The sequence below is a fragment of the Parabacteroides sp. merdae-related_45_40 genome (assembly GCF_001915675.1).
In genome coordinates this window covers 1-46,260 of sequence record NZ_MNQY01000131.1, presented here as the reverse complement: position 1 = coordinate 46,260, position 46,260 = coordinate 1, and the positions used below count along the sequence as shown (strand labels likewise).

At 44.1% G+C, this 46,260-nt stretch carries 29 protein-coding genes, 1 tRNA gene and 9 pseudogenes; 17 read left to right on the top strand and 22 right to left on the bottom strand.

Going from position 1 to position 46,260, the window contains the following annotated elements:
* Nucleotides 1-513 precede the first annotated feature (513 nt).
* From BHV83_RS18715 to BHV83_RS18695, 5 genes and pseudogenes are all read right to left on the bottom strand, one after another.
* Complete coding sequence (locus tag BHV83_RS18715; RefSeq protein WP_195421867.1) at nucleotides 514-1,035, bottom strand: ORF6N domain-containing protein; 522 nt, start codon at nucleotides 1,033-1,035, stop codon at nucleotides 514-516.
* Nucleotides 1,036-1,058: 23 nt separating this feature from the next.
* Nucleotides 1,059-2,260 (bottom strand): annotated as a pseudogene (locus tag BHV83_RS18710) (site-specific integrase).
* Nucleotides 2,261-2,531: 271 nt separating this feature from the next.
* A tRNA-Lys gene (locus tag BHV83_RS18705) sits at nucleotides 2,532-2,604 on the bottom strand.
* 230 nt (nucleotides 2,605-2,834) lie between these two features.
* Nucleotides 2,835-3,111, bottom strand: a pseudogene (locus BHV83_RS18700) (ParB N-terminal domain-containing protein); the annotation flags it as partial.
* Nucleotides 3,089-3,846: pseudogene (locus BHV83_RS18695) on the bottom strand (trehalose-6-phosphate synthase); the annotation flags it as partial. The pseudogenes BHV83_RS18700 and BHV83_RS18695, both read right to left, overlap by 23 nt.
* 832 nt (nucleotides 3,847-4,678) lie before the next feature.
* On the opposite strand from BHV83_RS18695, the gene BHV83_RS18690 reads away from it, so the two are divergent.
* From BHV83_RS18690 to BHV83_RS18650, 10 genes and pseudogenes are all read left to right on the top strand, one after another.
* On the top strand, nucleotides 4,679-5,149 hold the full coding sequence (locus tag BHV83_RS18690; protein ID WP_005649390.1) for a hypothetical protein: 471 nt from the start codon (nucleotides 4,679-4,681) through the stop codon (nucleotides 5,147-5,149).
* 18 nt (nucleotides 5,150-5,167) lie between these two features.
* Nucleotides 5,168-6,483, top strand: a pseudogene (locus tag BHV83_RS18685) (sigma-54-dependent transcriptional regulator); the annotation flags it as partial.
* A gap of 700 nt (nucleotides 6,484-7,183) precedes the next feature.
* Nucleotides 7,184-7,264, top strand: a complete 81-nt coding sequence (locus BHV83_RS21805; RefSeq protein WP_081447009.1) for a potassium-transporting ATPase subunit F — start codon at nucleotides 7,184-7,186, stop codon at nucleotides 7,262-7,264.
* A 26-nt stretch (nucleotides 7,265-7,290) separates the two neighbouring features.
* A complete protein-coding gene (gene kdpA / locus BHV83_RS18680) occupies nucleotides 7,291-9,000 on the top strand; it encodes a potassium-transporting ATPase subunit KdpA (RefSeq protein ID WP_005643461.1) in 1,710 nt (569 codons plus the stop codon).
* A 16-nt stretch (nucleotides 9,001-9,016) separates the two neighbouring features.
* Complete coding sequence (gene kdpB / locus BHV83_RS18675) at nucleotides 9,017-11,056, top strand: potassium-transporting ATPase subunit KdpB (RefSeq protein WP_122203679.1); 2,040 nt, start codon at nucleotides 9,017-9,019, stop codon at nucleotides 11,054-11,056.
* 80 nt (nucleotides 11,057-11,136) lie between these two features.
* Nucleotides 11,137-11,718, top strand: a complete 582-nt coding sequence (locus BHV83_RS18670; RefSeq protein ID WP_005643457.1) for a K(+)-transporting ATPase subunit C — start codon at nucleotides 11,137-11,139, stop codon at nucleotides 11,716-11,718.
* Between the two features lie 33 nt (nucleotides 11,719-11,751).
* Nucleotides 11,752-12,522, top strand: coding sequence for a TorF family putative porin (locus tag BHV83_RS18665; protein WP_122205964.1), 771 nt, complete (start codon nucleotides 11,752-11,754; stop codon nucleotides 12,520-12,522).
* Between the two features lie 12 nt (nucleotides 12,523-12,534).
* The gene (locus tag BHV83_RS18660) at nucleotides 12,535-13,593 is read left to right on the top strand and encodes a sensor protein KdpD (RefSeq protein WP_286757892.1); all 1,059 of its coding nucleotides are present in this window, start codon (nucleotides 12,535-12,537) and stop codon (nucleotides 13,591-13,593) included.
* 11 nt (nucleotides 13,594-13,604) lie between these two features.
* The gene (locus BHV83_RS18655) at nucleotides 13,605-15,323 is read left to right on the top strand and encodes an ATP-binding protein (protein WP_081582773.1); all 1,719 of its coding nucleotides are present in this window, start codon (nucleotides 13,605-13,607) and stop codon (nucleotides 15,321-15,323) included.
* A gap of 28 nt (nucleotides 15,324-15,351) precedes the next feature.
* Nucleotides 15,352-16,680, top strand: a complete 1,329-nt coding sequence (locus BHV83_RS18650; protein ID WP_005641795.1) for an aspartate kinase — start codon at nucleotides 15,352-15,354, stop codon at nucleotides 16,678-16,680.
* Between the two features lie 230 nt (nucleotides 16,681-16,910).
* Here the strand turns inward: BHV83_RS18650 and BHV83_RS18645 are convergent, their stop codons facing one another.
* The 5 genes from BHV83_RS18645 to BHV83_RS18625 all read right to left on the bottom strand — a co-directional run bounded on the left by BHV83_RS18645 (nucleotide 16,911) and on the right by BHV83_RS18625 (nucleotide 22,993).
* Nucleotides 16,911-18,230 (bottom strand): TldD/PmbA family protein, encoded by a 1,320-nt coding sequence (locus BHV83_RS18645; protein WP_022322957.1) that lies wholly within the window; start codon nucleotides 18,228-18,230, stop codon nucleotides 16,911-16,913.
* 89 nt (nucleotides 18,231-18,319) lie between these two features.
* The gene (locus BHV83_RS18640) at nucleotides 18,320-19,852 is read right to left on the bottom strand and encodes a TldD/PmbA family protein (RefSeq protein WP_046452342.1); all 1,533 of its coding nucleotides are present in this window, start codon (nucleotides 19,850-19,852) and stop codon (nucleotides 18,320-18,322) included.
* Nucleotides 19,853-19,860: 8 nt separating this feature from the next.
* Complete coding sequence (locus tag BHV83_RS18635; protein ID WP_022322959.1) at nucleotides 19,861-21,096, bottom strand: anaerobic sulfatase-maturation protein; 1,236 nt, start codon at nucleotides 21,094-21,096, stop codon at nucleotides 19,861-19,863.
* Between the two features lie 73 nt (nucleotides 21,097-21,169).
* Nucleotides 21,170-22,183, bottom strand: coding sequence for an N-acetylmuramoyl-L-alanine amidase family protein (locus BHV83_RS18630; RefSeq protein WP_286757891.1), 1,014 nt, complete (start codon nucleotides 22,181-22,183; stop codon nucleotides 21,170-21,172).
* Between the two features lie 249 nt (nucleotides 22,184-22,432).
* Nucleotides 22,433-22,993: an NUDIX hydrolase gene (locus tag BHV83_RS18625; protein ID WP_119215795.1), complete on the bottom strand. Its 561-nt coding sequence runs from the start codon at nucleotides 22,991-22,993 to the stop codon at nucleotides 22,433-22,435.
* Between the two features lie 109 nt (nucleotides 22,994-23,102).
* On the opposite strand from BHV83_RS18625, the gene BHV83_RS18620 reads away from it, so the two are divergent.
* The 3 genes from BHV83_RS18620 to BHV83_RS18610 are packed head-to-tail and all read left to right on the top strand — an operon-like array spanning nucleotide 23,103 to nucleotide 27,421.
* Nucleotides 23,103-24,551, top strand: coding sequence for an SGNH/GDSL hydrolase family protein (locus BHV83_RS18620; RefSeq protein ID WP_122205965.1), 1,449 nt, complete (start codon nucleotides 23,103-23,105; stop codon nucleotides 24,549-24,551).
* On the top strand, nucleotides 24,523-25,869 hold the full coding sequence (locus BHV83_RS18615; protein ID WP_182387883.1) for a GDSL-type esterase/lipase family protein: 1,347 nt from the start codon (nucleotides 24,523-24,525) through the stop codon (nucleotides 25,867-25,869). The genes BHV83_RS18620 and BHV83_RS18615 overlap by 29 nt, the downstream gene beginning before the upstream one ends.
* Nucleotides 25,862-27,421 (top strand): MBOAT family O-acyltransferase, encoded by a 1,560-nt coding sequence (locus BHV83_RS18610; RefSeq protein ID WP_122205982.1) that lies wholly within the window; start codon nucleotides 25,862-25,864, stop codon nucleotides 27,419-27,421. Before BHV83_RS18615 ends, BHV83_RS18610 begins: the two co-directional genes overlap by 8 nt.
* 99 nt (nucleotides 27,422-27,520) lie before the next feature.
* Here the strand turns inward: BHV83_RS18610 and BHV83_RS18605 are convergent, their stop codons facing one another.
* The 5 genes from BHV83_RS18605 to BHV83_RS18585 form a co-directional block, all read right to left on the bottom strand.
* Nucleotides 27,521-29,212 (bottom strand): RagB/SusD family nutrient uptake outer membrane protein, encoded by a 1,692-nt coding sequence (locus BHV83_RS18605; protein ID WP_005643432.1) that lies wholly within the window; start codon nucleotides 29,210-29,212, stop codon nucleotides 27,521-27,523.
* A gap of 18 nt (nucleotides 29,213-29,230) precedes the next feature.
* Complete coding sequence (locus BHV83_RS18600; RefSeq protein WP_224204509.1) at nucleotides 29,231-32,503, bottom strand: TonB-dependent receptor; 3,273 nt, start codon at nucleotides 32,501-32,503, stop codon at nucleotides 29,231-29,233.
* A gap of 423 nt (nucleotides 32,504-32,926) precedes the next feature.
* Nucleotides 32,927-33,955, bottom strand: coding sequence for a FecR family protein (locus tag BHV83_RS18595; RefSeq protein WP_005641823.1), 1,029 nt, complete (start codon nucleotides 33,953-33,955; stop codon nucleotides 32,927-32,929).
* Nucleotides 33,956-33,995: 40 nt separating this feature from the next.
* Complete coding sequence (locus tag BHV83_RS18590; RefSeq protein ID WP_005641826.1) at nucleotides 33,996-34,586, bottom strand: RNA polymerase sigma-70 factor; 591 nt, start codon at nucleotides 34,584-34,586, stop codon at nucleotides 33,996-33,998.
* A 444-nt stretch (nucleotides 34,587-35,030) separates the two neighbouring features.
* Complete coding sequence (locus BHV83_RS18585) at nucleotides 35,031-35,165, bottom strand: hypothetical protein (RefSeq protein WP_005643426.1); 135 nt, start codon at nucleotides 35,163-35,165, stop codon at nucleotides 35,031-35,033.
* A gap of 195 nt (nucleotides 35,166-35,360) precedes the next feature.
* On the opposite strand from BHV83_RS18585, the gene BHV83_RS18580 reads away from it, so the two are divergent.
* Both BHV83_RS18580 and BHV83_RS18575 read left to right on the top strand, forming a co-directional pair.
* On the top strand, nucleotides 35,361-37,238 hold the full coding sequence (locus BHV83_RS18580; RefSeq protein WP_005643425.1) for a glycoside hydrolase family 127 protein: 1,878 nt from the start codon (nucleotides 35,361-35,363) through the stop codon (nucleotides 37,236-37,238).
* A gap of 134 nt (nucleotides 37,239-37,372) precedes the next feature.
* On the top strand, nucleotides 37,373-39,685 hold the full coding sequence (locus tag BHV83_RS18575; RefSeq protein ID WP_286757890.1) for an ATP-dependent helicase: 2,313 nt from the start codon (nucleotides 37,373-37,375) through the stop codon (nucleotides 39,683-39,685).
* Nucleotides 39,686-40,117: 432 nt separating this feature from the next.
* Here the strand turns inward: BHV83_RS18575 and BHV83_RS18570 are convergent.
* The 6 genes and pseudogenes from BHV83_RS18570 to BHV83_RS18545 form a co-directional block, all read right to left on the bottom strand.
* A pseudogene (locus BHV83_RS18570) lies at nucleotides 40,118-40,341 on the bottom strand (DUF4248 domain-containing protein).
* A gap of 221 nt (nucleotides 40,342-40,562) precedes the next feature.
* Nucleotides 40,563-41,729 (bottom strand): MalY/PatB family protein, encoded by a 1,167-nt coding sequence (locus tag BHV83_RS18565; RefSeq protein ID WP_286757889.1) that lies wholly within the window; start codon nucleotides 41,727-41,729, stop codon nucleotides 40,563-40,565.
* A 126-nt stretch (nucleotides 41,730-41,855) separates the two neighbouring features.
* A pseudogene (locus BHV83_RS18560) lies at nucleotides 41,856-42,032 on the bottom strand (MATE family efflux transporter); the annotation flags it as partial.
* A 7-nt stretch (nucleotides 42,033-42,039) separates the two neighbouring features.
* On the bottom strand, nucleotides 42,040-42,939 hold the full coding sequence (locus BHV83_RS18555; protein WP_286757888.1) for a DUF3737 family protein: 900 nt from the start codon (nucleotides 42,937-42,939) through the stop codon (nucleotides 42,040-42,042).
* Nucleotides 42,940-43,089: 150 nt separating this feature from the next.
* Nucleotides 43,090-43,646, bottom strand: a pseudogene (locus BHV83_RS18550) (cupin domain-containing protein).
* Nucleotides 43,647-43,653: 7 nt separating this feature from the next.
* A pseudogene (locus BHV83_RS18545) lies at nucleotides 43,654-44,049 on the bottom strand (putative quinol monooxygenase); the annotation flags it as partial.
* Nucleotides 44,050-44,302: 253 nt separating this feature from the next.
* Here BHV83_RS18545 and BHV83_RS18540 point away from each other — a divergent pair.
* Both BHV83_RS18540 and BHV83_RS18535 read left to right on the top strand, forming a co-directional pair.
* Nucleotides 44,303-45,199 (top strand): helix-turn-helix domain-containing protein, encoded by an 897-nt coding sequence (locus BHV83_RS18540; RefSeq protein ID WP_005649338.1) that lies wholly within the window; start codon nucleotides 44,303-44,305, stop codon nucleotides 45,197-45,199.
* 17 nt (nucleotides 45,200-45,216) lie between these two features.
* On the top strand, nucleotides 45,217-46,047 hold the full coding sequence (locus BHV83_RS18535) for a helix-turn-helix domain-containing protein (protein ID WP_286757887.1): 831 nt from the start codon (nucleotides 45,217-45,219) through the stop codon (nucleotides 46,045-46,047).
* A gap of 11 nt (nucleotides 46,048-46,058) precedes the next feature.
* Here the strand turns inward: BHV83_RS18535 and BHV83_RS18530 are convergent.
* A pseudogene (locus BHV83_RS18530) lies at nucleotides 46,059-46,260 on the bottom strand (hypothetical protein); the annotation flags it as partial.

Here is a 46,260-nt window from a genome sequence, read left to right as displayed (position 1 = left end):
CGGGTCGGTCGTTTTCGTTTCACATAGGCGTAAAAGGGTAGTGTTTAGAGTTTGCAAGGTTTTGGGCAAAAAATACCTCGCAAGGCAGGGAAGATTTTTCGCTAAACCGGAACGGCTCGACCTTGCAAAATCGTGAAGAACACGTAACTATCTTTTCCTATTGAAATGATAAAAACGACTGTCCCGGCTGGGGGACTGCGTAAGAGGAAGATTTACAGATAGGGAAACCGGGGAAAAGTGCCTGTTCTCTTTCGTCTTTTAGGGAACACTCCATACGGGCGGGAAAGGCAAGGGTATGGCAAGTTTACCTTGCGGTACGCTTGTGCGGGTTTCCAACGGCTCTTTTCACGAAATACAGTCAGCCATGCCACGCACGGTTGGCGTTTCGGGGAATGTGCCAGTTGGAAAAGGATATAAAAAATGCGGGTAGTCGGTGGACTGCCCGCAAGGTGGAAGAATGTACTTTATTGGAATATAGCTTATTAAGTGGGATTTCGTTACCGGAATCGTTACCTATTTGTTACCGGAACGCTCATAGGTAACGAAACCTACCGGACGGCGTTCTTTCTGTTGCTTCGACTGGCTTAAAAGCTGGGTAAGGGCTTGGTACAGTTCGTTGAACTGCGCATCGGTGCTTACCTCCAGTTCCTCGATTCGCTTTAATAGTTCCTCGTAGCCGATTACCATTTGGCGCATGAGGACAAAAGCCCGCATGATTGAAATGTTTACTTCTATGGCTACTTTGGAACGGAGAACCGAAGAAAGCATGGCTACGCCCTGTTCGGTGAAAGCCATAGGCGGGGTGGGCGTGTGGCGGATATTGTCAGGGAACTTATCACAATTTGTGATAAGTCCTAACCACTCGTCTTTGCTCAACTCAAACATGAAATCACTGGGGAAGCGGTCTATGTTACGTTTGACCGCTTGTTTCAAAGCTCGTGTTTCCACTTGATAGAGTTCTGCCAAATGCAAGTCAAGCATCACCCGGTAACCTCTGACTTCAAAAATCTTGTTTTGGATAATCTGCAAGTCCATAATCTTATTTTTTAAGTTAGTATTTATATGACTGATATTTTTCTGTTATTTAGCTTGTTAGCTAAAATGTCCATATCCTCGCTAAGTTTAGTATCTATGATTTTTGCATAGATTTGGGTAGTTCTTATGTTGGTGTGTCCCAACATTTTAGATACGCTTTCAATAGGTACGCCATAACTTATGCTAAGGGTCGCAAAGCTGTGTCGGGCTACATGGAACGTGATTTTCTTATTTATTCCGCAAACAACCGCAATCTCTTTTAAGTAATCATTCATCTTCTGATTACTGATAACTGGCAACAGTTTACCATTGGGCAGTTTCCCGTCATATTTCTGCAAAATGGATTTGGGTATATCCAGTAATCGAATATTGGACGTTATGCTTGTCTTATGTCTTTTCTTGATTATCCACAAATTACCGTCAAAGGACAATCTTATATTTTCAGGGGTTAGTTCGCAGACATCAACATAAGACAGTCCGGTGTAGCAACTGAAAATAAATATATCACGAACTTGCTCCAGTCGTTTGCTGGCGAATGTCTTTTGATATATCCGGTCTAATTCTGCTTGTTCAAGAAAATCCCTTTCCACATATTCAAATTTCAGCTTATATGCCCCGAAAGGATTAAAAGTAATTAGTCCCAAGTTGTGGGCAAACAGAACAACAGTCCTAAATCGCTGTATAAACTTCATGGCTGTATTATGAGTACACGGGTAATTCTCACGGATGAACAGGTAGAAGCCCTCAATGAACACAACATTTATTTCCCGAAAGGTAATATCCTCCACATTATATTTATCGTGGATATATTCGGCAAGGCGATTTTTGGTAAGTTCATAACGGGTATATGTCTTTTGCGTGGCTGTTTTCCCTACTTTCAACGCATATTGTTCATTGTGTTGGGAAAATACTTGTAAGAGAGTTTTTGCTTTTTCCTCTTTACCTAAGAACACGTTGCGTACTTTCTCTGCGGTTACATAGCTGTCCCGTTCTAAAATGGTCTGATAGTGTCTGTGCAAGGTAGCCTTGATGCTATCCAGCATTTCATTCATGCGGGTAAATTCCGCCCCTCTGCCATTTACCTTTCCGGTTTTAGCAGACCAGTTTTTAGGATTGACTTCAAGTTTGGTGTTGAACTGCGCCAGTTTTCCGTCAATGGTAATACGTGCCATGATAGGCATATTTCCCGCTTCAAGAAAAACAATACTTTGAATGTCGATTTCATACCTCATTTTTTAAGTTACAAAACTACTTTTATTAACTCATAATGAGATAAATGCAGGTTCGCCAATTCCCGACAACATTTCGCCATTTTCCGACAAATCGTACCCCTTTTTGAAGAATTTTGTCAGGGGTACGAATAAGGCACTAATTTTTGTCAGTCAATGACCTTTTCGTGGCGGTTAGGGTAGCCAAAAGACAATAAAAAAAGTCCCACAAAATATTGATTTTGTAGGACTTGTCTTTTTCTTGTCGCCTTTTGGCTTTTCTTTTCGTGATCCGCCTGGGGTTCGAACCCAGGACCCCATCCTTAAAAGGGATGTGCTCTACCTGCTGAGCTAGCGAATCATTCTGTGTGTTACTTCTGTAATGCAAAGATAGTGATTAATTTTTTATTGTGCAAGTATTGATTGTGTTTTTATTTGCTTTTCATTCGGAAAAACATATATATTATAGCAGATTATAGTTGATAATCAATACATTCAAAAAATAGCTTTTTAGAAAATCTAAATAATATTGATTATCATTTTTCGGATTTATGTAAATCGTTGTCGTTCCATAGTATTGCAATAGCATTTATCTTTATTGATTACCACAACAGGAAGTAAACCTTTTTCTCGATCATAAATGCGTTGTGACGTTTTCATTACCATATAACGATGATAGCTGTCTACAATTTCATATAGATCTTTTTCTTCAATGTGATAACAAACGCATGGTATAACCATCTTCCCAAATGGAAAGTTCCAATAATTTCATTTCCGGTGGTGCCACAATATTAGGATTATAACTGTTGGCTACCATTCTGTCTATCAGTATAGCTTTAACTGTGTATTGCGTGGTGGACTTTGTCATCAGCTATCACATTGTGATAAAGATCATAGTTTATCCCCATCGGTAATGCATCCACACGGGTTACACGATCATTCATTTGAACTTCATCCAGATTGAAATTCTTATGAAGGACGCGTTCTGTCGCACTGATGAAATGACGTATATAATCGTGAATGTGGAAAGCGACAAAGTCAGCTCTCAAAAGTCCATTCTGGATCTCGACCCTTTCGGGCAGAATCCGGAAAAGTTCATGTGAAGGAAACGGAATATGTTGGAAATACCCGATATGAAGGTTGGGAAACTTCTCACGGAGCATGCCTGGCAACAGCATTAACTGATAGTCCTGTATCCAAACCCAATCATTAGGCTCAACTATTCGAGATATCTCTTCACAAAAAACAGCATTGACTTCCCTATATGATTCCCAAAAGTTTTTTTATATAACGTATATGCAAAAAAGTAATGACAGAGGGGCCATAGGGTACTGTTGCTATATCCTTACGTAGTAATTTTTATACTGTTCGTCGGATAAGAATACCGGATGATAATTATTTTTTTCCAATTGACAGCAAATGTCATCTTTTTCCGTCTTTTGTTCCACGCAGACGCCAGGCCAACCGATCCAATGTTTTCACAATCAACGTCCAATGACTTCAAACCTGTAGCCCCCCCTTCGCTCCGTGAAAAAACGAATTTTCCATCGGAGGAACATGTAATTTTTACAGGCAATCTATTCGAAACGATAAATAATCTCATATTTGATATAATATATATTAAAATAGGGCAAGATTCATGTTGATTTATGTTTATTTGATAGCTAGATATTTACTAAAGAATAAGCCTGAGATACATTTTTCCAAATGAAAATATTTTCCCAAAATGAAAATTTTTGATGAACAAAGAATTGAGCAAGAAAATTTCTTTCTTGTTAATTCACGAGATTTTAATCGGGTGTCTTGTCTTTCCAAAAATAGAGAAAGCATACCAGAATGAAAAAAACTTTTTCGTTTTGGTATGCTTTCTAAAACTTTCAATTTAGAATTAATATTTTAAAATCGGTTGATATATAGTGTTTTATGTTTGTTGTCGTTTAATTGGTCTGATTTTGGCATTACCCTTATTAGTTAGATTTCCGAAGAAAATATCATTAATATTCATATTCGGTTGTCAGCTATAAGAAACAATGTAAAACGACAAAGAAATAAAATGGTATTTTTTATTTATCAGTTAGGCTCGCTTGCCTCTGTATGGGCAATCAGCAATTTAATAAAAAAAGATGTTCCTCAAAGGATCAAAAACAGGATTATCATTCTGTTACTAGTAACAAGCTGGATTGGCGTTTTGGGGTATTTTTTCATTCTGAAAAATAGGATTGAAAAATGGTGGCCTCGCAAGAAATACTTGGTCGCCCATAAATGGACATAAGTTTCATGTTATATATTATTGCAATTAAAATTGTTTTATGTGTACCAAAATCTTTTTCTCCATTCATTCTGTAAAGATTTCCAATGTTTTTTTCTTTTTGAGCCGTGGATATAATTTATTCATGGCTCATTTTAAAGACTTGGTTCTAAAAAACAGGATACAAATGGGAAAGAATATGCGGATGAATTTTTTTAAGCAACGGATAACGATAGTATTACTGTTGGTGGTTGGCGTATATATATATAGTAGTATCAATGAATTCTATTTCTTTGAAAAAGATTATTATGAATATCTGCTGAATACTTTTGCCGGAATCACTCTTTTGACAGGGATCGCCTATTTGTGTTATCCCAAAAAGAAGGCAAACCTAAAAAATGAATTGGTACTGAATGAATACAAGCTGGAATATGAAACGGAGTCAACCGAATCACAATATTTTATTTCTGATGCAGATGCTTGGAATACATTAAGAAAACAATTGGCAACAACAGCTCGGGGATGTGCTGTTTTATATATCAAAGAGAATTGCGAATTACCTATAATCAATAACACGGTTTTAGCTAAAAAGAGAAATTTCGATTGTTGGAAACCTGTCTGCGCTGGACAGATATCCAAGGATTTTGGCGAAATTTAAAATGATCATAAAAATTATATGGGAAAAATCTTAATCATCGATGACGAAAAACAGATGCTGGCATTATTGTCCCGTATTCTTGAGCTAGAAGGTTATGAGGTATATCGAGCGGCAACTTGTAAAGCTGGTTTAAGATAATTACAGGTTAATACCCCGGAGGTTGTTCTTCGCGATGTCTGTTTGCCGGATGGTAATGGCATCGAACTTATAGACCGGATGAAAAACATATCTCCCTCGGCGGAGATTATTCTTTTAACTGCTCATGGAAAGATTGAAGACAGTGTCTCGGCGATAAAAAGCAGTGCCTTTGATTACTTGGTAAAAGGTGATGACAATAACAGGATCTTTTCTCTTATCGCAAAAGAGATGGAGAAAGCATCCGAAGCATTTATTGTAGATATAACTACCGAAAAACAATCACACTTAAAAAAATAATCGGTAAATCTCCGGCAATATTAGAGGCCGTTTCATTAGCCCAAAAAGTGGCAAAAACGGATGCGTCTGTATTGCAGACAGGTGAAACCGGAACAAGAAAATATGTTTTCGCACGTCTGATCCATAATGATAGCCAGCGAAGTGGGTAGACTTTTGTCGCTATAAATTGTTCTTCTTTCAGTAAAGATTTACTCGAAAGTGAAATATTCGGACACACGGCAGGTTTTTTTGCCGGGGCAATTACGGAAACAAAAGGACTTTTTGAGGAAGCAAATGGTGGTACTATATTTTTAGATGAGATAGGAGAAATGGATATTTCTTTGCAGACCCGGTTGCTGCGTGTTCTTGAGACCGGGCAATTTATGAAAATTGGTAGTACTTACTCTAATACATGTCGATGTCCGAGTTATAGTAGCAACAAATCGCGATTTGGAACAAGAAATAGTTAATGGAAATTTTAGAGAAGATTTATTTAACCGTTTATCTTCTTTCCATATCCATCTTCCTCCATTATGGGAATGGCGGGAAGATATTTTTTTGTAAGAGAATTCGTATCTTCTTTTTCAAAAAATAAGGAGGGAAAAGCTTCTGATATCAGAAAAATACATGGCAGCCATAAACGATACCCATGGAAAGGAAATGTCAGGGAGTTAAAGAATACGGTAAAAAGATGTTTAGTTGTTACGGAGGGGGAAATACTGGACTATCAATCTCTGCCGTTGCAGATGCTGGAATTATCTGAAAATACGGGGAATAATATTGGATTGAACCTAGCCAGCGTTGAAAAGCACCACATTCAGAAAGTCCTCCAACATACCAACGGATACAAACTTGAAGCTGCTCGTCTTCTAGGGATAGGGTTAACCACGCTTTATAGGAAGATGGAAACCTATGGACTATTTTTAAAAGCACTTTGTTCTTGTATACCAGACAGGCTGCCTGTTTTAGGTAGCTTGTCTTTTTATGTACCTTTTCAAAATGAAAAAGCAAAACCAATATATCCTCCATACTAACTCTTTCATATCATCTTTCTGGTTTCTCATAGGTATTTTATTTTTCAAAGGTCATGGCTGAGGAGGAAAAACGGATGTTTATCCGATAGGAAACAAGTAGGCATCGGATGGCGAACGGATACTTACCCGTTCAGAAAAATGTCGGCATATTATTCTTGGAGGATAAGTCTTTCTCGTTTTTTCAAGTACCTTTTAATTACAAACTTTATATCAAAAGGAAAAGACTCCAGAAGCCTGAAATGTGAAAATAACTCTCTTAAAGACTGGTAAGGCAAACAATATGCGATTATCCTAAAATGGAAATATTTTTTTCATTTTGAAAAGGATTTAGCATGTTGCATAACAAGAATGATTTTAACTATACATCTAATAAATAGATAATTACGTATGAATTAAGACTTTTGGCACGACTTTAGCATATAAGAAAACGAAAAAATAAATGGTATTAACAATTTAATAAAAAGAAGTATGGAAGATACGTTATCGTTTTTGTTCTTGTGTGCTACCGGTGTAGCATGCTATTGGTTTTTCTTCAAGTGTGTGGACTGGTTTGAGAAAATTTAATGTGAGAAAGGAGAATTAAATTATGTTTTTAGCACTGTTTATACTTTGCGTAGTGATTTTCGGGTATTTGATGTATGTCCTGATTAAGCCCGAAAAGTTTTAATGGTAATTAGTTTTTAAAGTAAAAAGATGAACACAGAAATTTTAGGTGTAGCATTGCAGATATTGCTGCTGATAGTTATCAGCTATCCATTAGGAAAGCATATCGCCAAGGTGTACAAGGAGGGAAACGATTGTATGCGTTTCATGGCTCCGATTGAAAGATTTATTTACAAACTGGCGGGTATCAACCCCAACGAAGAGATGGATTGGAAGGTATTCCTGAAATCTCTGCTTATTATAAACGTATTTTGGTTCTTCTGGGGTATGATCCTGTTGGTATCGCAAGGATATCTTCCTTTGAACCCCGATGGAAACAGCGGACAAAGTCCGGACTTGGCGTTCAATACGTGTATTAGTTTTATGGTTAACTGTAACTTGCAGCACTATAGCGGAGAAAGCGGTTTGACTTATTTTACACAGTTGTTCGTCATTATGTTGTTCCAGTTCATCACTGCTGCGACTGGTATGGCAGCCATGGCTGGTATTATGAAATCGATGGCAGCCAAAACAACTAAAACAATCGGTAACTTCTGGCACTATTTAGTGATCAGCTGTACACGTATCCTTTTCCCGATGTCTCTGATCGTAGGTTTTATTTTGATCCTGGAGGGTACACCAATGGGCTTCGAGTCTAAAATGACAATCCCGACATTGGAAGGATCTGAACAAATTGTTTCACAAGGACCTACAGCAGCAATTGTTCCGATTAAACAGTTAGGTACGAATGGTGGTGGTTACTTCGGAGTAAACTCTTCTCACCCTTTGGAAAACCCGACTTATCTGACCAATATTATAGAATGCTGGTCTATTCTAATCATTCCAATGGCATTGGTATTTGCTTTGGGATTTTATTTGAAACGTAAAAAGTTAGGTTATGTGATCTATGGCGTGATGCTGTTTGCTTATCTTTTAGGAGTATTCTGTAACGTTCACTATGAGATGGCAGGTAATCCGAAAATTGACGAGATGGGTATTGACCAGTCTTGCGGTGCTATGGAAGGTAAGGAAACCCGTCTGGGTCCGGGTGCAACCGCTTTGTGGTCTGTGACTACGACTGTCACTTCTAATGGCTCCGTTAACGGTATGCACGACAGTACAATGCCTCTTTCCGGTATGGTCGAGATGTTGAACATGCAGATCAATACATGGTTCGGTGGTGTCGGTGTAGGTTTCATGAACTACTATGCATTCCTGATCATTGCCGTATTCATCAGCGGTTTGATGGTCGGACGTACACCGGAATTTCTTGGTAAGAAGGTTGAGGCTCGGGAAATGAAGATCGCTACGATCGTATCATTAGCTCACCCGTTCGTTATCTTGATCTTTACCGCAATTTCTAGCTATGTGTGGGTATATTGTCCGGGCTTTGTTGAGAGTGAAGGCGGTTGGTTAAACAACCCCGGTTTCCATGGTTTCAGTGAAATGCTATATGAATATACCTCTTCTTCCGCTAACAACGGTTCCGGTTTCGAAGGATTAGGTGACAATACCTATTTTTGGAACTATACTTGCGGTTTGGCGTTGATCATTTCACGTTATTTACCAATTGTCGGACAGGTTGCTATCGCAGGTCTATTGGCAAACAAGAAATATACTCCAGAAAGTGCGGGTACATTGAAGACCGATACCGTTACATTCGGTGTGATGACATTCTGCGTAATCGTGATCGTAGCCGCATTGTCATTCTTCCCTGCACAAACATTAGGCCCGATCGCTGAATATTTTAGTATTTACTAATTGACAGATTAAGAAGATGAGAAATAACAAAGCTGCTTCTTTATTTCCAAAGGAGCTCGTTATAGAAAGTTTGAAGCAATCATTCGTTAAGTTAAATCCGCGGGTGATGTTCCGTAACCCGATCATGTTTATCGTAGAGGTGGTGACATTCGTTATGTTGTTCGTTACTATATGGGCAGTAGCCACAGGCGATACGACGCAAGGATCTTTCGGTTACAACATGTTAGTATTTATTGTATTGTTCGCAACGCTGCTTTTCGCAAATTTCGCAGAGGCGATTGCAGAAGCACGTGGTAAAGCACAGGCCGACAGTTTGCGTAAGACTCGTGAAGAGACTCCGGCTCGTTTGTGTGTCGGTAATAAGATCGAGACTGTCAGTTCTTCTCAGTTGAAGAAAGGCGACATCTTTATTTGTGAAGCCGGCGATACGATTCCTTCCGATGGTGAGATCATCGAAGGCCTGGCTTCTATCGACGAAAGCGCTATTACGGGTGAATCTGCTCCGGTGATCCGTGAAGCAGGCGGTGACAAGAGTTCGGTTACTGGTGGTACGAAAGTATTGTCAGATCAGATTAGAGTAAAAGTCACAACTGAACCGGGTGAAAGTTTCTTGGACAAGATGATTGCTTTGGTAGAAGGTGCTTCACGCCAAAAGACTCCGAACGAAATTGCCTTGACAATCCTACTGGCTGGTTTTACACTGGTATTCGTTGTTGTTTGCGGTACTTTGAAACCGTTTGCTGATTATTCTAACACGACGATTACGATCGCTGCCTTTATCTCTTTGTTTGTTTGTTTGATTCCGACTACGATTGGTGGTTTGTTGTCAGCTATCGGTATTGCAGGTATGGATCGTGCGTTGTCAGCTAATGTAATCACCAAATCCGGTAAGGCGGTTGAAACGGCTGGTGATATTGATACTTTACTACTCGACAAGACCGGTACAATCACGATTGGTAATCGCAAAGCAACCCAGTTCTATCCGGTATCTGGCGTTGATGAGCACTCTTTTGTACAGGCTTGTTTGCTGTCCTCTCTTTCTGACGATACGCCTGAAGGTAAGTCAATCGTAGAACTGGGACGTGAAAAAGGTGTACGTGTACATGATCTGAATACATCCGGATCAAAAATGATCAAATTTACGGCGGAGACAAAATGTTCAGGTGTAGATTTGGCAAATGGTACTCGTATCCGTAAAGGCGCTTTTGAAGCCATCCGTAAGATGAGTGAGGCTGCAGGTAACAAATACCCGAAAGAGGTTGCCGATTTAGTTCAGAAGATCACGAGCAACGGTGGTACTCCACTGGTTGTTTCACAGGACGACTTCATTATCGGTGTGATTGAATTACAAGATATTATCAAACCGGGTATCCAGGAACGTTTCGAGCGTCTGCGTAAGATGGGTGTGAAGACGGTAATGGTAACTGGTGATAACCCATTGACCGCAAAATATATCGCTGAAAAAGCAGGTGTAGACGATTATATCGCTGAGGCCAAACCGGAAGACAAGATGAACTATATCCGTAAGGAGCAGGAAAACGGTAAGCTGGTCGCTATGATGGGGGACGGAACGAATGATGCTCCGGCTTTGGCTCAAGCAAATGTTGGTGTGGCAATGAATAGTGGTACACAGGCTGCCAAGGAAGCTGGTAATATGGTTGATTTGGATAATGATCCAACGAAACTGATCGAGATTGTCGAAATTGGTAAACAGTTGCTGATGACTCGCGGAACGCTGACTACTTTCAGTATAGCTAACGACGTGGCTAAGTATTTCGCGATTGTTCCGGCTTTATTCATGGTTACGATCCCTGCATTGGCCCCAATGAACATTATGCACTTGCATAGCCCGGAATCAGCGATCCTGAGTGCGATCATCTTCAATGCAATCATTATCCCGATTCTGATCCCACTGGCGTTACGCGGTGTGGCTTATAAACCGATTGGTGCTTCTGCATTGCTTCGTCGCAACTTGCTGATTTACGGTTTGGGCGGTGTGATTGTCCCGTTCATTGGTATTAAGTTGATAGATATGATTGTAAGTTTATTCATGTAAAAGTAAAATCAATATTAAAAACCTTCCTTCCTCTGTATGAAGATAGGAGGAAGGTTAAGAAAATAAAATAATAATTCATTATGATATCAAATCTTTTTAAATCATTAAGACTGACAATTGCGTTTTGTTTGTTCTTCAGTGTTTTCTACATCTTCGTTTTGTGGTTGTTTGCCCAAGTGGCAGGACCGAATAAGGGTAATGCTGAACTGGTTACATTGAATGGAAAAGTAGTGGGGGCTGCCAATGTTGGTCAGAATTTTACACAAGATATTTATTTCTGGGGCCGTCCTTCCCATGCCGGTGACGGTTACGATGCATCCAGTTCGGCAGGTAGTAACAAGGGACCTTCCAATGAAGAACATTTGGCCTTGTTGGAAGAACGTATTGATACATTTTTGGTCCATCATCCTTACCTAACCCGTGAAAAAGTTCCGGCTGAAATCATCACGGCCAGTAGCTCCGGTTTGGATCCACATATCTCACCGAAAGCCGCTTATGTACAGGCTAAACGTGTAGCGGACGCTCGTGGTTGGTCGGAAGAAAAGGTGATGACAATCGTGAACTCACATGTTGAGAAACCTTTATTGGGCATGTTCGGTACAGAAAAAGTAAACGTGTTGAAATTAAACGTTGCGCTTGATAAAGCTGCTGAAAACAAATAACAGTTATTTAATAGGTAAATTAGATTTAAGGTTATGAAATCATTTGTAAAAAAAGTAGTTGCTTTGGCGGCTGCATTCTCAATGGCATCTTCTACGTTGGCTAATGCACAGGAAGAGGATGGTAAGGTAAATTTTTCCGTACAGGGAGATTTGGTAAGTTCTTATATTTGGCGTGGTTTTTACCAAACTGGTGCCAGCTTTCAACCCACATTATCTTTAGGCGTAGGTAATTTCTCTTTGACAGCTTGGGGGTCTACTGATTTCCAGGGTGCCAATTCCACATCAGCAGCTGCGGCTAAAGAAATAGATTTGACGGCTGCTTATACATTCGGATCGGCAGGTCCTACATTGTCTGTCGCTAGCTTATGGTGGGCAGGACAAGGTGCCGGTGACTACTTTAACTTCAAGAGTCACGAAACAGCTCACCATTTTGAAGCAGGTTTGGCTTACACTTTACCTATTGAGAAGTTCCCGCTGTCTATCACTTGGAATTTCATGTTTGCCGGTCAAGATAAAGATGAAAATGGAAACCAAAACTATTCTTCTTATGTAGAGCTGAACTTCCCGTTCACAGTGAAGGGAGTTGATCTGAATGCAACTTGTGGTGTTCTTCCATACGATGCGGGAGTAACTACGTATGGAGGTGATGTAAATAGTGGATTTGCTGTAATGAACGTTGCATTGAAAGCAATGAAAGATATCAAAATCACGAATTCTTTCTCATTACCCATTTTTACACAGGCAATTTGGAACCCTCGTATGGAGGATGCTCATCTTGTCTTGGGAATTTCTTTAAGACCTTGATATAGTATACGCATGGACCGAGAACAAAGTGTACAACATTTTTTAGGTAAATCGTATCGGATGCTATCAGATGCCCACCAATTACTGGAAAGCGGTATCGATGTCAAGATCGGTTATATAGAAACACATGGGAGAGTCGAGACAGAGGCATTGGTGGAAGGACTGCCTGTCATTCCACGTCGTAAAATATTTTATAAAGGAAAAGAGATCGAAGAGATGGACTTACAGTCAATTCTCAGTATTCATCCTGAAGTTGTTATCGTTGACGAATTGGCTCATACCAATGTTGAAGGCAGTAAGAATGAAAAACGTTGGCAGGATGTTATGGATATACTGGATGCCAGTATCAGTGTAATTACGGCAGTTAATATTCAGCATATAGAAGGATTAAACGAGATGGTGCAGGACGTGGTTGGCATTGAGGTCAAGGAGCGTATTCCTGATATCGTACTGGAGCAGGCGGATGAAGTAGTCAATATAGACCTTACTGCTGACGAACTGCTGGCTCGGTTAAAAGCCGGAAAAATATACAAACCTGATAAGATACAAACAGCATTGAATAATTTCTTTAAGGCTGAGCATATTCTTCAGCTTAGGGAATTGGCATTGAAAGAGGTTGCTTTGCGGGTAGAAAAAAAAGTGGAAAGTACTATTCCTGAGAATCTTGGCGTGCGGCATGAAAGGTTTATGGCCTGTATCAGCAGTAATGAGAAAACCCCTCGTAAGATCATACGGAAAGTCGCGCGGTTGGCTACCCGATATAACACCAAGTTCTTTGTATTGTATGTACAAACCCCTAGGGAAAGTTCGGACCGGATTTCGTTGGCAAGCCAAAGACATTTACTGAACCATTTCAAGCTGGCAACAGAACTCGGAGGAGAAGTTATTCAAGTGCAATCCCCACATATAACGGATGCGATAGTGCAGGCTTGTAAAGAAAAACAAATCAGCACATTATGTATTGGACGACCGACTTTAAAATACCCTTCCGTTATCCTTGCTATGGTTCATTATCGGAACATGTTAGAAGAATTAGCTCAATTAGGTATTGATTTGATAATATTAGCTTAAAAAATCCTTATATAAAAATGAATATAAAAACAAAGTTGACTTATGGAATAGGGCTTTTATTTGTCTTGATCACTTTATTAGGGGGATTGGCTATAAAAAACATTCATAATGTATCAGATGACACGCAGAATATTCTGGCGGATAATTATAATTCACTCCTTTATTCCCGTCAGATGCTTGAGTCATTGGATGCCATTCGGGAAAATCCGAATGCCCGAAAAAACTTTGAGGCCGGGTTGGAGGCTCAGAGAAACAATCTGACAGAGAAGGATGAAGACGTACTGACCAACCGGTTAAGTTCGTACTGTGAAAAGGCATTGGATGACATGGATGATGAATCGATTCGGCAAATACGCCAGACGATCTATACCATTATGGCGGTCAATATGTCTGCCATTTATGAAAAGAATGAAGTGGCTGTCCACACAGCGAAAAGATCTCTTTTTGGGATCTGGACGGTAGGGATTGCTTGTATCACGATCGCTTTCCTCTTTCTGGTTCGTTTACCACGTTCGGTCAGCGTACAGATCCGGAAATTGACGGATGGCATCAAGGAAATCACCAATGCCAATTACAGTAAGCGGCTCGATTTGGGGAATGAGCCGGAGTTCAAGGAAATAGCTACATTGTTTAACGAGATGGCTGAGCGATTGGCCGAATACAGGAACAGTTCGCTGGAAGATATCCTGCAGGGAAAAAAATATATAGAAACAATTATCAACAGCATAGCAGAACCTATCATAGGCTTGAGTAAGGAACGGAAGATTTTGTTTGTTAATGACGAGGCTTTGACTGTTTTGAATTTGACGCGGGAAAACATTATTGGCAGGCCGGCTCCCGAAGTGGCGTTAAAAAATGATTTGCTCCGCCGTTTGATTCGGCAATTAGTTCATCCCGATGACAATAAGGACCCGTTGAAAATTTACGCAGACAATAAAGAAAGCTATTTTCAGGTAAAATACATTCCGATCAACGTCAACAAGCAGACCGGACTAGAGAGTAAGTATGTCGGGGATGTGATCTTGTTGAAGAACGTGACCGAATTTAAAGAAAAAGATATTGCAAAGACAACCTTTATTTCGACGATTTCCCATGAACTGAAAACACCGATATCAGCTATTATGATGAGCTTGAAATTACTGGAAGATAACAGGATAGGAAAGCTAAATACAGAACAGGAGAGCCTTTCTAGGAACATAAAGGAGAATAGCGATCGTTTGTTGGAGATCACTAGTGAATTGTTGAAGATGTCACAGGTAGAGAGTGGTAAGCTCTATTTGAATCCGAAGATTACCAAACCGATCGAACTGATTAACTATGCCATCAAGGCGAACCAGGTACAAGCCGAGCGTTTTAACTGTCAGATCGAAGTGGAATATCCCGAAAAGATTGCCAAGTTGTTTGTTGACAGCGAGAAGATTGCTTGGGTTGTGACCAATCTGTTGTCGAACGCCATCCGTTATTCATCGGAGAACGGGAGGATCGTCATCGGTGCACGACAGATCGACAAAGCCGTCGAGATTTATGTCAAGGACTTCGGAAAGGGCATTGATTCGCGTTACCACGAAAGTATTTTTGATCACTATTTCCGTGTCCCAGGAACAAAAGTACAAGGTAGTGGTTTAGGACTTGCCATCAGCAAGGACTTTGTGGAAGCTCATGGTGGTACGATCCATATCGAAAGCGAAGTCGGTAAAGGTAGTACGTTCGTGGTTAGATTTAATGTATAAAAAGTAAAATCAAAAATCAGATAGTCTAATGAAAGTATTAAAATTTGGTGGTACTTCAGTCGGTTCTGCCCAGCGGATCAAGAATGTTGCGTCAATAGTTTGCGATCAGGAACAGAAAATAGTAGTGCTCTCTGCTATGGCTGGGACAACAAACTCTTTAGTGGAGATATCTGAATGTTTTCACAAAAAAGATCCGGAAAAAGCCAATGCGGTCCTTTCTTCCTTGGAGCAGGCTTATGTCAATCATATAGAAGAATTATACCGGAGTGATGTCTACAAGGAAAAAGCCATGCAATACATGCTCGAACGGTTTCAACATGTCTGGTCTTTCTCAAATATGCCTTTCAGCGTATTCGATGAAAAGGAAATCTTGGTGCAGGGTGAGTTGATATCGACTTTTCTGATGGCCTGTTATCTGGAAGAACAGGGGGTGGAGGTTGCTTTATTGCCTGCGTTGAACTTCATGCGGATTACGGTGGACAATGAACCGGATATGGAATATATCTCTAAACACCTAAAGGTTCTTTTGGAGCAAAACAAGGAGGCTGAAATATATATCACGCAAGGTTTTATTTGCCGGAATGCCTACGGCAGTATTGACAACTTGGAAAGGGGAGGAAGTGATTACACCGCCTCTTTAATCGGAGCGGCTATCCAAGCAGAAGAGATACAGATATGGACGGATATTGACGGAATGCATAATAATGACCCACGGTTTGTCAATGATACCGCTCCTGTCAGACAATTGAACTTCGACGAAGCAGCCAAGTTGGCGCATTTCGGTGCTAAGATACTGCATCCGGCTTGTATCCTACCTGCCAAGGAAAAGAACATTCCGGTACGCCTTTTGAACGCGTTGCAACCAAGTGCGTCAGGTACATTGATCTCGAACACTGCTGAAAAAGAGGCGATCAAAGCTGTTGCCGCCAAAGACAATATCACATATGTCAAGATCAAGTCGCTACATACGATACCGACACCTCATTTTCTGAGCATCGTGTTTGATACATTCTATAATTACAATACACCGGTGGACATGGTGACTACTTCTGATATCGGAGTTTCCGTAGCGATTGATAATGACAAGCACATAGACGAGATTGTGGGTGTATTAAGGGAATACGCAACGATTACAGTCGAAAAGAATATGGTGATTGTTTGTGTTGTTGGTGACTTGGAATGGCAAAATGTCGGTTTTGAGGCACGCATCATCAATGCGTTGAAAGATATTCCCGTACGAATGATTTCATACGGTGGTAGTAGTAGTAACGTATCGTTGGTGATGAAAGCGGAGGATAAAGTGCATGCCTTAAAGGCGCTCAGTGAACACCTATTTTCCGTATCTGACATTTATTAAATATACCAGATTTGATTCCTTTATCAAATGTTTGGGAGGGACACCAAATCTGTTGAACAATTATATGAAAAACAGAAAGAGAAGGAAATGTTGGAAGATCAAGATGCCTCTGTTTATTCTGTTATCTTTTGGTATAGACAAAATATAATGAAGTGAATTCTAAATGTTTTTGTCTAACTTTTAGGATTCACTTCTATATCCATCTACTATTTAACAATATATATTATTTCTTATAACCCGCTAAAATCGACCCCGTCGAATATTAGAGAAGGAACACGCCAACTGGAGAATGTGCGCGGGTCATTGCCGACTTCGGCTAAATTACTCCACAAGGAAATCATGTTGCCTGTTGCGTTCATTTCGGAGATGGGTTGTGTCAGTTTGCCTTTTTCGATCAGGAAACCTTCTACACCGTAAGAGAAGTCACCGGTCGTACTGTTGCTGTTACCGCCGTTGAAACCCGTCACCAGAATACCTCTGTCGACAGAAGCAATCAGACCATCCGTATCCTTATTTCCCATTTGCATGGTCAGGATAGAAGGGGAGGCAATCGTTTGTCTCATATTCATCTTGTTGGCTGAATAGGTATCGATATAATAGGTTTTCAGGATACCGTTTTCAAACACAGGCATACGTTTTGTCGCTACACCTTCGCCATCGAAATATCGGGCACCGGATGTACCCACCATGTGGGGTTCATCGATAACCGTTAGTTTGTCACCCAATACTTTCTGGTCGATTTTATCCAACAAAAAAGAGTTTTTCTGCTGGATGGAAGAACCATATAATGCATCGATTACCGGAGAAAGCAAACGGGAGGAATTCATATTGTCCACAACCATCTGATACTTGCCGGAAGCGACCTTTTTCTGTCCCAGTTTACGCATTACACGTTCCAGGGCCTTTGTTCCCAGACCTTCTTTAATTAACTTATCATAGTAAAGTGAAGAATCGAACCAATAGGATTCCGGGCGAGCATCCCCTTCACCTTTGATGCTTACGCTGGCAACTAGGCTGAAAGAAGAACCGGATGCTTCCCCTTCGAAGCCGTTGCTGGCAACCATATATTTGAAATCCTTTTCATCGCTGTAGGATGAATTGACCGAGATAATACGGGGGTCTTTTCCCATCATTTCGTTGCAGACGTTCATGGCCAGTGTCACTTTGTCGTCCGGCTGGATTGAGTCGAACTTCGGATCGATCAGTTGCAAGTCGGCGCCGCCTCCTTTATAATAGAGAGAAGAGTCGGGTAACGTACGCGCCTTGTCTTCCGCCAGGAAGCGAGTGGAAGCGATACCGTTACGGATAAAACTTTCCAGTTCCTTTTTATCCAGACGGTTTGTAGAGAAGGAACCGAAACGTCCGTCCACAAACAGATGGATCACCAAACTGTTTTCCGATGCCTGTTGCAAGCGGTCCATTTTCATATCACGTATTTCGAAGGAACTGCTCGATCCATTATAGATACTTACACGTGAGGCCTGGCAACCGTTTTTCAGGGCAAATTCCATGGCCCACTGAGCCAGTTTTTTATTTTCGTTCGTTATCATGTCTAATGATTTATGATTTTAGATTTATGATTATGACTTTGGATTTATGATTTATGGGTGTGTAGACAACGCATAAATCATAAATCTTTTTAATTTTCTCCTCCTACAGTAAGTTTACTAACTAAGGCTGACGGCATACCGCAGGTTACCGGACAGGATTGTCCGTCCTTGCCGCATGTCCAGGTGCCGTTATCCATCTTGTAATTGTTTCCGACCATCGTGATATCGGCCAATGCACGTGGACCGTTACCGATGATATTGATATCTTTGATCGGCTGTGTCAGTTTACCATTTTCGATTAGATAACCGTCTTTCACGAAGAAGGTGAAGTCGCCTGCACCGATCTGTACTTGCCCGTTGGTGAAGCTAGAGGCATAGATACCTTTCTTCACCGTCGAGATCATTTCTTCTTCCGTCACGTTTCCGGCTTCCATATAGGTAGCGCGCATACGCGGGATCGGCATCTGGCGGAATGATTCACGGCGACCGTTCCCCGTTGAAGGTATACCGTAATGTTTGGCACTGATACGGTCGTGCAGGTAGCTGGTCAGAATGCCTTCTTTCACGATATAAGTCTTTTGCCCGGCGATACCTTCGTCATCGATATTGACAGAACCGCGGTTGAAAGGAATCGTACCGTCGTCCACCACATTGATATGCTCGTTACAAACCTTTTTGTTCAGCTGGTCGGAGAAGATCGATGTATTCTTGCGATTGAAGTCAGCTTCGAAAGCATGGCCGATTGCTTCGTGCAACAAGATGCCGGAACCTCCTGCACCCATTACGACCGGCATTTCGCCTCCTTTAGGCTTGATAGCTTGGAATAGGATGGAGGTTTTCTCTACTGCCTCCTTAGCTACTTCGGCAATGATATCATCTGTCAGGAATTCGGCTCCCATGCGGAAAGCGCGGGATGCATATGAATTTTCGATCTTCCCGTTGTCCTCCATGATACAGACTGCCCCCAGCGTCACCATCGGACGATAGTCGTAGTACATCTGTCCTTCGGAGTTGCAGAACAAGATGTGTGAAGTCGTGTCTCCCAACGAAGCCATCACTTTGTGCACCCGTTTGTCAAGCGCAAAAATCTGATCGTTCAGTTTCTGAAGATACGGGGTCTTTGCATTTACGGCGAGCTCGTCCCAAGGAGTTTGTACACCGTAATAATTATTCGGGATCGGTTCCTCCGTCAGGGCAACCGGAGCTTTTCCTGCCGAGCCGGTTGCGATACGGGCTGCCGTGCGGGCAGCTTTCAGCATCTCGTCGAGAGTCACGTTTTCCACATACGCATAACCGGTCTGATCACCGGCCAATACACGTACTCCCATACCGAAATCGATATTGGACGAAGCACGGTTTACGGCTCCGTCTTGCAATCCGATATTGTTCCGGTAGGAATGTTCAAAGAAAAGATCTGCATAGTCGCCTCCTTTCTCAAGTGCTGCTGCCAACACTTTCTTCATGTCGTTTTCACTGACACCAAAATGGTTCTGAGCGAATGAGATACCGGTAGCCTGATCTACCTTGTTTCCGGTACAACTTCCCAGGAATGAGGGAACTGCTAATGATCCAAGCATAACCATACCTCCTGTTTTGATAAAATCACGTCTGTTGATTTTCATATGTTCGATTATAGTTTATTCTCTTTTGCCCATTGCATGACGTTGGCTGGCGGGCGTTCGGCCAACAATTCTTTTTTCATGAAATCCATGTAAGGAGCCACGTGCTTAAAAAATTTCTTGTAACCTCTACATAGATAGTTCAATCCGGGTTCGCCGTTTGCCGTATGGAGAAAACGGTTCTTAGGACATTCGCCGTTGCAGGCAAACAGGTAGTCACACTCCTTGCATTGGGTAGGGAGTGTTTCATATTTGTCTGCTCCGAACTTCAGTTGGCGTTGGCTGTACATCATCTCGGTAAGCGTCTGGGTATGGATGTTACCTAACTTATATTCCGGGAATACAAAGTGGTCGCAGGCATATACGTCGCCATTGAACTCCATCACACCGGCATGTCCGCAAGTGCGTGCCAGCGTACAGACGCCCGGTTGTTCGCCTACCCAGTTTGCCAGTGTGGAGTCGAAAAGCTGGATATAATAATTACCGACATCCTCTTTCAGCCATTCGTCGAAGACCGCACAGAGGAAATCTCCCCATTTTCCGGCGTCGACCGTGAAAGGGGCTAGTTTGATGTTGGCATCCTGCTGTTCCGGCGAGGTGAGCAACGTTCCGTCCTGATGGAATCCGAGGCGTTCTACAATCGGGGTGAATTGGATATAGTGGCAATCTATTTCCTTGAAAAAGTGATAGAATTCCAGCGGATAATCTACGTTGTAGTCATTGACGACTGCCATTGCGTTGTATTCCACGCCATGCTTTTTCAGCAGTTCGATTCCCTTCATCACTTTATAGAAGGAGGGGAGTCCCTGCTTGTTGCGACGATATTCGTCATGAAACTCCTGCGGGCCGTCTATCGAAACTCCCACGAGGAAGTTGTTCTCTTTGAAGAAACGACACCAGTCGTCGTTCAGCAGTGTCCCGTTTGTCTGGATACAGTTGTCTATCTGGCGTCTGTGGCCGTACTTGCGTTGCAATTCCAGTGCTTTCCGATAGAAACTGATCGGACGCATCAGCGTTTCACCACCGTGCCAGGTAAAGAGAACCTGCGGCATCGTCTGACATTCCAGATATTCCTTGATGAATTTTTCCAGTAACTGTTCGCTCATGATATGATTTTTCACCTCTGGATAAAGTTTCCCTTTCTCCAGATAATAACAGTATTCGCACGCCAGGTTGCAAACTGAACCGACAGGCTTCAACATTACATATACGGGTTTCGCGAACGGGGATATATATGGATTACTCATGGTATGCTTAAAACGATGTTTTATTTAGTTTCATATGCAAAAGTAATCTTTTTAACGGATGAATGTTGTTTTTTTACCGTGTTTTTTTCTTGTAGCGGTTGTAATCGGTGACAAATCCTTCGCAAAGCCAATTCGCGAGTGCCTGACGGTTGTCGCTCAGGATGATTCGCTGCTGGTCGAAACTGTTTTGGATATTACCTAACTCGACGAAAACGGAGGCCGGTGTCGTATGTCTCAACACGTATAAGTTCCGTCCGTCCACTGTTCCGGTAAATCCTCGTCCCGGCTGGTGCTTCTTATATTTATGGGTGAAAGTTGTCCGCATGGTTTTCGCCAGATGCTTGCTTTCGGAGTTTTTATTCTGGTGGTAGAAAAAAACATCGGTCTGGTGTCCCTTGTTCCGGCTGTCCACATGCACGAAGATAGCTCGTTTGTAGGCGTATTTATCCTGCTTGAACAGGGTGTTTATCTTGTCACTTCGTTGTTTCAGGCGACGGACCTGGTTAAAAGGAATAGGGCTACCCATACAAGTTTCCCGTTTACTGTTCTTCAGGTATTTGTCATCCCGTATCCCGTCTTTGGCATCTTGAATGATAATGTGGACTTTGGCTCCTTTTGTCATCAGGTTGCGTGCCAGACGGAGTACGATGTCGTAGGCATATTCGTCTTCGTGCAACTCGATTTTGCCAATCCGTCCGATTGCTCCTGGATCAGGGCCTCCGTGTCCGCTGACCAGATAGAAACAGGCTCCTTTTAGTTCGGACGATGTTACCTTATAGGAGGCCAGTTCTTTGCCGAACAACGGTTCATAGTTCGCTCGTTTGATGGCGGATGCAACAGCTTCTTTTCCCTGTAAGGGGGGAAGCGTATATTTGACTCCTATCCTAAGGGTATTCCCATTGCCTAACTTGTTCTTGTTCAGCTCGATGAACTGTTTCTGATATGAAATACCTGTACGGTTATGGCGTTTGAGGAACAGGGTGATGCCTTCTCCTTTCTTGGGAAAGGCTTTTTCCTGGGCCTGTAAACGGTTGACGCAAAATATGGTAAAAAATAACGCGAATATGATATTAAGTTTAAACTTCATTGGAGACATGTTGCTAATGCGAACAAAAATAACGCTTTTTCGGGATTATGCAAAATATACGGTTATTATCAGGCGGAGCAGCATGTCCTAGTAGTATCATAGGCAGGAAGAGTTTGTGCCATGTCGATGAAACGGTTGTGCCATACTGGTGAAACGGTCGTGCCATGCCGATGGAATTATTGTGGCAAAGGCATGAAGCTTTATTTTTATGGTTTGTCTGCTTTTGTTCGCCTGAGTTCAGGAAATATCTCAGATCAAATGATTCATCGCCATGTATTTCCAAAGTGGGGCGGCATGGAGCGCTTGTTTGATCTGGTCGTTTAGCAACAATTCTTTTACTTCGTCGAGAGTCAGAAGGTGGACGCTGAGGTCTTCCGTGTCTTCCAGATGTTGTGCCATGACTGACTCTACATCTGTGGCAAGATAGCAATAAGTCAGGTTGGTGTGGGTACTCGGATTGACGCCTATTACCATCAGTTCGCTCCAATTTCCGTTGCCGTAGCCGGTCTCTTCGAGCAATTCCCGTTGGGCGGAGACGAGTGGGGAGGCGTCTTCCTTTTCGCAGACACCGGCGCAAAGTTCGTAAGCCGTGATACCCAGTCCATGACGGTATTGGCTTACAAATACGAATTTCTGCTCTTTGGTGATTGCGATCACATTGATCCATTCTGGATATTCGAATATATAATATTCAGGAATCCTGTTTCCGTTCGGCAATTCCACTTCCTCCCTGCGCACGGTGAACCAAGGTTGGCTGGATAGGTATTCACTTTTCAGTACTTTCCAGTTTCTGTTTTTCGGAGTTTCCATATTTGTAGTTTGTTGATGGTGTGTATCAAAATATATAATTATGAAACGGTCGAGTTTGTAATAAATTGTATTTGTACTTATCTTTGTAGCTTCGAAAGAGAGGACTTAGATGAATAAAGATAATAATTTCGGCAGGCTTTTGCTCCTGCTACTTCTTGCGTTTGGTATCTGCTTGGGACTTTATTACTTACCGGACCAGCTGTTCGGGATGAAAATAAAAAAAGTTGATTTACTTTCCGATCTCAGGATAAAACCAGAATCCCTGTCTATGGATTCCTTGCGTATGCAATTGGAACAACCGGATACGGTCCGGATAGATTCGGCCGCCGTGCGTGATTCGATCCTGAAAACGACAGGTATCGATTCCGTCGCCCTCGCATTACGCGATTCGCTTTACAAGGTTATGTATGCGGACAAGGGAGCCGATTCGTTGGGAACGCGTATCGAGGATTACTCTGTCGGCCATATCGGTTTGAAACGTTTTTTTGCCGCTTTAAGAAATAGCAGGCAGGCGAACCGCCCGGTGCGTGTCGCCTTTTTGGGTGATTCGTTTATCGAAGGTGACATTGTGGTGGCTGATTTCCGTTCGGGTATGCAGGAGCGGTTCGGAGGACGCGGAGTCGGTTTCGTTCCGGTTACGTCGGTAGCCGCCCAGTTCCGTCCGACGATCGAGCAAAAGGCGGAAGGTTGGACCACCTGGTCCATGTTGACGGATCATCATCATCGGTATACGCTTTCCGGAATGACGTTCGAACCGAAAGGGGAGAAGCCATCTATCTCGATCAAGATGACAGACCGTTATCCGGAGTTGAAAACGGTTTCTTCCCTTAAATTCTTGTATGAAAAGAATATCCGTACACAGATGACTTTGGTTTGCAACGGCACGCAGGACACGATCTGCGAGACCTTGGAACCGACAACCGCCATCACGCAATACGAACAAACAGGAACCTTTACGGAAGCCTCCTTCAGCTTTGTCGATACGGCCGGTTTCCGTGCTCTCGGGGTTGCACTCGAAGATAATTCTGGGGTGATCGTGGACAATTATTCGTTGCGTGGCAATTCGGGGATGATCCTTTCGAGATTGGACAGCACCCGTTGCCGAGAGTTGAACGAGATACGTCCCTATGATCTGGTCGTTTTGCAGTACGGGTTGAATATCGTCAGCGACAGCGTTCTCCAGTATGGCTGGTACGCCAAGCGGATGGAAGAAGCCGTACGCCACGTACGCGTTTGTTTTCCGGATGCCGATATCCTGATGCTGGGGGTTTCGGACAGGAGCCGACAAGTGGACGGAACCTTCGAAACGATGCCTGCCGTATTAGCCTTGCTGCACGCACAGCGGCAGGCGGCTCGCCGTTCGGGGGTCGCTTTCTGGAATGTCTTTGGGGCGATGGGAGGAGAGAACAGCATGATCCGTTTCGTGGAGAACAATTGGGCTAGCAAAGACTATACCCATTTGAGTTTCAGGGGAGGAAAAGAGATAGCTTCTGCCTTGTTGAAGGCAATATTATTAGAAAAGGAGTTTTATGATGAAGCAGACAAAGTGGCTCATTAGTCTATCGGCTTGCCTGGTTTTGATGGCCGCCAGTTCTGCCGGAGTGAAAGGAAAATTGGCGATCCCGTGTCAAGCGTGGGAACAGGGGAGTATTGATACGATCCCGCTCCCTTCCCGCATTTATTCGATCGGGAAGGAGGTCGATTCGATCCAGTCGCCCTCTTCGCTGCAATCCTTCTTTGACGAACTGGATTCGCTCGGAGCGGGGAAGGATACCGTATTGACAATCGTCCATTTAGGCGATTCTCACATACAGGCCGGTTATTATTCCGGTAAAGTGATGCGTCTTTTGCAGGCGCAGTTCGGGAATGCCGGACGTGGATGGATTGCCCCTTTCAAGTTGAGCAAGACGAATGAGCCGGACGATTATTTCATCTCTTCTTCCGTCCGCGAATGGGTGACGGGACGCTGTATCCAAGCCAATAAGAAATGTCCTGTTGGAATCGGTGGAATCGGTATCCAGTCCGTTTCTCCTTCCATCAATTTGGACGTTCGGATAGCGCCTAACAACGGGGCCGGCTATTCCTTCAACCAGGCGATCCTTTACCGGGGGGAGAAAGCCATGCCTATGTTGCCGGCCGGTTCGTTCAAAGATTCCATACAGACATCCTTGGCTACGGTTCCGGCTGTCGCAGGTGTCTTGGCCGATACCTTCCGTATTTCTCATCCGGTAGATACGTTGCAGCTGCACAGTACCCGGCGGAAACAAGGCACGGATAAGCTGCTTCCGGCCTCCAACTTCAAAAATGTTTATTATGGTTTCAGCCTGACGAACGGTTATCCGGGTGTCCTCTACCATTCGGTCGGCGTGAACGGGGCGATGTATGTCAATTACACAGACGAAGCGTACGTTCGTCATTTGGCCCTGTTGAAACCTTCTTTGCTGATTATTTCGTTGGGTACGAACGAAACCTTCGGCCGCCGCTTCCGTTCGGAAGAATTTGGCGGACAGATACGTGCGTTCGTTTCTCTCGTCAAGAAACAGATGCCTGAAACGGTTATTCTGCTCACCACTCCGCCGGAATGCTACAAGCGGACTTATGTCAATAAAAAACGGACGTATGTCCGTAACTCGAATACCCAACTTGCTGCAAAGGCGATTGTAAAGGCGGCACGTGAAGAGGGCGTAGCTTGCTGGGATCTCTTTGCCGCTACGGGAGGGAAAAGCTCCTGCACCAAATGGCGCAAGGAAAAACTGATGGGCCGTGACCGTATTCATTTCACAAAGGATGGCTATCGTGAGCAAGGAACCTTGTTATATCGTGCCCTAATGCAATCTTATAATCAAATGTTGAAAATCAGAAAAGATGATGAATGATTTTATAAATAAAATGGGAGAATATTGGTCTCAGCTCTCATTCGACAAACTTGGCGATATATTGACCTACCATCACAATGCTCCGATACTTTTCAGCAGCGGATTGTTTTTCTTCCTTTTTATCGGTTTCCTGATTATTTATATGTCGCTCAGGAAGCATTTGCTGACGCGTATCATTTACGTTACGTTGTTTTCCATCTATTTCTATTATAAGAGCAGCGGATTGTTTTTCTTTCTCCTGCTGTTTGTCGCAACATCCGATTTTTGCATTGCGCAGTGTATGGCCAAGACGGCTTCCCGATGGAAGCGCAAAGCATGGGTTGTCCTGAGCCTGTGCGTTGACTTAGGGCTGTTGGGATATTTCAAATACTTCAATTTCCTACGGGAGATCATGGCTGCCGTTGCTCATGAGTTGGGGTATCAGTTAGGGAATACCTCGTTGCAGAACATTACCTATCAGCCGTTGGATATCTTTCTGCCGGTCGGCATTTCCTTCTTTACTTTCCAGACCATCAGCTACGTGATTGATGTGTACCGGGGTAGGATAGATCCCCTCCGGCGTTGGATCGACTATGTTTTCTATGTATCCTTCTTCCCGCAGCTGGTGGCCGGTCCAATCGTCCGGGCACGCGATTTTATTCCTCAGATTTATAAAACTCCGGTTGTTACGCGGGCGGAGTTCGGAGAAGGACTTTTCCTCGTCTTGTGCGGGCTCTTCAAGAAAACCGTCATATCCGACTATATCAGCTTGAACTTCGTCGACCGCATATTCGATGCTCCTTTGCTCTATACAGGGGTGGAAAATCTGTTGGGTGTGTATGGTTATGCCTTGCAGATCTATTGTGATTTTTCCGGCTATTCGGATATGGCGATCGGAATTGCATTGTTGTTAGGTTTCCGTTTTAATGTGAACTTCGATTCGCCTTACCAATCGGCGACCATTACGGAATTCTGGCGACGTTGGCATATCTCGCTCTCTTCTTGGTTGAAAGACTATTTGTATATTTCACTCGGAGGTAATCGGAAAGGGAAAATACGGACATACATCAACCTGCTGATAACGATGTTGTTGGGCGGTTTATGGCACGGAGCCTCCGTGAGTTTTATCCTTTGGGGCGCCCTGCATGGAGTTGCACTGGCCGTCCATAAGTTCGTGATGAACCATTTCAGCAGTTTCAAACCATTAGGATCAGAAATGAAACCCTGGAGAAGAGTGATAGGTGTTCTGATCACTTTCCATCTGGTGTGCTTTGGCTGGATTCTGTTCCGGGCTGACTCGATGCAAACGGTTGGCGAGGTGCTGACGCAGATTTTCACGAATTTCCATCCGGAGGTCTTTATGCAGTTTGTGGTGGGCTATAAAGGAGTGTTCGTCTTGATGGTGGTGGGTTATATCCTGCATTTCATGCCGAAATCGGCGGAAAACGGTTTGCAGGCAGTCGTTACCCGTTCTCCTTTGCTTGTTCAGGCGGTGATGCTGGCGATTGCGATCTTTGTTGTCGTGCAGTTCAAGAGTGCCGGGGTGCAACCATTTATCTACTTCCAGTTCTGACATTGTTTCCTGCCATATCGGGAATCCGATGGAAGCAGAGTTTAATAACAAAAGCCCTTCCGGAGCGGGGAGGGCTTTCGTTATTAAATGTAGGAGGGATCAGAGTCCAGCTTGCGGGTCGAACGTCCCGTTTTCCCAGCCTTTCGTCTGTTCCAGGTTCGGATTGTTACTCATCTCGCTGCGTTTCATCGGCAGGAAGTAGATGTTCTGGTTGGTGATCATCGGCGTGTTATCACGGTCGAACAGATAGGTCGTGTATGTATTATCGGCCTGCTTGTTCATCACTAAGGCATGGCGTTTGCCTTGCCCGTTCATCAATTTGTCGTAGATCATCCAGCGGCGCATATCCCATAAACGTTTTTGTTCGAACAACAATTCGATAAAACGTTCTTCGCGAACTGCTTCACGCATTTCCGTCTGGTTCATGTTTGGGTTCAATCCGTAAACTTTGCCTTTCATTTCCGGATTGGAACTAGTTTCATTGATGCCTGCACGCTTGCGGATCTGTTTCAACATATCGAATGCTTCGTTTGTCTTTCCGACCTCGACGGCAGCTTCGGCATAGTTCAGCATTACTTCGGCCAGGCGAATGTCAATATAGTCGGTTCCAGATTTTTGGCAGTCTGTCACTGAAAGGCTTTCGTCAATGGCTTTACGGGAATAATAGCCGGTTTTCGATCCGACGTTTTTGCCGTAGGCATAGTCGTTTTGCGCATTTTCGTTCAGTTCCATTACGGTATTGAAATAAGTCACCCCCTGATAGACGATTGTCGCATAAAAACGTTTGTCCCGATTTTCCCACAAGGCGAAGATATCTTTGCCTTCCTTTTCCCAATCGGCATAGGTGTAAGTCCCTCCGTCTATAGTAGGGAAGCGGTCAATCACTTCCTGTGTCGGGTGGTTACCACCGGTGTTGTTCATCGAGAACGTGATCGGACGGACGGTTGCATCTCTTTTCTGTGTGCGGGTCGGGTTTTCGTAGCGGATGGCAAAAATTACCTCTTTGTTCATCTCATCTAGGAACAGTTTTCCGTAATCATCATACAAGGCATGGCCTTGTCCGATCAGGTAATTCAGTGTCTCTTTGTTGTAGTTGTAGGCGGTTTGCCAATGTTCGTTGTTGTTGTTCGGGTTGAACTGTGGACTAGCACGGAACAAGAATACGCGTCCGAGGAATGCCTTGGCTGCACCTTTCGTCACGCGGCCCAAGTCTTCAGCCGAATAAGAGTCTGGCAACCCTTCTGCACAAGCTTTCAGTTCGTCGATAATGAAATCGAAACATTCTTTTGTAGAGTTACGTTTCACATAGAGGTCGTCCGTCATTTCTTGCGGGATAGTGATCAGTGGGACACCACCGTAACGTTTGACCATTTCGAAATAGAGGTAAGCACGAATGAAACGGGCTTCGTAAGTCAGACGGTCGGCTAGTTCACGGTCTATCGTACAGACTTCGGGATTCTGTGCATTCTGAATGAAAATATTGCAGTTTCGGATGTCAGAATAGGGCCAATACCAGGTCGGGGCGGAATCTTTCGTGTCACTCATATTGTCCGGTGTGGTGGTTCCCTGTGTCCAGTTGCCTCCGCCCGTCGCTTCGTCGGTCGCATCGGCCACGGCCGTATCCCAACTTGGGATGGAAACATATAAAGCATTGAGAAAAGCTGTAGTCAGCGTTTTGTCAACCCAAACCTTGTCCTCCGAGATTGAACTTAGGTCTTCCTTATCCAGTACGCTGGTGCAGGAAGAGAATAATGCCAGAATGGCAGCACATGTTATAAATATCTTTTTCATATCTAATTACTCAAATTGTTAGAAACTTACATTGATACCAAAGTTGAAACTTTTTGTCAACGGATACTGATAAGCTCCACGGTCACCGCTGTTTTCGGGATCGTAGATGCCAATGTGGTCGAATACGAACAGGTTTGTGCCTGAAACGTAGACACGGCAACGATCTACACCGATCGAATTCACCCACTGTTTCGGCAACGTATAGCCGAGCTCGATGTTTTTGCAACGGAAATAGTTACCGTTCATCAACCAGAATGAAGAAGCCTGTCCGTTGGCGCCTTTCGAGCCTGTACCACCGACGCGCGGATATTTACCGTCTGTGTTGTCGGGTGAATAAGCGTCCGACCATATGTTCAGAACGGTCTGTTCTGTCCAGGTATCGCCGCGGTTCGGGAACATGATGCTTCGATGGCCTACGCCTTGGAAGAAGGCTGTGAAGTCGATACCTTTCCATTCACCTCCTAAACTGATACCGTAGATGATTTCCGGGTCTTTGCTGTAGAGCGAAAGAACGGCTTGGTCGTTACCGTCGACAACTCCGTCAGGGCCTCCGACGCCGCCTGCACCGTGGATATCTTTCAGGATAATGTCGCCTTTCGACCATTCGAATCCGCCGTTATAGAGCGGCAGTCCAGCTAAATCTTCATCCGTACGGGCGATACCGTCGGCGATGTAGCCAGTGATGAAGTTGATCGGGCGTCCTGTCTTTATTTCCCATTCATAGGCGTTTGCCGATTCGTCGATATACGTGTAATGGTTGCGGGCGAAAGAGAAGTTACCGGATACATAATATGTGAAGTTACCGATCTTATTATCGTGGCGCAACATGAACTCACATCCCTGGTTTACCATCTCTGCGTAGTTCTCTTTCGGTAATGTGGCTCCGAAAGTCCCCGGAATTGTACGTTTACGGTCCATCAGGATATCTGAAGTTTTCTTATGGAAGTAATCAAATTCGAGGCTTAGCAGTCCGTTCCACAATCCCAAGTCAAAGCCGACGTCGGCTGTCGTGGTTGTTTCCCAAGTGATGCCTTTGCTTGGATAAACACCCGGTAGAATACCGGTTGCACCTGAACCGAAGACGGCATTGGTTCCTGTTGTAAATTTACTTAAATATTGGTAATAAGCAACATCGTCTCCTCCGTCGTTCCCTAATGTACCATAGGATGCACGTAATTTCAGATTACTGATAAAGTTCAGTTTTTCGTTCTGCTTGAAGAAATTTTCTTCAGTCACGCGCCAACCGGCTGAAACAGACGGGAAAAATCCCCAACGCTTGCCCGGAATCCATTTTACGGACGAGTCGTAACGGAAGTTGGCTTCTAATAGATAGCGGTTGTCGAAACCGTAGTTCACACGGCCGACGTAACCGATGCGTCCAATTTCCGATTCGTGACCATCAGCATCTTTCCACTGGCTGTCCGCACTTCCGGCGAATAGCTGTTCAAGGGAAGATGAAAGCAATTGCTTGCGCTGTGCCCAAAACATATCACCCCATTCTTCGTATTGCTCATAGAGGAACATGGCGCCGATGTCGTGTTTGCCGAATGTCCGGTTATAGTTTAACTGCAAGTTTAGCGTATAAGCGCTCGTTTCGTTGAAGTCTTTTCGGACGAAGTTTCCGTTTTCGGTTCTCGTACGTGTGCCGACAACCGGGGCGTCGTCGCGGATGATGTGGTTATGTCCGCCGCTCGTTTCGTGTATATATAAGGTATACTCTTTTCCTACCTGTTTTTCATTCTCGTAATAACGGCGATAGTTGAACATCGCGTTTGCTGTCAAGCCTTCTACCCAAGGAATTTCCCATTTGGCGCTTAACTTCGTGTTCAGTGTGTTATGTTTTTTGGAAACATGCCCGTTGTTGATTGCTTCCAGAATATTCCAGTTGTAGATGGTTGCGTTCGGCTTTCCGTTTATATAGGCCGGCTCGGTAGTCGGGAAGTTTAGTAGGGCACGATACATATCGTTCATCAAATCTTTATCAGAGTCATGAGGCCAGTAAGGTGTGCGTTGGTCGCTCATATTACCGTCCACATCCAATCCGATCGTAAAGTTATCCGCAACTTTGGCATCTACATTCGAACGGAAACTGTAACGTGTGAAGTCCAGGTTGTTGAATGTTCCGCTCTGGCTGTAATAACCGGCTGACATAAAGTAATTGATACGTTCGCTACCCCCGTTGACACTTAGGTTGTGCTGTGTCGTAAACGGGTTTTTCCAAGCGAGGTCGAACCAGTTTGTACTGTGTGTTTTGAAGTATTCTTGTTCGTCGGCTGTGTAGTAGCGGGAATCTGTTTCCGGGATGCCATTATACATGAATTGGTTATTTAGATATACAGTCCGGTCATAAGCGTTCATCACTTCCGGTGTGCGGGTTGGACGGTCCGTTCCGAATAGACCTGAATAGCTAAACTGAGGCTTTTGGTTTTTACCGCGTTTTGTCGAAACGACAATCACGCCGTTAGAGGCACGAGAGCCATAAACGGCAGCGGATGCTGCGTCTTTCAATACGGAAATGTTCTCGATCGTGTTCGGATCCAAAGCATCGAAGTCTGCTTTTTCACGAACAACGCCGTCGATGACGTAAGTCGGATTTGTATTGTTGGGTGTATTGACGCCACGGATCGTGATCGGGGAAGATACACCCGGCATACCGGATTTATTGTAAGAGAAAATACCCGGCATACGTCCTGCCATCGCATTGGAGATATTGGAAACCGGGATTGTCGCAATGTTATCTGCCGAAATAGTGGCGACCGAACCGGTCAGGTTCATTTTCTTTTGTGTACCGTAACCGATCACGACCACTTCATCCAGCTTTTGTGTATCTTCCGTCAGTGTGACATTCAGGTTGCTTTGTCCTGCAACTTTCACAAAACAAGTATTGTAACCGATAAACGAAATTTGTAAAGTTGCGTTTTCAGGAACCTCGATCGTGAAGTTTCCGTCCATATCAGTAATGGTCCCGACGGTCGTTCCCTGGATTGAAACGTTTGCTCCGGCGATAGGACCAAATTGGTCGGAAACAACACCTTTAACGGTTTTCTGCTCTTGTTGGACCTTGGCAACGATATCCATCTCTTTCGGACGAAGGATAATTTGTTTCTCATTTACCTTGTACTCGACATTGGTGGATTTGAAAACTTTCTTTAGGATGGATTCGATTGTCTCATTGTCGAATTTTACATTGACTTTTCTGTCTACATTTACCAGTTCATTGTTATAAATAAAATGGAATTCAGAGTTTTCCTCTATTTTGTTCAATACCTCTTCTATCGAAACGTTGTTCATTTCTATAGAAAGACGTGCAGATTGCGAATATAGACTATTTGCATTTGCTGCACTAAGAAAGCAGGTTAAACATAAAGCGGCGATTTTCATACGCGTAGGAATTTGAGGAGACAAGTCGAAATATGACCTGAAACCTTTTTGTTTTGATGTAATTTTCATAACTTTACATTATCAAATTTAATTAGGTAGTTATATGACTTAATTAGACAATTATCATTCGTCAGGTGAGATTTTCGGATTGATAATTATTGTTGATCACGGGATGGGAAGATGTTGCAAGCATCTTTCCATCTTTTTGATTCAGATGTGTGTAGCAGCTATGTCTTCATGGTATTTCAATTTTTGTGTTAATCATTCATTTCTGTTTATTACGGCTATTAGACGTAGGAGATAAAAAATCCCCTACGCCAAAATGCAATTTTTTTATCTTGCTTCGATAATAACGGTCCGACGGGTATAAGAATAGTCGCTGGCCTGTTTCGGTTCGATCATTGTGCACTTGATAGGAGCAGTCTTTTCGAGCAGTTGCAGGATCTCTTCAAAGGTTTCGGTCGTAAAGGTTGCAGAATATTTGTAATTGAATATTTTTTTGCTTTGTAAGATGATGTTTACGTTGAAATGGCGTGACAGGCGTTGAGCTATCTCTGCCATTTCGGTCCGGCGGAAGACCATTTTTCCTTCCTTCCATGAAGTAACCATATACAGATTGATGTCTGAAACCTTAGTGTTATCTGTTATCTTATTATATACGGCCTGTTCACCCGGATTCAGAACTTGGGGGATTGGTTTCTTTTCATTTCTGATTTCTATGGAACCGTTTGCCAGAGTGGCTTGTATTTCGTCATCATCTTCATAAGCATTAATATTAAATTCTGTGCCGTAGGCGCTTACCGTAATTCCGTTTGAAAGTGCTACATCGAAGCGGTGCTTTTTATCTGATGAAACCTTGAAATAAGCTTCGCCGGACAGATATACTTTACGATGGTCTCCGACGAACTGTTTAGGATAATGCAGCTTGGAACCTGAATTCAGCCATACTTCGGAACCATCCGGCAGTGTAATTTTAGAAACAAGGCCATAAGCGCTTGACAATTCCACCTGTTCGATCGGCTGATTTTCCAATCTGTAGATACGCTGGTAAAAGTAGATACTGCTAATTAAGGCTGGAATGAGCAATATGGCTGCCGTGTAACGAAAATAGCGACCGATCTTTTGTCGGAATCGGTTTTTCTGCATGGTTCTCGATACATTTTTCCAGTGGTTGTCTACATCTATTTTTTCTTGCAAATATAGCATCTGGCTGGTGTCACAGATAAAACGGAGATCACCGACCTCTTTCCGTAATTCAGGTGAATCCAACATTTGTTTTTCAAAAGCAAGGCTATCTTCTTTCGATAGTTTGCCTTCCAGATAGGCTATGATATGTTCGGTTTGTATATTCACGTTTGTCATGTATTTGTGATTAGACGCATAAAGGGGAGATTCCCCTATGTTAAATATATTTATCAGGAGTTTGAAATAATAAAATAAGGAATGGCAGATAGTCTTTCAGTTCGACGCGTAAAATTTTAAGTGCTTTACTTATATGCGCTTCGACTGTTTTGACTGATATTTGTTGTTCCTCGGCGATCTCTGTATATTTCTTTCCTTCGAAACGATTCTTTTCGAAAATGAGGCGAGTGTTCTCCGGTAGTTTATCCAATGCTTCAGCCAACATCGTTCTAAGTTCGACAATCGAATAGATATCTCCACTTGGTTCGTCCCCCTTGCTTATCTTCCATTGTTTCCAGGCCAACTCGAGTTCCTGTTTTCGGAGATAGTCGATACAATTATTGCGTACGCTTGTGACCAAAAAATTGCGGGCAGATGTTTCGATTCTGATACTTTTTCTGTTTTCCCAGATTTTGAGAAAAGATTCCTGTACGACGTCTTCACATGTTTCCCAACGTTCAATGTACCGGTGGGCAAAGATGCAGAGGGGAGAAAAGAATTGGAAGAATAATGTTTTAAAGGCATTCTCGTCGTCGTTTACAGCGATGTTCCAAAACAACTTGTCGATTGTATGTGGCAGTGTCTCCTTCATGTTTTCGTTTGATGACAACAAATATTTACTAAGTTCTCATAGGACTACGTTAATTAGACTGTCTATATATAAAAGAATATCAATTGATTAGGGAATTTAATAAGAGAAACACTTCTCCAAATGGAGGCAAATTCGATTTGAATATCATGTCGAATTTAGACCTCACTATTAAAAGTTTATGATAATTTTATTATAACTTTGTACATCTAAATTGAATTAGTCCTATGAGAACTATGTGTATCAAAGAGGCAATGAGGTAGAAATAGGTCAAAAAAATAAGGCGTCCCATCACGAGAAACCTTATCTTTGGTATATTCAAATTCAATAGATGTAGGCTTTACCTCTGTATTCTTGATGTGTCATACCTACATGCTGACATATATGGTTTGTAGGTAAAACACCTATGTTTTAAATTCAGATGTCTTTCCTTAATTATATATTGGTTCATTTGCCATCGGATGAATCCTTTCCACTAATGTCCAGTATATCCTTGACTATGTACCAAATCACGAATAGGACCATGATGCTTCCGATCAGGATACCTCCGACTTTGATGACTGTACCGATGTATTCTTCCATATCTATTAAGTATTATTTGGGGTAAATATAGAAATAAAATAATCGATTCTCGTTTTTTTTTCATGAAATATGTTGGCGGAGTGTAGTAGAGGAGCAGACACTTATCATAATTGACAGGTATTCTGTCAATTTTATAACATAATATCACGGTTAACTCTTTATTTTTGTTCTTATAATTCTTAAATTCTCAATATTATGATGATTCCGTTTAAGGTGAAGACTTTCTCTTTCCTGTTGGCTTGTGCCTGCTCGACGGCAGGGATGGCGCAAGTAGGCAATGACTCTCCTGTAAAGCAGGTAAAAATATCTGGTTATGTAGGGACTCGAATCACAGATTGTATCGAACATCGTGTGAAAGCGCAGGATGTGGACCATTTGGTCGAACCGTTCCGCCACCAGAACGAGAAGTCGCGCTGGCAAAGCGAGTTTTGGGGGAAATGGATACAGGGTGCGATCGCCTCCTATCGTTATAACCGGGACCCCGAACTGTACCAGATCATAAAGGATGCGGCCGAATCGCTTATGGCAACGCAGTTGCCGAACGGTTATATCGGGAATTATGCGCCGGAATACCAGTTGCAGCAATGGGATGTCTGGGGGCGCAAGTATACATCATTGGGATTGATCGCTTGGTATGACCTGTCGGGTGATAAGAAGGCATTGGAAGCGGCTTGCAGAGTTGTCGACCATCTGATGACGCAGGTTGGGCCCGGAAAGGTGGATATCGTCTCAACCGGCAATTACATTGGCATGCCGAGCTCGTCCGTCCTCGAGCCTGTCATGTATCTGTATAACAGAACGAAAGAAAAACGTTATCTCGATTTTGCCAAATATATTGTCGGACAATGGGAGACACCCGGTGGTCCGCAGCTGATCAGCAAAGCTATTGCCGATGTGCCCGTAGCCAACCGTTTTCCGCATCCGAAAACTTGGTTTTCGAGGGAAAACGGACAAAAAGCATATGAAATGATGTCCTGCTATGAAGGCTTGTTGGAACTGTATAAGGTGACGGGCAATCCACTCTATCTCTCTGTCGTGGAAAAGACGGTCGGGCATATCGTACGCGAAGAAATCAACGTGGCCGGATCGGGTAGTGCATTCGAATGCTGGTATGGCGGGAAAGAACGGCAGACGCAACCTACTTACCATACGATGGAAACTTGCGTGACCTTTACCTGGATGCAGCTCTGTAACCGTTTGTTACAGATGACGGGCAACTCTCTGTATGCTGATTATATGGAAACGGCTATCTATAATGCTTTGATGGCATCTCTGAAGGCGGATGCTTCGCAGATAGCCAAATACAGCCCGTTGGAAGGTTGGCGTCATGAAGGGGAGGAGCAGTGCGGCATGCACATCAACTGTTGCAATGCGAACGGCCCGCGTGCCTTTGCCATGATTCCTCAATTTGCCTATCAGGTTCAGGACGATTGTGTCCGGGTAAATTTTTATGCTCCCTCGGAAGCGGAGTTGGTATTGCCGGACAAGAAGCCGGTCCGGTTGAAGCAAACGACTGATTATCCGCGGACTGATCAGATCGAGATAGAGGTCGATCCTGCGAAAGAGACGGCTTTCACCATTGCCTTGCGCATCCCGGCATGGAGCAAGATTGCGGTGGTTTCCGTAAATGGCCAACCCCAGGATGGTGTCCTGCAAGGTGCATACTTGCCAGTGAACCGTAAGTGGAAAAAGGGCGACCGGATCACTGTCAAACTCGATTTACGTGCCCGTCTGGTGGAAAGGAATCAGGCGCAGGCCATCGTGCGCGGTCCGATCGTCTTGGCTCGCGACAGCCGTTTCGGGGATGGCTTTGTCGATGAGGCGTCTGTTGTTGTTAGTAAAGACGGGTATGTGGAGTTGACGCCTGTAAAGGCTCCTGGTTTTGCCTGGTTGGCCTTTACCGCCCCGATGGTGTTGGGTACGGACTTGGAAAGCAACCGGGCTCCGAAACAGATTCATTTCTGCGATTTTGCTTCTGCCGGAAATACCTGGGACAAGACGCAGCGTTACCGGGTGTGGCTGCCGAAGACATTGAATGTGATGCATTCGCCTTATAGGCCGTATAATCAGTGAACGGGGCATTTTTACACACTTGGTAATCCGAAGAATGAGTACGGATAGTGGCACACATAGCATCGAGAACAGTGACCTGAGGCAGGACAGTAAATAAAAATTCGTACCTTTGTATCCCTAAAAATACAAGATACGTGGAAGAATATCTGAAACAATTGAATGAAAGTCAGCGCGAAGCAGTTGTCTATACAGACGGGCCTTCGCTTGTGGTAGCCGGAGCCGGATCGGGAAAGACACGCGTGCTGACCTACAAGATAGCCTATCTTTTAAGGCAGGGACTGCCTCCCCAAAGCATTTTGGCACTGACTTTTACGAATAAGGCGGCACGCGAGATGAAAGATCGTATCGCCTCCCTGACAGACGAACGGATGGTACGGCGGTTGTGGATGGGGACGTTCCATTCCGTTTTTTCCCGTATTCTCCGTTCCGAGGCGGAGTGCATCGGCTATCCATCTAATTTTACCATTTACGATGCGACAGATTCCAAAAGTCTACTCCGTTCCATAATGAAGGAGATGCAGCTCGATGACAAGGTGTATCGGCCGGGAATGGTACAGGGCCGTATCTCGAATGCAAAAAATGCACTTATTACCTATAAGGCATACGAACAGAACAAGGAGCTGGTGCAACATGATATAGATTCTAAAGTTCCTTTGCTGCGTGAAATATATAAGCGGTATCAGAATCGTTGCCAGCAAGCGGGGGCGATGGATTTCGACGATTTGCTGTTGCAAACGAATATACTCTTCCGCGATCATCCGGACGTATTGGAGAAGTACAGGAGCTTTTTTCAGTTTGTGCTGGTGGACGAGTATCAGGATACGAATTTTGCCCAGCATCTGATTGTACAGCGCTTGTGCGAAGTACACCGACGTATCTGCGTGGTCGGAGATGATGCGCAAAGTATCTATTCTTTCCGGGGAGCCAATATCGATAATATCCTGCAATTCAAGAACCAGTATCCGGGTTGCCGTATTTTCAAACTGGAACGAAATTATCGTTCGACGCAGAATATCGTAAATGCGGCGAACAGTTTGATACATAAGAATACGAAGCAGATCCCAAAAACCGTTTATTCAGAAAAGGAGGAGGGGAGCAAGGTCTCCATTTGTTCGTCCTATTCCGATTATGAAGAGGGATATGCCGTTGCTGGTAAGATTAACGATATGAGGATGCAGAATTACGATTATGCTGATTTTGCCATCCTGTACCGGACAAATGCACAGTCACGCATCTTGGAAGAGGCCTTGCGTAAAAGGGGAATTCCTTATAAGATATACGGAGGCTTGTCTTTCTATCAGCGTAAGGAAGTGAAGGATGTCATTTCGTATCTTCGTCTGATTGTCAACCCGCATGATGAAGAGGCTTTCAAACGTGTGATAAACTATCCGGCTCGTGGGATAGGCGATACGACTCTCAATAAATTGGTCGTTGCCGCTACAGATCATAATGTCAGTTTGTGGACCGTGTTGAACGATCCGATCGGGTACGCTCTGCCGGTCAATAACGGTACGGCAAAGAAGCTAAGCGATTTCCGGGAGCTTATTTCCGGTTTTATCGAACGGAATGTTAAGCTCTCTGCCGAGGAAATCGCCGCTGCAGTAGTGAAGGAGAGCGGCATTGTCAATACCTTGTTTCAGGATCGCTCGGTGGAAGGAATCAGCAAGCAGGAAAACTTGCAGGAGTTGTTGAAAGGTATTGCCGAGTTTTGCGAGATACGCCGCGAGGAAGGAATGGAGCATGTCTCGCTTGCTGACTTTCTGTCTGAAGTCTCGCTGTTGACAGATCAGGATAATGATAAGGAAGAGCAGGCAAACAAGGTGACGATGATGACGGTGCACGCCGCCAAAGGCCTGGAGTTCCGGAATGTTTTCGTTGTCGGGCTGGAAGAAGACTTGTTTCCCTCCGCCATGTCGAAAGACAATCCGAGAGCGGTGGAGGAAGAACGCCGCCTCTTCTACGTCGCCATTACTCGTGCGGAAGAAAATTGTGTATTGACACACGCCAGAAGCCGTTATCGCAATGGCCAGAGTACGATGTGTTCGCCCAGTCGTTTCTTGAAAGATATCGATCCCAAATATATTTATACGTCGGCAGATGCCGTTACTACCGACGGTTTATTGGCTACTCGTCGTTCCTCGGTTTTCCAGCAACCGAAGGCAATGGAAGGAGAGGCCTATGTCTCTCCGGTCGCTCAGGCAGTCGGACGGCAGGCTCGTCTGACACGGATGGAAACGGCTTCTTTGTCTTCGGCCCCGTCTTCGTCTTCTGCGCCGGCTCTGTCGGGTTTGCATGTCGGGGCTAAAGTTCGGCACGATCGTTTCGGAGAAGGTGAGGTAACTGCCATTGAAGGAGAAGGGGGTAATGCGAAAGCAACCGTTTCATTTGCTCATTTCGGTCAAAAACAATTGCTTTTGAAGTTTGCACGCTTGACAATTGTTGAATAAGTCGGCTAGAAGTTCGGATATGTCATTCAAGTAGAATAGAAGGCTTTACCGAAGCTATGAATTAGCGTTTGATTCGGCAGATGGAACGGTTAAACTGGCTGCTATAAGATTGTTATTGAGGAAAATAGAAACAGGCTCTAAATCCGACATTTCACATCAAATAAAAACGGTGCAGTCAATGGCTCAATATAAACCATTCATTATGAGTGGCTTATAGAGGTTTTTCGTTCATTGTGGTTCAATCCTACATCTTAAAATAAATATATTAATATATATATAAGCTCATTTCCTTGTACCCCTTTAAACCGGCAAAGACACGACAGGAACGAGAAAAATCCCTTCTTTCGCATCCGGAAGTCCGGTCTTTCACCTCCCGAACTTCGTGGTTTGACACGTCAAAGTCCCTTATTTCGCACACAGAAGTCCCTTGTTTCAAGGCTCACCCAGATATTGCACGATCGTCCTCACCTGCAGGGGAGTCAACATCTTTTTCCCTTTCCTCCAACCGTTACCCTGTAGCTCTGTCTTTAGCTCCGGGTTTATCCCCATCCATTTGGACAACCGTTTCCCTGCCGATGCCCGCATCAAATCGGACCGTAAAGGACCGCCAATTCCTGCCACCCGTAACTCCTGACTTCGAATTCATCCATCATCATAATTTCCATCGTTTTATTGTCCTGTAAAGATAAGCAATAATTACTGATATTCAAAATATAATGGCATTTATATTCTACCTGTTTCTGCACCTATCTTCACCGATATTCGCCGATATTCCCCAAACCGTATTCCAACCTGTTGCGAAGCCCTATCTTCGTGTTGTCATCGATAATGAGATTTGCAGGAGGTTGTTGCCAATTGAGCGTTTGGCAAAATTCTCTTAGAAATTTTGTACCAACACATGGGCTATCCGTTCCAGGCCGTCGGCAAGCAACGTCCGGGGACAGGCTATATTCAGACGAATGAACCCCTCTCCACCAGGACCGTACAGTGTACCAGAATTGACCATCAGCTTCTGTTCCTCTTGCAAGCGCAGGGTCGTGGCATCCGAGCCGATACTCGATGCTCGGCAATCTATCCAGACCAGATAGGTTCCTTCGAGTGGCAACACGGGATATTGCGGTAGCCGTTGCTCGAAAAAGCAACAAAGATATTCGTAATTCCCCCACAAGTATTTCCGCAAAGCATCGAGCCATGCACTGCCTTCATTGTAAGCGGCTATCGTGGCGATAACGCCGAACGGATTAACGTCGCACACTTCGTTGATGTTGATGGCGCGGTCGATACGGCGGCGTACCCCTTCATCGGCAGCGATGATGTTGGCGATTTGCAATCCGGCAAGGTTGAATGCCTTACTCGGCGAAACGCAGGTTACGGAGTTTTGGCGGAAACGTTCGGACAGGGAGGCGAAAGGCGTGTAGTCATGCCCTTCATAGACCAGCTCACAATGAATCTCGTCTGCCACGACGAACACCCCGTTATGCAGGCAGATGTCACCGATGCGCCACAGTTCCTCCGGCGTCCAGACCCGTCCGACTGGATTGTGAGGATTGCACAACAGCAGGATTTTCGCCTTCGGATCGGCCGCCTTTGTTTCGAGGTCGTCGAAGTTAATCGTGTAGCGGCCGTCCCGATAAACGAGGTAGTTGGCCGACAGTTCGCATCCGTTATTGCGAATCGACGAATAGAAACAGTTGTATGCCGGAGTCTGGACGATTATCTTGTCACTCGGTGCAGCCAAAGCTTTGATAATAGCGGACAGAGCTGGCACGACACCGTTCGTATAGATAATCCACCGGGGATCTATCTGCCAGCGATGCCGGTCATCGAACCACCGGACAACCGCGTCGTAGTAGGCTTTGGGGACTTTGGTATAGCCGAAAATACCATGCGCTATCCGCTTTTGCAAGGCTTCAACAATAGCTGGTACTGTACGGAAATCCATATCCGCCACCCACATAGGCAATACATTCTCCTCTTCGGGAGTATCCCATTTGTAAGAATTCGTCCCGCGCCGCGGGATGATTGTATCGAAATCGTATTTCATAATTTATCTTTTTATTCGTAATTTATAAATCCAGTTACTGCCCTAAAGCCTGACAAGAAAAATCGTTCCCCGGAAGCAAAGCTCGATATCCAATATATCAAAGCTCCCATGACACCCATAATCAGCATCCCCGACCAGCCAACTGGGAAGCATATCACTGATGGTAATACCGGTCACCGCCAGCAGGGAACTGAAAATAAGCGTGGCTGTAACCGACTGGCGCAGTATCTTTCTGGCTCCCGCGAAATCCTCGGCTCCGATCCGGTGTGCTACCTGCACGGAAAATCCTGTTGTGGCTGCTGCTTCAGCGTCATACTCTTCCCTTCGCGGATAAGCGACAACAAGTAATCGGTCTTTCTCTTTTCTCTTCCCAAAGCCTCAATTCACAATCGGCAGGAGCCTTTATATTTTCGTCGAAGATGATCTCCCCATAGCTCTCGGCGGTGATACAACCTGTCCGCGGATTCTTCACTCCGCCTATTGCACCTTTGATAGTTGCCTGCACCGAACTGTACTCGAAAGCCCGGTCACAATCTGGGCCGAAGGTGCAATTCTCCAACACGAGGTCGTGGGCATAGCAGAGCGGCTGTTCGCCGGTAATGTGACAGTTCACTAACCGAAGATTGCGCGAATGCCAGCCCAGATATTCACCGTTGAGTTCGGAATCGTAGATCGTCACATTCTCCACCTCCCAGAAGGCATCCTTCGTAGTGATTTTGGCATTGCGCAACTCCACATTCTTCACATACTGGAAAACGTATTTGCTGTCGCTTTCCAATCCGTCTATACGGATGTTGCTGCTGAACATAAACGGATAAGTTCCTCCATGCAGTTTCAGATTTTTGATGTTCAGATTCTGGCAACGCCAGAACACTTCATCAGCATCGTTCATCTCTACGTTCTCGATTTCGATGTCGTGCATCTCGCGGAACATTTTGGGGGCGTCGATACGTGTATCGGTCATTTTCAGATGGTCGGAGTACCACAGTGCCGAACGTCCGCCTATATCGAAAAAGCAACGGTCAATAACGAAACCATGCACGTGCCAGAAAGGGTAGTTCCCTTCGAACCGGCAATCAATGGCTTCGATGTTGCTGCATTCCTTGATGGCCGACTCCCCGGCACGGATGACGACGTTCTCCAATCTGAGATTATGTGATTCGAACAAAGGTCTTTCTCCGCCGAACTCTGTGTTTGATATTACTTCCATATATTCCGTTCTTTAATTGTTATATAAATTATGTTTTGTCAGCCATGCCCTAATGTCGTTTCGCAGTGAGCAGCCACCGCTGTCATGCGGGCTTCGCTGACTGAAGTCGAGATTCCGCTACTGCCGCTTGTGGCGGACAGAGCGATTCGTTTACCGGCGAGTTTCCTTATTTTGTTCGAGTTTGTCATACTCTTCGTCCGTGACCGGTTCGAGCCATTCGTTGGATGTCTTTTCTCCCGGAACCTCGAAAGCCAGATGTGCAAACCAACTGTCGGCTGCCGCTCCGTGCCAATGCTTCACGTTAGCCGGGATATGGATGACCGTACCGGGTAGAATCTCTATCGCCGGCTTGCCTTCTTCCTGATACCAACCTCGTCCGGCTACACCGATAAGCATCTGTCCACCCCCTTTTGTCGCTTTATGGATATGCCAGTTATTACGGCTGCGAGGCTCAAAAGTTACGTTTGCTATCGGCACCTGTTCGCTCGAAACGGGTGCGAGGTAACCGTTACTAAACTGCGGTCACGCAGGCCCAATTTATTAGTGCGGCTCCACACTTCGCCGAAAAGAACATCGTCGTTGAGTTCCGCAAATTTGGGTGCGAACTCAACGAGTTGGGTGCGTCCTGCTGTCTGTACTATTTTTTCCTGTGCCATAACATTGAGTGTTAAAATGCTGAATACTGAAATTAAAAAGATCTTGTTCATAGTTGTTTTATTGTATGAAATTATTGAGTTTATTAGCCGGATTGAGCGGCGTCTGGTCAGACAATATTAACGACTTGACCATGTGCAGCGTCTCCAGCTTGTACCTCTGAAAGTGTTCCGATGCGATATGTTTTTCATAAGCCGCATGACTCGCATACGTTTCAAGAATCGTTATATTGCAGGGATTCTCCTTTTCACCAATCGCATACATTGTCAATACGCCCGGCTCGTTACGCAGGGATATTTCGCCCACTTCGGTCGCATAGTTTATGTACTTGTCGAGATACTGTGGATAAACCTCTATTTTCGAAAGCCTTATGATACCATCGGCCGTCATTGGCTCTTTGGCACACATACCTGGCAGCTTATCCAGATTCAAATATTTGCCGATGCTCTCTCCTGTAGTACGGGAAGCATCTGTTGTTGCTCCGACTGTGAGCAATGTAAAACTCGATGCCGTCCTTAAGAAATTTCTGCGATCCATCATCTTTTGTTTTTTCATTGTTTTTTCTGATTGCAAATTTATCGCGGTCGAATAAGCCGACTTGTATACGATTTACGGATATTTATACCCGAATCCTCGATTCAGTAATAACGCTGTATGTAATTCAATTCAAATGAATTACTTTTGCTCAAAAGAAATAAAAGAAAAGCTTATGGAAGAAGTTATAAAACTCAATGAGGTAGATAAATACAACAAACTGTTCGGACTCGAAACACGGCATCCGTTAGTAAGTGTAGTCGATTTATCGAAGGCGACGCGGTGGCCGGAACATTTCAAGGTCAACTACGGCGTGTACGCTCTTTATCTGAAAGATACCTACTGCGGGAATATCACGTATGGACGTCAGAGTTACGACTATCAGGACGGTACGATAGTCGGTTTCGCCCCTGGTCAAGTTGCGGAAACCGAGATGCTGAAAAATATCCAGCCGAATGCTCACGGCATTCTGTTTCATCCCGACCTGATTCGAGGAACTGCTCTTGGTCAAGAAATTAAGAACTACTCATTCTTCTCTTATGAAACCCGCGAGGCGTTGCATCTTTCGGAGGATGAGCGTGAGATTGTAATGGACTGCCTGCATAAAATAGAGACGGAATTGAAGCATAGTATCGACAAACACAGCCGCCGGTTGATTTGTGCCAATATCGGACTGTTGCTCGACTATTGTATGCGTTTCTATGAAAGGCAGTTCACGACACGAGAACAGGTAAACAAAGATATTATCGTCCGTTTTGAACGACTATTAGACGATTATTTCGACAGCGATGGTCCCTTACGGGAGGGGTTGCCGACCGTCAAGTATTTTGCCGATAAGGTGTTTCTGTCTGCGAATTATTTCGGAGACATGATCCGTAAACAGACAGGGCAGACTGCCTCGGAATATATTCAAAATAAACTGATCGAACGGGCTAAAGAAGCCTTACTTGGCACAGATAAAACAACAAGTGAAATTGCTTACGGGCTGGGATTCCAATATCCGCAGCACCTGAGCCGGATGTTCAAACGGGTGACAGGTTATACTCCCAATGAATTTCGTTCTCAAAACTAGTCTTTATATAGTAAACTATGAACGAACTGCAATTTCCTGGGCTTTATATCGACGACACAGCTAACCCTCATACAATTCTTTCGTTCTTATGTCAGTCGGGATACTATTGTCTGATATTAACGGATTTTCTTGCTGAATTCGGAACAAAGTGTGGTCGGGTGTATTGCGACTACTGCGACGGAACACTCATCAGTTATCGTCCGGATACCGTCTGTGTGGAAATTCCCGCACCTTGCCTATGGATGGTTGCGTTTCACCCTGATCTGTTCAAGGGAAAAATGCTTGAAAAGACTATTGAAGAATACACGTTCTTTTCGTATGCACTCAAGGAAGCGTTGCATGTATCCCTAAAAGAAAAACGGATACTCTCTTCATGTGTTGACGATATTCGTAGGGAATTTCATCATGGTGCAGATTCCTACAAACGGACTATCTTGATACGGCATATTACCCGTCTGTTGGATTATACCACTCGTTTTTATGAACGGCAGTTCATTGTCCGTGAATTGAACAATGAACTGCTGATACGGCAATACGAAAAACTTGTCAAACAATATATTGGAGATGGAAAACTTGCACAGAAACCGCTTACTTCTGCCTATTGTGCCGGACAACTTCATTTGTCGGAAGCCTATTTCAATGATCTGCTCGAATTGCAACTCGGACACACGCACAGCTGCCATCTTCAATTGAAACGTATCGAAATGGCAAAGGAGAAGCTACGTTCCTCAGGAGAATCCCTTTCTCAAATCGTTCATGAACTCGGATTTCCTTCGATACAGTATTTCAGTTTTCTTTTCAAGAAGATAACGGGGATAACGCCAAATAGTTACAGATCATTAAATTAACAATGCTTGATTTATTCAGTCATTCCTATTCGATACTGCCCAGCTTCTGTTCCGTCAGCACTGTCCGGCATATGTTTGTCCAATACATAATTTTGTATCCATTTATCCAATAAATCGGCAATTTCGGCGTTATTGAGGTCAGACATCAGGAAATGTGTATTGCCTCGGATACCGATCTTAGGAAGTTCAACTAAGATCGCATTCCCGCCATAA

Coding starts and splice junctions, on each gene's coding strand:
- BHV83_RS18630 (WP_286757891.1), bottom strand. CDS start 22,183: ATGAAGTTTAAACTTAATATCATATTCGCGTTATTTTTTACCATATTT.
- BHV83_RS18665 (WP_122205964.1), top strand. CDS start 11,752: ATGAAATCATTTGTAAAAAAAGTAGTTGCTTTGGCGGCTGCATTCTCA.
- BHV83_RS18610 (WP_122205982.1), top strand. CDS start 25,862: ATGAATGATTTTATAAATAAAATGGGAGAATATTGGTCTCAGCTCTCA.
- BHV83_RS18535 (WP_286757887.1), top strand. CDS start 45,217: ATGAACGAACTGCAATTTCCTGGGCTTTATATCGACGACACAGCTAAC.
- BHV83_RS18620 (WP_122205965.1), top strand. CDS start 23,103: ATGAATAAAGATAATAATTTCGGCAGGCTTTTGCTCCTGCTACTTCTT.
- BHV83_RS18600 (WP_224204509.1), bottom strand. CDS start 32,503: ATGAACAACGTTTCGATAGAAGAGGTATTGAACAAAATAGAGGAAAAC.
- BHV83_RS18605 (WP_005643432.1), bottom strand. CDS start 29,212: ATGAAAAAGATATTTATAACATGTGCTGCCATTCTGGCATTATTCTCT.
- BHV83_RS18640 (WP_046452342.1), bottom strand. CDS start 19,852: ATGAAAATCAACAGACGTGATTTTATCAAAACAGGAGGTATGGTTATG.
- BHV83_RS18590 (WP_005641826.1), bottom strand. CDS start 34,586: ATGAAGGAGACACTGCCACATACAATCGACAAGTTGTTTTGGAACATC.
- BHV83_RS18565 (WP_286757889.1), bottom strand. CDS start 41,729: ATGAAATACGATTTCGATACAATCATCCCGCGGCGCGGGACGAATTCT.
- BHV83_RS18670 (WP_005643457.1), top strand. CDS start 11,137: ATGATATCAAATCTTTTTAAATCATTAAGACTGACAATTGCGTTTTGT.
- BHV83_RS18595 (WP_005641823.1), bottom strand. CDS start 33,955: ATGACAAACGTGAATATACAAACCGAACATATCATAGCCTATCTGGAA.
- BHV83_RS18645 (WP_022322957.1), bottom strand. CDS start 18,230: ATGATAACGAACGAAAATAAAAAACTGGCTCAGTGGGCCATGGAATTT.
- BHV83_RS21805 (WP_081447009.1), top strand. CDS start 7,184: ATGTTTTTAGCACTGTTTATACTTTGCGTAGTGATTTTCGGGTATTTG.
- kdpB (WP_122203679.1), top strand. CDS start 9,017: ATGAGAAATAACAAAGCTGCTTCTTTATTTCCAAAGGAGCTCGTTATA.
- BHV83_RS18615 (WP_182387883.1), top strand. CDS start 24,523: ATGATGAAGCAGACAAAGTGGCTCATTAGTCTATCGGCTTGCCTGGTT.
- BHV83_RS18635 (WP_022322959.1), bottom strand. CDS start 21,096: ATGAGTAATCCATATATATCCCCGTTCGCGAAACCCGTATATGTAATG.
- BHV83_RS18580 (WP_005643425.1), top strand. CDS start 35,361: ATGATGATTCCGTTTAAGGTGAAGACTTTCTCTTTCCTGTTGGCTTGT.
- BHV83_RS18715 (WP_195421867.1), bottom strand. CDS start 1,035: ATGGACTTGCAGATTATCCAAAACAAGATTTTTGAAGTCAGAGGTTAC.
- BHV83_RS18555 (WP_286757888.1), bottom strand. CDS start 42,939: ATGGAAGTAATATCAAACACAGAGTTCGGCGGAGAAAGACCTTTGTTC.
- BHV83_RS18690 (WP_005649390.1), top strand. CDS start 4,679: ATGGGAAAGAATATGCGGATGAATTTTTTTAAGCAACGGATAACGATA.
- BHV83_RS18660 (WP_286757892.1), top strand. CDS start 12,535: ATGGACCGAGAACAAAGTGTACAACATTTTTTAGGTAAATCGTATCGG.
- BHV83_RS18585 (WP_005643426.1), bottom strand. CDS start 35,165: ATGGAAGAATACATCGGTACAGTCATCAAAGTCGGAGGTATCCTGATC.
- BHV83_RS18540 (WP_005649338.1), top strand. CDS start 44,303: ATGGAAGAAGTTATAAAACTCAATGAGGTAGATAAATACAACAAACTG.
- BHV83_RS18650 (WP_005641795.1), top strand. CDS start 15,352: ATGAAAGTATTAAAATTTGGTGGTACTTCAGTCGGTTCTGCCCAGCGG.
- BHV83_RS18625 (WP_119215795.1), bottom strand. CDS start 22,993: ATGGAAACTCCGAAAAACAGAAACTGGAAAGTACTGAAAAGTGAATAC.
- kdpA (WP_005643461.1), top strand. CDS start 7,291: ATGAACACAGAAATTTTAGGTGTAGCATTGCAGATATTGCTGCTGATA.